Consider the following 54,728-nt stretch of genomic DNA (forward strand, 5'->3'; position numbering starts at 1 on the left):
CCCGAGGAGCTGAAGGCGGCTGGCGTCAGCGAGGATATGGTACGGCTGTCGGTGGGCATCGAGCATATCGATGACCTGATCGAGGACCTGGAGCGCGCGCTGGCGGCAGCGTAAGCGCAGGTTTGCTCCCCTCTCCCGCCTGCGGGAGAGGGGGGAGCGTTCACTGCCGGCGTTGGTTTTCTTCCATCGCCGTTCCCTGCGCCAGCTTCTTCCCCCGCGCCTCCAGCAGGAAGTACCCCACCGTCCCTACTGCCAGCGGTATCAGGTAATACAACGCCCGATACGCGATCAACGCCGCCAGCAACAACCCATGCGGCACCTGTCCGCCCAGCATCGTCAGGAACACCGTCTCGACAACCCCAAGGGCGCCCGGCACGCGGATCACCACGCCCGCCAGTCCGGAGGCAAGGTACACGCCGAGCACCGTGTAATAGTCCGCATGCGTATGCAGGAAGGCATGCAGGATGGCCGCCACCGCCGCCCAGTTGCCCGCCGACACCAGGATCTGCAACAGCGCGAAGCGCGGTGACGGCACATAGATATCATGGTCGCGCACAGTACGGTGCCGACCCTGCCACGCCGCACATGCCGCTATGTAGCCAGCCGGCGCGGCCAGCATCACTACGCCAATCAGCCGCGTCGCCGCCGGCGGGATACCCCACCCGGGCGGCAGCACTACCAGCTGCCCGGCCAGGATGATGCCCGCCAGCAGCGCGTAGCCGAGCCAGTTGCTGCTGACCGCCACCGCGAACACGCTCCAGATCTGCGGCGGGCTCAGGCCCGCGTGCGAATACAGCCGGTAGCGCACGCCCGCGCCGCCGAGCGTCGCGCCCAGGTTCAGGCTCATGGTGTAGCTGACATAGGCGATCGCCATCACCCGATGCACCGGCAGCGGGTGGCCGGCGTAGCGGCACCCCAGCACGTCGAACTGGCTGTACAGCAGACCCGTAAGCACCACGAACCCCGCGGCTGGCAACAGCGTGCGGCGGTCGAAGCCGCGCAGCGCGGCTAGCACCGCGTCCCAGTCGATGGTGCCAAGCTTGCGCGCGATCAGCGCAAGCACTGCCGCGATGAACAGGATGCCGATCGCGCGCCGCCACATCGGCCAGCGCGCGTGGTGCCGGATTGCCGAAAGCGCCTGCGCGACCATCACTCGGCCTCCCGTTCCAGCACGAATACGCGGCGGCGCCCGCGCGGGTCGCCGGCTTGCGGCGTCACCAGCCGCGGCGTATGCGCGGGCAGCCAGCCGGCCCACGCCGGGAAGCGGCGCAGGAAGTGGAACATCAGCGTGGCGCCGGCCGCGTCCAGCAGCGAGCGCTCGTGCCGGCGCGGCGGCACCTCGCGGCAGCGTTCGGCGATCAGCGCCTGCAGCCTGCCGCGCAGCCGCTGCGCGAAGGCGGTGTCGCGGATCACCAGGTTGGCTTCGAGATTCAGCGACAGGCTGAGCGGGTCGAGGTTGCTCGAACCCACCGTGGCCCATTGCTCGTCGACGACGGCGACCTTGCCGTGGAACGGCCGCTCGACGTACTCGAGGATCTGCACCCCCGAGTCCTGCAGGTGGCAATACAGCAGGCCACCGGCACGCGCGACCCATGGCATGTCGGGCTTGCCCTGCAGCAGCAGGCGCACCTGTATGCCGCGCCCAGCGGCTTCGCACAGCGCGTGCAGCAGCCGGTAGCCCGGCAGGAAATAAGCGTTGGCGATGACCACCTCGCGCCGCGCGGCGCGGATCGCATCGAGGTAGGCAAACTCGATGTCGTTGCGATGGCGATGGTTGTCGCGCGTGACCAGACGCACCGGACCTGGCGGCGCCGTGTTGCAGCCCGGCGGCGGCGGTGCCAGCCTGCCCTGCAGGCATGCGCCGGGGATGGCCCGCGCGAGGAAGTCATGCACCTGCCGCGCCGCGGGGCCGGCGATTTCCACGGCATAGTCCTGCTTGGCCCGTGGCCCGTAGCCATACAGGTGCTGCGCCGAGAAATTGATGCCGCCGACAAAGGCCACCTCGCCGTCGATCGCGACCAGCTTGCGGTGCATGCGCCGGAAGATATGCGTGCGCACGCCCAGCAGGCGGCGGCAGGGCGAGAATGTGCAGAAGTGCACGCCCGCCTTGACCAGCTCTGTAATGAATGCAGGGGGCAGGTCATGCGAGCCGAAGCCGTCGACCGTGACGGCCACGCGCACGCCGCGCCGCGCGGCAGCCAGCAGCGCGGCGTGCAATTTCGTTCCTGCCTCGTCGTCGAACAGGATAAAAGTTTCCACCAGCACGCTTTCGCGCGCTTGCGCGATCGCCTCGAATACGCGCGGGAAGTACTCTTCTCCGTTCTCCAGCAGGCGGATGCTGTCGGGGGCGGACGGCAACGGTGTCATGGCCCGAGAGGCGCCGCAAACACCATGCCAGCGCCGGGGTGTTGCCGGGGGCGCCCGGGCCGCTCAGCCAGGGCCGCGCCGCCGGCGGACCACCAGGGCCGTCAGCAGCACGCCCGCCATCAGCCCCGCCGTGCCCACCCCGGCCATGGTGAGCGGCGGCATGCCGGGATTGGGCGGCGCACCCGCCTGCTGTGCCAGCGCGCGCCAGTCGGCGGCTGTGATCTGCGTCATGCTGATGGCGTTGTCCAGGCCGTACACGCAGACTTCGCCGCCGGGCAGCTTGCAGAAGCGCTCACGCGGGCAGGCCTTGAGGATCTCCTGCGGCGCGCCTTCGCCGCAGCGCGCGCCGGCACTGCGCAGGACCTGCAGCGTGACATCGGGATGCCGGGTCAGTTGTTCGGGCATGGCGGCCTCCGTGCAAGGATGGGCTGGCGGTCTTTCAGCGTAGCGCACGGCGCTGCCTGCAGGCAGCCTATATGCGCTTCAGGCATATCGGCATGATTAAGTACTCGTTCGCCAGATGACTTGCCTTCCATACAATGGGCTCTCCAACGAACGATCAATGAACAAACAGGGGAGCGTTTTGATGCGATACGGGAAATTCGGCTTCGCGGTAGCCGCGGCAGTACTGGCGCTGGGCGTGGTGCAGGGCGCAAGCGCCGCCGATCCGGACAAGAAGGAAATCCGCTTCGGCGCCACCGCCGGCCCGTACGCCGACCAGATCCGCTACGGCGTGAAGCCGGTGCTGGAGAAGCGCGGCTACAAGGTCACCATCATCGAGTTCAGCGACTACGTGCAGCCCAACCTGGCGCTGGCCGACGGCGCCATCGACGCCAACGCCTTCCAGCACGTGGCCTACCTGAAGAAGTTCTCGGCTGACCGCAAGCTGCAGCTGACCGACATCATCCAGGTCCCGACCGCGCCGATCGGCATCTACAGCCACAAGCACAAGACGCTGGCGGAGGTGAAGCCGGGCAATACCGTCTCGCTGCCGAATGACCCCACCAACCTGGCGCGCGCCATCGCCATCCTGCAGCAGGTGGGCTGGGTCACGCTCAAGCCGGGCACCGACCCGATCCGCGCCAGCGAGCGCGACATCGATGCCAATCCGCACAAGCTCAAGCTGGTCCAGCTGGAGGCCGCGCAACTGCCGCGTTCGCTCGACGATGTCGACTACGCCTTTGTCAACGGCAACTTCGCGCTGGCCGCGGGGCTGAAGCTGACCACTGCGCTGGCGCTGGAGAAGATTCCCGACTACTACATGAACCTGGTGGCGGTGAAGACTGCGGACGTCAACAAGCCGTTCGTCAAGGACATCAAGGAGGCCTACCAGTCGGCCGAGTTCAAGGCGGTGACGCAGCAGCGCTTCGCGGGCTTCGTGCCGCCGCCGTACCAGCGCTGATCCGGCTCGGATCATCTGCGCAGGGCTCCCGCACGGGAGCTCTTTTTCGTTGGCGGTGCCCGGCTCCCGCTCCGCCTTGTGCACGGCAAGACAATTGCCGCCGCCATTGCGCCGCAAATACCCTACACTCGACTACACATGCCGCGCGCGCCCACAAAGCACGCCCGGGATCACAACACGACACGCGCATCGAGAGACCTGCCATGTCCATGGTTGCGAGCTTCGAGATCGGCTATACGCGTTATCTCGCCCCGCCGGGCGAACCCCCTTCCCCCACTTCCCCGCCCCCGCCCTTTGCCAGCGACCCTGAGGCGCTGCTGCCTCTGTACCAGGCCATGGTGCTGACGCGCCAGTTCGACCTGAAGGCGATCGCGCTGCAGCGCACCGGCAAGATCGGCACCTTCGCCTCGGCCCTCGGGCAGGAAGCCATCGGCGTCGGCGTGGCCTTTGCGATGCGGCCCGAAGACGTGCTGGTGCCCTCGTACCGCGACCACGCGGCGCAGTTTGTGCGGGGCGTCACGATGACCGAGAGCCTGCTGTACTGGGGCGGCGACGAACGCGGCAGTGGATTTGCGGCGGCGCCGCATGACTTTGCCAACTGCGTGCCGATCGGCACCCAGGTGTGCCATGCCGCGGGCGCGGCCTATGCCTTCCAGCTGCGCAACGAGCCACGGGTGGCGGTGTGCCTGCTCGGCGACGGCGGCACCTCCAAGGGCGACTTCTACGAAGGCATGAACATGGCCGGCGTGTGGCGCGCGCCGATGGTGATCGTGATCAACAACAACCAGTGGGCGATCTCGATGCCGCGCAGCGGGCAGACCGCGGCGCAGACGCTGGCGCAGAAGGCGATCGCGGCGGGCATCCCGGGGGAGCAAATCGATGGCAACGACGTGGTCGCGGTGCGGCACCGCGTGGGCGAGGCCATCGAGCGCGCCCGCACGGGCGGCGGCCCCGCGCTGATCGAGGCCATCACCTACCGGCTGGGCGACCACACCACCGCGGACGATGCCTCGCGCTACCGCGACGAGGCCAGCGTCAAGGCGCACTGGCAGGAAGAGCCGCTGCTGCGCCTGCGCACGCATCTGCTGTCGCTGAACGCATGGGACGCGGCGCGCGAAGAGGCATTGGTCAAGGACTGCTCGCAGCAGGTTGCGCAAGCGGTCGAAGCCTACCTGGCGCTGCCGCCGCCGGACGCCGCGGCGATGTTCGACTGCCTGTACGCCACCATGCCGCCGGCGCTGCAGGCGCAACTGGAGACCGCGCGGCGCTATCCCGCGCAGCACGGCTGACGCTTTCATCGTCCCCCTGGCCTTCAACGACCAAAGCGAGCGAACCATGGCGGAAATCAATCTGGTCGAAGCAGTCCACCTGGCCCTGGGCCATGCGCTGGAGAACGATCCCGACGTACTGCTGCTGGGCGAGGACATCGGCGTCAACGGCGGCGTGTTCCGCGCCACCGCGGGACTGCAGGCGCGCTTCGGCGCGGCGCGGGTCATGGATACGCCGCTGGCCGAGGGCGGCATCGTCGGCGCGGCGATCGGCATGGCGGCGATGGGACTCAGGCCCGTGGCCGAGATCCAGTTCACCGGCTTTATTTACCCCGCCATCGACCACATCATCAACCACGCCGCGCGCATGCGGCACCGCACGCGCGGGCGGCTGAGCTGCCCGCTGGTGGTGCGCTCGCCATGCGGCGCGGGCATCCACGCGCCCGAGCATCATTCGGAAAGCCCGGAAGCGATGTTCGCCCACATGCCGGGGCTGCGCGTGGTGGTGCCGTCGTCGCCCGCGCGCGCCTACGGCTTGCTGCTGGCCGCAATCGCCGATCCCGACCCCGTGATCTTCCTCGAGCCCACGCGGCTGTACCGGCTATTCCGCCAGGAGGTCGCCGACGACGGCGCGGCGCTGCCGCTCGATACCTGCTTCACGCTGCGCGAAGGCAGCGACATCACGCTGGTGACCTGGGGCGCGATGGTGCAGGAAACGCTGACCGCCGCCGACGAACTGGCCGCCGAAGGCGTGAGTGCGACCGTGATCGATGTCGCCACGCTCAAGCCGCTCGACATGCCGACCATCCTCGAAGCGGTGGCGCGCACCGGGCGCTGCGTGATCGTGCACGAGGCGCCGCGCACCGCGGGCTTCGGCGCCGAGATCGCGGCGGAACTGGCGGATGCCGGGCTGTATTCGCTGGCGGCGCCGGTGCAGCGCGTGGCCGGCTTCGATACCGTGGTGCCGCTGGCGCGGCTGGAATACACCTACCTGCCCAGCGCTGCGCGCATCGCCGACGCGGCCCGCAAGGCCATGGCCGCCTGACTGACACCAGGCAACACCGAGCGACACCAAGCCGAGGAAGCGCCGATGAGAGTCTTCAAGCTGCCCGACCTGGGCGAGGGCCTGCAAGAGGCCGAGATCGTGACCTGGCATGTCAAGGTGGGCGATGCGGTGGCTGCGGACCAGCCGCTGCTGTCGGTGGAGACCGCCAAGGCCATCGTCGAGATTCCCTCGCCCTATGCGGGCACCATCGCCCGGCTGCACGCGCAGCCGGGCGATATCGTCCACCTGGGCGCGCCGCTGGTCGGCTTCGAGGGCGCCGGCGAGGATGCCGATGCCGGCACCGTAGTCGGCTCCGTGCAGGTCGGCACGCGCGTGGCCAGCGAAGCGGCGCCGCCGGGCGCGGCCGCGCCTGCCTCCGGCATGGCCGCGCGCGTCAAGGCCACACCCGCGGTACGCGCGCTGGCGCGGCGCCTCGGCGTCGACCCGGCGATGGCCACCGCGTCGGGGCCGGAGGGCACCGTCACCGCCGCCGACGTCGAACGCATGGCCGCCACGCTGGCCGAACTCGGTGCGCCCGAGGAACTGCGCGGCGTGCGCCGCGCGATGGCGCAGAACATGGCGCGCGCGCAGAACGAGGTCGCCGCGGCCACGGTGATGGACGACGCCGATATCCACGCCTGGCAGGCGGGCGCCGACGTCACCATCCGCCTGGTGCGCGCGCTGGTGGCCGGTTGCCGTGCCGAGCCGGGCCTGAATGCCTGGTACGAGGGCCAGACCGGGCGCCGCCACGTGCTGAAGAAGATCGACGTGGGCATTGCCGCGGACCTGCCCGAAGGGCTGTTCGTGCCGGTGCTGCGCGACGTGGGCAGCCGCGACGCGGCCGACCTGCGCCGCGGGCTCGACCGCATGCGCGCGGACATCCGCGCGCGCACCATCGCGCCGGAGGAGATGCGCGGCAATACCATCACGCTGTCCAACTTCGGCATGATCGCGGGGCGCTACGCGGCGCCGATCGTGGTGCCGCCGACGGTGGCGATCCTTGGGGCGGGACGGGTGCGGGACGAGGTAGTCGCGGCCGCCGGCGTGCCGGCGGTGCATCGGGTGATGCCGCTCAGCCTGACGTTCGATCACCGCGTGGTGACGGGGGGCGAGGCGGCGCGGTTTCTGGCGGCGGTGATTGCGGACCTGGAGATGCCGGCTTAGCGGAACACCGGGGAAAGCGCCTGCAAAGGCCGCCGCCCGTCGTGAACGCCCCCCTCTCCCGCGAAGTGGGAGAAGGGTGGGGGAGAGGGGGGCAAACCAGCGGCTCGGCAAAGTTTGCGCTGTATATAATGCGAGCGATCCAGCCGGACCGCCCGACACACCCCTCATGGAAACCAAGACCGCCCGCCTCACCATCCTGATCGATCCGGTCAAGAAGAAGGCCTTCGAAACCCTGTGCGCCGCGCAGGACCTGACGCCGTCGCAGGTGGTGCGCCAGCTGATCCGCGATTACCTGGCCCAGCACGGCGTGGAATACGCCACCAAGGCACGGCCCGCCGGCAGCGGCCGGCAAAAGAAGTAGCTCAGTGCGGGGCGCCCGTGTCCTCGCGCTCCCGTTCCGCACCCTCCTCTCCCGCCAGCACGCCGCAACGCCGCACCGCCTGCGCCAGCGCATCCGCGTAGTTTTGCTGCCCCAGCGCCGCAAGCACCCCGGCCCGCTCCAGCTTTTGCCGCACGCGCGCATTGGCCTCGGCCAGCACCACGGCCACGCCGCGCCGGCGCAGCGTGCGGATCACGGCTTCCAGCGTCTGCAAGCCGGTCATGTCGATGAACGGCACCCGGCCCAGGCGGATCAGCAGCACGCGCGGCTCGGTATGGGTGTGCACCAGCGCCTGCTCGCAGGCCTCGACCGCGCCGAAGAAGAACGGGCCGTCGATGGCGTAGACCAGCACGCCCGCCGGCATCCGGGCCGCGACGGAATCGGCCGCGTCCGCTTCGGCGCTTAGCTCGCGCTCGATGCCGGTTACGTCCTGGCGCGTCACTTCCACCGACGCCGACATGCGCCGCAGGAACTGCAGCATGGCCAGGATCACGCCGATGTTGACCGCGACCACCAGGTCGGTCAGCACGGTCAGCGTAAAGGTGATCAGCAGGATCGCCACGTCGGCGCGCGGCGCCTGCCGCACCATGCGTGCGAACTGGCGCGCCTCGCTCATGTTCCACGCCACCACGAACAGGATCGCGGCCAGCGTCGCCAGCGGCACGCTCGCGGCCAGCGGCGCCAGGAACAGCAGCACCAGCACCAGCGTCAGCGCATGGGCGATGCCGGCCAGCGGGCTGCTGCCGCCGTTGCGGATATTGGTGGCGGTGCGCGCGATGGCGCCGGTGGCGGCAAACCCGCCGAACAGCGGCGCCAGGACATTGGCGATGCCCTGCCCCACCAGTTCCTGGTTGGAATCGTGCCGGGTGCCGGCCATGCCGTCGGCCACCACCGCGGACAGCAGCGATTCGATCGCGCCCAGCATGGCGATGGTGAAGGCCGGCCCTGCCAGCTCGATCACGCGCGCCAGCGAGATCTCCGGCAGCGCCGGAACCGGCAATCCGCGCGGCAGGCCGCCGAAGGCGCTGCCGATGGTGGCCACGCCGTCGAAGCGGAACAGCGCCTGCACTGCCGTGGCCACCACCAGCGCCACCAGCGGGCCGGGAACGCGGTGCAGCCAGCGCAAGCGCGGCGCGCCCAGCACCAGCAGCAGGCTCCCCAGCGCCAGCGCGGTCGTGGCCGCATGCCACTGCGGCAGCGCCTGCAGCAGGTGCCACAGCTTTTCATGGAAGTGGGTGCCGGCTACCGGCGGCAGCCCGAAGAAATCACGCCATTGCCCGACGAAGATGATCACGCCGATGCCCGCGGTAAAGCCCACGATCACCGGCGCGGGAATGTAGCGGATCACGCCGCCAAGCCGCGCCAGGCCCAGCGCCAGCAGGATCAGCCCGGCCATCAGCGTGGCAAGTTGCAGCCCGCCGATCCCATGGCGCGCCGTGATGGCGGACAGCACCACGATGAACGCGCCGGTGGGCCCGGCAATCTGCAGGCGGCTGCCGCCGAACATCGACACCGCCAGCCCGGCGACGATGGCCGTATACAGCCCTTGCTCGGGCTTGGCGCCGGATGCGATCGCAAACGCCATCGCCAGCGGCAGCGCCACCACCCCGACGATCACGCCCGACACCAGGTTGGGCAGCCAGTTGGCGCGGCGGAACAGCCCGGCCTGCCATGCTTCGCGCAGCGCGATCATGCGGAGAATCCTTGCAGTGGGTCAACGTCGGAGGGAGGGCGCAGGTGCATGGAATGATAACAACATGCTAATGCCGTGACATGCACCCAGGGACTTGCGGCTTGCGCCGGACGCGGGGCATCGCGCCATCGAGGGCCGGAGTTGGCCGGCGCTGCACGCGACCTGTCGCTATCACGGGCCAATTCCTATACTGGAGTGGCTCGTCCGGACGGTCCGGGCGGAACGGCCCGGCGGACGCGGCTATTCACTGCAATCGGAGGCCATCATGTTCAAGCACCTCCTAGTCCCCACCGACGGCTCCGCACGCGCCGAGGCGACGGTAGCCCGGGCCATGACCTTCGCCAGCCGCATCGGCGCCCGCGCGACCGGCTTGCATGTGATTCCCGAGTATCACGTATTGACGTACCGGCTGACCAGCCAGCAGGACACCAGGGACTCGTTCGCGGCCGAGGCCGCACGCCATGCCGATACCTTCCTGGCCGCCGTCACGCGTGCTGCCGGCCAGGCCGGAGTGCCGTGCGACACCGTCACCGCCACCGACGACCACCCGTGGCAGGCCATCATCCAATGCGCCGAGCAGCGCGGCTGCGACCTGATCGTGATGTCGTCGCACGGGCGGCGCGGGTTGCAGGCGTTGCTGATCGGCAGCGAAACGCAAAAAGTCCTGACGCACAGCACGATCCCGGTGCTGGTCCTGCGCTAGGCGCCATGCATCGCGCGCGTTGCGGGCCGGCACGCCGGCAACGCGCTTTTTCCACCCCATGCCAACTGCAAGGAGCGCAACCATGGCGATTCGACTGGGTGAACAAGCCCCGGACTTCACCGCAGACACCACGGAAGGCAAGCTCAGCTTCCACGAATGGATCGGCGACAGCTGGGCGATCCTGTTCTCGCACCCCAAGGACTTCACGCCGGTATGCACCACCGAACTGGGTTACATGGCGCGGCTCAAGCCCGAATTCGACAAGCGCAACACCAAGATCATCGGCCTGAGCATCGATCCCGTCAGCGACCACCAGCGCTGGGCCAAGGACATCGAGGAAACCCAGGGCGCCGCCATCAACTATCCGATGATCGGCGACGCCGACCTGACGGTGGCCAAGCTCTACGACATGATCCACCCCGAAGCCAGCGGCGCCGGGCCGCGCACGGCGGTGGACAACGCCACCATCCGCTCGGTGTTCATCATCGGCCCGGACAAGAAGGTCAAGGCGATGCTGGTGTATCCGATGACCGCGGGGCGCAATTTCGATGAAGTGCTACGGCTGCTGGACTCGCTGCAACTTAACGCCAAGCACACCGTAGCCACGCCGGTGAACTGGAAGCCGGGCGAGGATGTCATCATCCCGACATCGGTCTCGGACGAAGATGCGAAGAAGAAATACCCGCAAGGGTTCAAGACGCTGAAGCCCTACCTGCGCACGGTGGAGCAGCCCAAGTAGCGCAATCGCGGGGTCCCGGCAGCGACCGGGCCAGGCCAGGCAAGGGAGAGAGAGCGAGCAAGGGAGCGCGGCAGGGCGTGGAGGTCACGCAGGACCGCCGGCAGGCGTCCCGGGCAGTTCGGCCGGGACGCCTGACTTGTCCACAGGATCTATCCACAGCTTCAGTGGATATCTCCCCTCTTGACAACCGCCAAGGGCGCGCCGGCCTTGGCTCGTACTGGAGTGCCCGTTTTATAGGCAAACCGTAAACATACGGGAATGCTTGCAGCCTGATTGATTTTGTGCCTTGTACTGCCTAAGGCCAACCCGGTTGTGGCCCCAGGCACCTAACTCAGCGCCCGCTCAGCGCGTCAGCACCTGGCGGATGGTATCGGCCAGTTCCTTGGCGACGAACTTCGCCACGTAGGCATCCGCGCCCACCTTGCGCACATGCTCCTCGCTGGCCTCGCCAGATAGTGACGAATGAATCACCACCGGCAGCTGCTTGAGCCGGCTGTCGGCCTTGATCTTGCGGGTCAGCGTGAAACCGTCCATTTCGGGCATTTCCAGGTCTGTCAGCACCAGCGCCACTTCGTCCTGCACCGACTTGCCGTGACTGGCGGCCTCGCCGGCGATGCGGTCGAGCAGTTCCCACGCTTCCTTGCCCGACTTGGTCATCAGCACCGGTGCGCCCAGCGCCTTCAGTCCCTGCTCGATCAGGCCACGCGCCAGCGCGGAATCGTCGGCGGCAATTACCTTAAGGCCCGGGCGCAGGTTCAGCTGCGGACCCACCGAGCCCGGCTCGACGTCCGGCTGCCGCGCCGGCAGCACATCGCGCAGGATCTGCTCCACGTCCAGCACCTGCACCAGGCGCGCCTGGTCCGTGCCGGCATCCAGCTTGGCGATGCTGGTCACGTGGCCGGTGCGCACGCTGGCCTCGGCCGAGTGCACCTGGTTCCACTCCAGGCGCACGATTTCTTCCACCGCCTCGACCGCGAAGCCTTGCGTCGAACGTGCGTACTCGGTCACCAGCAGGATGCCGAGCCCGTTGCGCGGCTTGCATCCCACCAGCCTGGGCAGGTCGATCACGGGGATCACCTGCCCGCGGATATCGGCCATGCCCAGGATCGACGGGTCGGCCCCGACCACGGTCGTGACCTGCGGCATCACCAGGATCTCGCGCACCTTGAACACATTGATGCCGAACAGTTCGGACTGCCCGCTGTGCTCGGCGTCGCCCAGCCGAAACAGCAGCAGTTCGAACTGGTTGTTGTTGGTGAGGTTAGTCCGTTCGTCGATGTCCCTCATGGAACTGCTCATGCGTCGCTCCCGTGCCGTGCGTTGGATGATCTGTGGCCGCCGTGTATGCCTTGCCGTGCCGCCGCGGCGGCTGGCGGACGGCAGGTTTCTTGACTGGATATCGGCGCGGGGACTGGAGAGTTGAGGGAGATCGCCCGGGGGAGCATGTTCGGATTTCGTCGTTGGATATCCGGATTGCTTCGTTCCTCGGCGGGCGTGTCGACTACGAGTTCCTCTACTTCCGCGGCGACGCCTTCCAGTACCGGCTGCGCGCCGAGCGCCACAAGGCCGAGCTGCCTACTTCGCAACCAGCGCCAGCCACGCCCGCACCGAAGCGCACCCGCAAACCTGCCAGCAAGGGAAATCCCAACGCATGAACACCCTGACCCACGAATACGACATTGTCGTCGTCGGCGGCGGCACCGCCGGCCCGATGGCCGCGATCAAGGCCAAGGAGCGCAACCCCGCTGCGCGTGCTGTTGCTCGACAAGGCGCACGTCAAGCGCAGCGGCGCGATTTCCATGGGCATGGACGGCCTGAACAACGCCGTGATCCCCGGCCACGCCACGCCCGAGCAATACACCCGCGAGATCACCGATGCCAATGGCGCCGCCTGCGGCGTGATGGGTTTCGATGCTCCAGGTCGAGCAGCGCCTGCACCTCGCGCTGGCGCTCGCCAGCCTCGATATCGTGGGTGACAAAGACTACGGTGGTGCGCATCTGCGTCCAGACGTCGAGCAGCAGCGACTGCTGCCATCGGCGCGATTGCGCCGCGCCTGTCCGACCCCGACCCCGCCGTGCGCCGCGTGGCGGTGCTGCGACTGGCCGACCTTGAAGACGAAGCCGGCGTCCCGCTGCTGCTGCAGCGGCTGCAATCCGATCCCGCCGCGGCGGTGCGCACCGAGGCCGCGCGCACGCTGGCCAGCTGGGAGACGGATACCGTCGTGCGCGCGCTGGCTGCCGCGCTGGCCGATGTCGACCGCGAGGTGGCAGAGGCGGCAGCACTGGCACTGGCGGAACTGAAGGACGCAGACTCCGGCGCGGCCGTGCTGCCCTGGGTCACGCATCAGGATCCCTTTGTCCGCGCGTCAGCCTGGCGCGGCCTGCGCGAATTGCGCTACGCGCCGGGCTTCGCTGCCGCGATGGCGGCGCTGGCCGACGCCGCCGCGCCGGTGCGGCGCGAAGCGGTGACCGTGCTGGGCTGGCTCAGGCGCAGCGAAGCGCTGCCGGCGCTGGCGCAGGTCGCCACCAGCGATGCCGACACCGAAGTCCGGCGCGCCGCGGCCGGCGCGCTCGGCGACAGCGCGTGGCAGGTGCGCGAGGAAGCGGCGCAGACGCTCGGCAAGCTCAGATTTGCGGAAGCCGTGCGCCCGTTGATCAGAGCGCTGGAAGACGCCTACTGGCAGGTCCGCCTGCAGGCCGCGCGCGCATTGGGCAAGCTCGGGGACAGGCCTAGAGCACTCGCGCCTGCGTGCGGCGTGCCGTTGTGCTGCATGCCGGAGCAAGCCTGGGGGAGAAGCGCAGGCAGCAACCGCGCGCGTCGTCGGCATGGAGGATATGGGCTATGGCATCCAGATCGTGTTCGACGACGGGCACGATCGCGGGATCTATCCGTGGGTCTACTTGCAGACGCTATAGACCCACGCGTGCAAAGACGAAGGCACCGCCCCTGGTGAACGGTCCCCTCTCCCGCGCAGTGGGAGAGGGGAGCAAACCAGCAGCACCTGCGAGCAGTCGCTAGCCCCCCGCCAGCGCCTGCAGGATATGCACCTCATCGGTCTCCCGCAGCGGCGCATCCAGCCGCATCAACTGCGTCCGGTTAACGAAGACGCGGATATACGGCCTCAACTTTCCCTGCTCATCGACAATGCGGAACCGCATGCCCGGAAACTGCCGGTCAAGGTCGTCCAGCAGCGCGCCGATGTTCGCGCCGTGGGCTTCCACATACTCGCGCTGCCCGGTGTAGGAGAACAGCGGCGTGGCAATGCGTACTTGCATGGCTGCCCTCCGACTCAGGCCGGCCGCGCCACGCTGACGGCGTAGACCTGCGGCAGGTGGCTGGCGATGCAGCGCCAGTGCTCGCCTTCGTCAACACTCGCCCAGATCTCGCCGCCGGTGGTGCCGAAGTACACGCCCACCGGCCCGTGGCGGTCGGTGGCCATGGCCTGCCGCTTGACCGTAAACCAGCCCTGCTCTGGCGGCAGGCCGCGGTCCTGTCGCTGCCAGGTCTCGCCGCCGTCGCGGGTGACATAGGCCGCAGGGTGGCCGCCGGGACTGACGCGCGGCCAGACATCGCTGCCGTCCATCGGGAACACCCACACCGTGCGCGCATCGCGCGGATGCGCGACGATCGGGAAGCCGATGTCGCCCACCTCGGCCGGCATTGCCTCGCCGATGCGCTTCCACACGCCTTCGCGCCGGTCCATGCGATAGATGCCGCAATGGTTCTGCTGGTAGAGGATGTCGGGATTGGCCGGGTGCTGCAGCACGCAGTGCGGATCCTGGCCGTATTCCGGGTTGGGGTCGGGCAGGAAGAGGGCCAGGCTGCCTCGGTTCAGCGGTTTCCAGTCGGCCCCCGCGTCGGTGCTCTCGAACACGCCGCCGCTGGACATGCCGATATAGAGATGACGCTTGTCGCGCGGATCGACCAGCACGGAATGCATCTTGGGCCCGTCGGGGGTGCCGTCCTGCTCGCCGCCGGTCCAGTTGCGCCACATCGGGTGGTTGTTGAAGCCCGGCACGGACTCCCACGTGGCGCCATGGTCGGTGCTGCGGAACAATCCCTGCGGCGAGGTGCCGGCGTACCAGGCGCCGGGTTCGCTGGCGTGGCCGGGAGTCAGCCAGAAAACATGGTCGACCACGCGGCCGGTCTCGCCTTCAGGCGCCTTGTCGAAAGCGGGCGGGCGCGTGGCCTCGGTCCAGTTGCGTCCGCCGTCGGCGGAGCGGAATACCGTCGGGCCAAGGTGGCCGGTGCGCGCGGCCATCAGCATCCGCGACGGCTCGCGGGGGTCCTGCACGATGTGGTGGATGGTGTGGCCAAGGAAGGTGGGACCTGCCACCTGCCAGTGGCCGCGGGCGGCATCGCTGGTCAGGGTCCAGGCACCCTTGGTGGTGGCAACCAGCAGCGTGATCGGGCCGGTTTCGGGGGACGTCGTCATCATGGCTCCTGCGGGAAGGCCGTTGAACGATGCATCCGAGTCTAGTACATGTAGACAGTGTTCACAATTGAGATTGCACGAGTGCGATCGGCCCAAACAGCGCCATAGCCGCATCCAGCGAGTCGGTAGACAGCAGATAAAAGCGGATATCGGCACGTTAGCTGGACATCGGCGCACAAATATGGCATAAGCATGGTTCCCCCGAATCCGACGCACCGCGCCCCATGTCTCGCATCGTCCGCATCGCCGCATTGAACCGCCCGGCCCTGCCGGCGGCGGCGTTCGCCGTGACTTCGCAGCAACCGGGCTACGCCATTGACCACGCCGCCCACGGCGTGGTCCGCAGCGCCGTGCTTTTCCTGGCCGTGCGGGCAGCTCGGGACACTACCCTTCAGCAGACCTGAGCTTTCCCGCACGGCACATGGCGCGGATCGCCATCCGGCATCCGCTTGATCATGCAGCCAGGAGAAAGCCAGCCATGCCTCAGCTCTACCGCCAGACCCTTCTTGCCATGGTGGCGCTTGCCGCCCTTTACCTGCTCCTCGAAGCCTGAGGCGCAGCCATGGTCCCGTTTCCTTCACTAGGCCCGATGTTGGGCCCGATGCTGGCCCCGACTCCGGTCCTGACCCGTCCCCTGGCATTGCGCATCGACGTGGAACTGGCCCCGGGCGAGATCGAGCGCGAATTGGACGCGCTCCACGAGCGCATCCACCGGCCCGGCGACCGCCTGCACGACATGCCCGCGCTGCCGGCGGGCACGCCGGCGCTGCGGCTGCGCTACCGCGAAGCCGACGGCGAGTACTACGTGTATGTGGAAGACCTGATGCAGCGGCGCCTGGCCGGCTATACCGTGTTCAACCGGCTGATCGAGGTGGGCCGGCGCGCCGACCCATGGGTGCGTGCGCCGCATACGAAGTTTGCCCCCGCTTATCAGCGCCGCGGCCTGGCCAGGGCGCTGTACCGCTGGGCGCTGGACGGCGGGCTGTGCCTGCTGAGCGGCGCCCGCCAGTCGGCAGGCGCGCACGCGCTATGGCAGGTGCTGGCCGCGGATTACGCCGGCGGCTATGTCGACCTGCGCCAGAAGACACTGACATGGCAGGGCGAGACGGTCAGCCCGCAGCAATGCGATGGCCTTCACACGCGCCGGCTGCTGCTGGGCCGCGGCTGGACCCTGCAGCAATTCATGGCACGTACCGGCATGTACTGAGCGCGGGCCGCGCCACGGAAGCGTCTTTACAGGTGCATCAGCGGCGCGACTGCGCGGGCGTTGTCGAGATAGAGCGTCCAGCCGCGGGCGAAGTAGTCGCGAACACGAGCCGACAGCGAGCGGCCGCTGCCCATGCGGGCGTAATCATCGGTCTCGCGCGCCGGTTCGGCGGCAACACGGGCATTGGACCTGGCCTCGGGCCTGGCTTGGCGGGGTTGGCGATAAAGCGTATCAGCGAGCACTTGCATGGCAATATTTCCTTTTCCGGATCGGAGAAATGTTCAGTGCCTCGCAATGCATATCTGACCGGGTTTTGGCCAGCCGCGCGAGGCAGCTCAGGGTTATCCCTAGTATAGCGAAGTACCTCGTTCGGCATCCGGGTCATTACCTATAGGCCGTATATGGCTGGCGTGATAATTCCCTGCGCCCAAAGCGCCACCTGGCGGAAGCCTCGGCCTCAAAGATAATCATTCGCCACACTCGGTATTCCGCACCGCGCATGCCGTGCATTCCGCTGCGGTTATGACGAGTCCCTCGCACTCACCTAGCCTTCAGCCTTGCCCAGATCAAGCCCGCACTAGAAGGCAACGACAAGCCGGCACACCGATAACAGCGGGTTGGCGAGGCCCTCCAGGCCTGCAGCCCAAAACAGCCAGAACCACGTGAGACAAGCCTGACGACGCGCCGTACGACGGACGTTGCAGCGCCCTGCAAGGAGACAGTTCATCATGATCGAGCAGCCCTATCCGTCGTCAGCGACGGAAGCCGATGCGGCACGCCCCAACGTCCCCGAGGTCCGGAACCGGCTCGACGCCTATTTCGAGATCACCGCGCGCGGCAGCACCCAGCGCAAGGAAGTGGTGGCGGGCATCACCACCTTCATGGCAATGGTCTACGCGGTCTTCGTCGTGCCCGGCATGCTGGGCAAGGCCGGCTTCGACACCAGCGCGGTCTTTGTCGCGGTGTGCCTGACCACCGCCTTCGGCTCGCTGCTGATGGGCCTGTGGGCCAAGCTGCCGATCGCGATCGGCTGCGCCATTTCCTTGACCGCGTTCATGGCCTTCGGCCTGGTGCTCGGCCAGGGCCTGTCGCCGGCGGTCGCGCTCGGCGCAGTGTTCCTGATGGGCCTGATCTTCACCGCGATCTCGGTGACCGGGGTGCGTTCCTGGATCCTGCGCAACCTGCCGGCAGGCGTCGCGCATGGCACGGGCATCGGCATCGGCCTGTTCCTGCTGCTGATCGCTTCCAATGAAGTCGGCCTGGTGGTCAAGAACACCCACGCCGGCCTGCCGGTGGCGCTGGGCAAGATTACCTCCTTCCCGGTGGTGATGTCGGTGCTCGGCCTGGCCGCGATCTTCGGCCTCGAGCGGCGCAAGGTGCCGGGCGGCATCCTGCTGGTGATCATCGCGATCTCGGCGCTGGGCCTCATCTTCGATCCGGCGGTGAAGTTCACCGGCGTGTTCGCACTGCCGTCGCTGAGCGCACCGGGCCATGCTTCGCTGATCGGCGCCATGGACCTGCGCGGCGCGCTGACCGCTGCGGTGCTGCCAAGCGTACTGGCGCTGGTGATGACCGCCGTCTTCGACGCCACCGGCACCATCCGCGCCGTCGCCGGGCAAGCCGGGCAGCTCAACGCCGCCGGCCATATCCACAACGGCGGCCGCGCGCTGACGGCGGACTCGGTCAGCTCGATCTTCTCCGGCTTCTTTGGCGGCGCACCGGCCGCGGCCTATATCGAATCGACCGTCGGCGTGGCCGCGGGCGCCAAGACCGGCCTGACCGCCGTGGTGGTGGGCCTGCTGTTCGTGGCGGTGATGTTCTTCTCGCCGCTGGCGGCACTGGTGCCGTCGTACGCCACGGCGCCGGCGCTGATGTACGTCGGCCTGCTGATGCTGTCCAGCGTCAGCCGCCTGCATATGGATGACCTGGTCGATGCGCTGGCCGGCCTGGTCTGCGCGGTGTTTATCGTGCTGACCTGCAATATCGTCACCGGCATCATGCTGGGCTTCTGCACCCTGGTGGTCGGCCGCGTGATCGCCGGCGAATGGCGCAAGCTCAATGTCGGCACCGTCGCCATCGCAGTGGTACTGGCTGCCTTCTATGCCGGCGGCTGGGCGATCTGATCCTGCTTGATACATCCCGCATCCCGGGCAACTGGCCCGGGCTGTCTACGACAAGTTGTCTCCTCCACCGCGATCCAGGTGGATTTCAAGCCCGGGCTTCCTGCTTTCCCGGGCTGTTTTTTTTGGTGCGCGCCTTACTGCGCGCCCTGCATTGCCGCCGTATCCATGTACACCAGTTCCCAGACATGGCCATCCAGATCCTGGAAGCCATGCCCGTACATAAATCCCAGGTCCATCGGCGGCTTGTAGGTATTGCCGCCCGCGGTCACCGCGGCATTCACCATTTCATCCACGCGCGCTCGGCTTTCCATCGACAGGCACACCAGCACTTCGGTGAATTTGCGCGCATCGCAGATGTCATTCGGTGAAAAGCTGCGGAATTTGACTTCGGTCAGCAGCATCACGAAAATGTTCTCGCCAACGATCATGCAGGTGGCGGTGTCATCGGTAAATTGCGGATTGAAGGTAAAGCCAAGACTGGTAAAGAACGCGATCGACTCTTGCAGGTCGCGTACTGGCAAATTGACAAAGATCTGCTGGTTCATGACGTCTCCGGAAAGCGTTGTACAACGCAGAGAACCAGTCTAGGTGCAAAATCCGGCAGCGCCAGCTTTTTCCTTTCCCGGAAATTGGAGCGGCGGCATTGCCATTCGCCGCACTAGGAGCACCGCAATGGCGCGCATCGGTGCGCTGTAAAAGAGTGAGGCTGTGCGCAAACACAATCAATCCGTGCAATCCCCGTTATTTTTTGTAAAATTTTTATGTCTACCGACACCTGAGGTTCTAGTAACATGCAGCGGCTTAATTGCAGAAAGGGGAAATGAATGGCGACATACAAGCAACTCCTGGCAGAGAAAGAAGCGCTGGAAGCCAAGCTGAATGAAGTGCGTGCGACGGAAGTCGCCGATGTGATCGACAAAATCCGCGAACTGATGACCGAATATGGCCTGACCGCGGAAGACATCATGCCCCGGCGCAGGCGCGGCCGCCCCGCGGGTTCCGCCGGCAAGGCGGCCGCCTCGGGTTCGACGCTGCCCCCCAAGTACATGGATCCCAAGACCGGCAAGACCTGGTCCGGCCGCGGCCGCGCCCCGGCATGGCTGGGCAAGCGCCCCGAGCGCTTCCTGATCGAGCAGTAATCCCGTCTGTCGGCCAGGCGGGGGCCTGCCCGGCGCGCTATCGTTCCGGCGCCGCCCAGGGCGCCGTCACAGCGCCTGGCACACATACTCCTTGCGCAGCGCGCGGAAGCCCTTCTGCGTCGGTTCCGCCGTCAGGCGCGCGCCGCCGGCTTCCAGCGGCTGCATCCGCAATACCTGCGCCGAGCACTGGCTCGCGCTCTCGTCACGCTGATACCGGATTTCATAGAGGCCGCCCGGCGCGGGCACGAACGACACCCCGGCCGCGCAGCGCTGCTCCGGCAACGGCGGCTCGGCGATGGACGTCACGGCCACGTAGATGCGCCGGCCTGCCTCGACCAGCCGTTCGCGCGTGCGTTCCGGCGGCTCGGGCGAGCGCCCCGGCAGGCCCAGTTCGCGATCCCGTCCCATTGCCGACAACTGCTTGCCCGTGCCGGCCAGGATCAGCGGCCGTGCCGGCACCGGGCACCTGGCCGGGTCGACCACCGCGAAAGAGGTGATTTCTTCGGTATTGGTCAGCAGCCGCACGCTGGCCGTGGGGGCGCCCGATGGCACCCGGTATTGCGCCACGCAGCCGCATAGTGCCGCGGTGGCGGCCAATGTGGCGAGGCAGGTCAGGCGGGAGGGGACTGCGGACGACCGGTCATGGCGCATGGCGGCAGGCAGTTTGGCATCGCGGTTACGCCAGCCGGGCGATCGCTGGCAGCGGGAAAGCGGCAACATCGGTGGAGATAGGCCACGAACCATGCGCGATACCGGCATGCACGGCATCCGGCGGTGACACCGTCGCGGCTTGCGCAGTGTTGCCCTGCTCCCAAAACCGTGCAGCATACCGGTTTCCGGCAGATTGCGGCAGCCGCACAAACCCATGTTGAAAACCCCGGCGTGATATCCACAGAATCTGTGGATATCCTGCCTTCACCCTCCCCGGAAGCCTTGGTCTGTGCGGCAACGCACCGGACCGCACAAATTTTAGGCAACGCGCTGCATCGATCGCGCATCGACCCTCGTCAGCGCGTCGAAGCCTCCCCCGGTGTTGCGCCCCCTTGCCCAGCCCGCCGGTTGCGCTGCCTTGACCACACATCCTCCCCCCGCGTGCCCTTGAAGGCGCCGCCACCACCGCGTAATCTCAGTCTTACCGGGGGCTAGCACAGGTGCCTTGCGCCAATTTGCCAGCCAATAACAATGCCACTACAAGAGCCAATCCAGGCCAGGCCGTTTCCTCGCGACCTGCTGCACGCGCTGCGTGAAGGCGGTTACGATGTGTCGGCGCTCGTGCCTGCTCCTGAATCCGATCCCGAGTCTTCTTCCACCCCGTACACGCCCGAGGCCGGGCCCCAGCAGGCGAGCCACCTGCTGTGCGCGGTCTACCAGGCCACCGGCGATCCCGCCATCGGCCTGTGGCTGGGCAGCCGCATGCAGCCCGACCTGCTCGGCCTGGCAGGCATGCCGGCCATGGCGGGCCCGTCGTTGGGCACAGCGCTGCGGCGTATTGCGCGCTACCAGAAGCTGATGATGGGCGACCGCATCGAACTGCGCCGGCAGGGCGAAGAGGCCTGGGTCTGTATCCGCCCGAGCGAGCCGGAGGCGCCTGACACCCGCCCCCGCATCGACATGGAGTTGTGCTCGCTGCTGGCCTTCGGGCGCCAGTTCACGCGCAAGCCGCTGCATCCGCTGCGGGTCTCGCTGCGCATCGGCCAGCCCGACTGGCACCTGCGCTATACCGAAGCCTTCGATTGCCCGGTGCGCTTTGGCGAACCGGAAGACGCGATCGTGTTCGGCCGGCGCGACCTGTCGCTGCGCCTGGTCGCGCGCGCCCACAGCCGTCCGGCTGCGCCCGCCGCCATGCGCGACGCGCAGCGCGCGGCGGCATCGCTCGACGACGTGCGAGCCGCCCTGCACCAGCTGGCCGGCGAGCGCGCGCTGAGCCTGGCCGCGGTGGCGCGCCACCTCGACATCAGCGAACGCACGCTGCAGCGCCGGCTGATGGCGGCAGGCACGGGCTTCCGCGCGTTGTGCGAAGATGTGCGTCGCGAACTGGCCGGCCGATACCTGACCGAGGGCAATATGTCGCTGGGAGAAATCGCTTTCCGGCTCGGCTTTGACGATGCCAATTCGTTCTTCCGCGCCTTCCGCCGCTGGACCGGCATGACACCGGGCGACTACCGGCGCTCGGCGGCGCACCCGCAGGGTTAGGGCAAGCGGCCCGATTCCCCCTCCCCGGCCGGCTTCATGCGCCGGCCGGCGCTCCCCACGGCGGATTCTCGCCGTACTCCTGCGCGAGGGAGGTCGAATGCAGCGCGATGCCGAAGCCGGCCAGCGCCGCGTCCGCCAGCAGCTCGCCGGTATTGGCCTCGATGCGCCCACGCACCCGCACCGCGATTTCCCCGCCCTGGCCGTCGCCCAGTCTCCAGACGTCCTGCCGGCCCTGGCTGCCCACCAGCACCAGGCAATCGTGCCGGGCCAGGTCATGCGGCGTGCGCGGCGTGCCGCCCGGGATGCCGCTACAGGCATTCTTCCACGGTACCGCAGCAGCCTGTCAGGCAATACTCGGGAACCAGAGTATTCGCATCACTCAACCCGGCTTGCCGTCCACCCGTGGGCGCGCAAGCCGCGGCGCATAGGTCAGTGCATATAGACCAAACCCCGCCACCCAGCACGCCCCCGCGCCCCAGATCCAGTGCAGGTAGCCGGCCGGCCATGCCATCGGACCGAACACGCGCAATACCGCGGCCATGGCAATCAGCCAGTACGCCACCGTTTCGGTGCGGCCGGCCACCAGCATGCGCCCGGTATGGCCCAGAGCGGTGCGCGTGATCATGGCGATGATGGCCACGCCGAGCACGCCCACCGTGAACGCATGGGTCGCCAGCCCGGCCATCACCAGCCCCAGCGCGCCCAGTGCCTGCAGCAGCAAAGCTAGCGGCAGCCACGCATAGGCGAGATGCAGCACCCACAGCAGTGGCCGGTTGCCCACCGCATAGCCGCGCCATCCCGCCACGCGCACCGCCAGCACGCCGGCAGCGAGCAGCGACAGCGCCGCGGCCAGCCATGCCGGCAAGGGCAGCAGTCCCGAGGCCAGCCCCAGCACCGTTGCCGGGATCACCATCCGATCGACCTGCTGGTACTGCCGCAGACGGAAACCGGGAATCGCGTTGGTGGTAAACATCGGGATCACGCGGCCGCCGATCACCACCACGAACAGCGTCACCAGCGCCACGCCGGCGCGACAGGCATGCAGCGCCGCGACGTCGTGCCCGCCGGCCTGCATCCACAATGCAGCGATATTGGCCACGGCGAGCAGCCACAGCGCCAGTGCGAGCGGGTAGTTGCGCCGGTTGCCGGCCCTGGCCAGGGTGCGCGTGAACGCCAGCGCCGCCTGCGGCAGGAATGCGCCTTCGATGGCGAAGGCAACGGTGCCCGGCGCGATCCACATGCCAACGCGTCCCGCCAGCCACAACAGGAACAGCAGGGCCAGCGCGGCACCGGTCGGCGTGGGCTGACCGGTCCAGGCGCGTCCCGCGGTGAACAGGAAACCCACCACGATCGCCGCGGCAAAGCCGAACACCATCTCGTGCGCGTGCCAGAACATCCCTGGCAGCACCGGCGCCGGCCCGACCGACTGCATGCCCGCGAGCATTGCCGACCATGCCGCGATCGCCAGCGCGCCAAAGGCCGCGCCGCCCAGGTAGAACGGCCGGAACCCCAGCGCGAACAAGGCGAAGCCACGCGGCGGCGGCCCGGCAGGTTTTTTGCCGGAAGGCGAAGGCCGGGAAGGAAGGATCGGGATGGTTTCCATGGCGGGCGGAAGGGTCCGTATATCTGGTGAATCCGGCAGTGCCGGGGCGGCAGGCGTCAGATTCTTGATCTGGCTTGCCGCAAGCACGCAAACGGGTGCCATGCGTGCTGCGATCACGATAGCACCAGCGCCGCGCCACCAACCTCCGCCGGTGGAACTACCTCCAACGACAGATCGCTCCATGTGGCGTGCTGTGCTGCCGGCGAATAGGCAGCACCAGTGGCCGCCCCTACTCTGGCATCACCCCCGCCAAAGTTGACACAGGAGCATGGCCATGGCCACCCAAACACGCGCGCCGGAACCCGTTCCAGCCGGCGCGGCACTCACGCTGGCGTCCAGTACTTTCGCCTTCACCATCTGCTTTGCCGTCTGGATGCTGTTCGCCGTCCTGGGCATCCCGCTCAAGCAGGAACTCGGTCTCAACGACACTGAATTCGGCCTGCTGGCCGCCACGCCGGTGCTGAGCGGCTCGCTGATCCGCGTGCCGCTGGGCATCTGGACCGACCGCTTCGGCGGCCGCATCGTCTTCTTCGTGCTGATGCTGGCCACGGTGGTCCCGATCTGGCTGATCTCCTACGCGCACAGCCTGTGGCAACTGCTGGTGCTGGGCCTGTTCGTCGGCCTGGCGGGCGGGTCGTTCTCGGTCGGCACGCCCTACGTGGCGCGCTGGTTCCCGCGCTCGCGCCAGGGCCTGGCGATGGGCATCTTCGGCGCCGGCAACTCGGGCGCGGCACTGACCAAGTTCGTCGCGCCGGCGATGATCCTGGCGGCCGGCACCTGGACCATCGTGCCGCGCGTCTATTCGGTGGCGATGCTCGTCACCGCGCTGCTGTTCTGGGTGTTCTCGCGCAGCAACCCGGCGCACATGGTCAAGTCCAGCGTGGGCTGGCGCGAGCAGCTGGCGGTGATGCGCGACCCGCGCGTGTGGCGCTATTCGCAGTACTACTCGGTGGTGTTCGGCGGCTATGTCGGCCTGTCGCTGTGGATGACCAAGTACTACATCGGCGAATACGGCTTCGACATCAAGACCGCCGCCTTCCTGGCCGCCTGCTTCTCGCTGCCGGGCGGCGTGCTGCGCGCCATCGGCGGCTGGATCTCCGACCGCTACGGCGCACACCGCACCACCTGGTGGGTGATGTGGGTGAGCTGGGTCGGCTTCTTCCTGCTCAGCTATCCGCAGACCGACTTCATCATCCAGACCACCGGCGGCCCGCAGGGCTTCCGCATCGCGCTGACGCCCACGGTATTCACCTTCCTGCTGTTCGTGGTCGGCATCGCCTTCGCCATCGGCAAGGCCTCGGTATTCAAGTTCATCTCCAACGATTTCACGCACAACATCGGCGCGGTCTCCGGCGTGGTCGGCCTGGCCGGCGGCCTGGGCGGCTTCATCCTGCCGATCCTGTTCGGCATGCTGGCCGACCTGACCGGCATCCGCAGCAGCTGCTTCATGCTGATGTACGGCACGGTGTGCGTGAGCCTGGTGTGGATGCACTACAGCCACCGCGCTGAACGCCAGCGCAAGGCACAGGCTGTCGGCCTGACACAGGCGGCCTGATTGCTCACCTCACAAGCGCGCCTCCGCGCTCTCTCAACCAAGGCATACCAATCATGACCTCATCCGTACTCACCCGCTGGGAGCCCGAGAACGTGGCGTTCTGGCAAAGCGAGGGCGAGCGCATCGCCTATCGCAACCTGTGGATCTCGATCCCCGCGCTGATGCTGGCGTTCGTGGTCTGGATGCTATGGAGCGTGGTCGCGGTCAACCTCGACCGCGCCGGCTTCCAGTTCACCAAGAACCAGCTGTTCTGGCTGACCGCGCTGCCGGCGCTGTCGGGCGCCACGCTGCGCATCTTCTATTCCTTCCTGGTGCCGGTGTTCGGCGGGCGCCGCTTCACCGCGATCTCCACCGCGCTGCTGCTGGTCCCGGCGCTGGGCATGGGCTTCGCGCTGCGCGACCCGTCCACCGGCTATCCCACGCTGCTGGTACTGGCGCTTCTGTGCGGGCTGGGCGGTGCCAACTTCAGCTCGTCGATGGCCAATATCAGCTTCTTCTTCCCCAAGGCGAAGAAAGGCCTGGCTACCGGGCTGAATGCCGGCATCGGCAACCTGGGCGTGTCGGTGGTGCAGTTCGTCACGCCACTGGTGGTGTCGCTGGCGGTGTTCGGTGCGCTCGGCGGCGAGCCGCAGCAATTCCAGGCCAACGGCGCCACGCAGGACCTGTGGCTGCAGAACGCGGGCTTTATCTGGGTGCCGTTCATCGTGGTGTCGGCGCTGGCCGCGTGGTTCGGCATGCATGACATCGCCGATGCCAAGGCGTCGTTCGCCGAGCAGGCCGTGATCTTCAAGCGCAAGCACAACTGGCTGATGTGCTGGCTGTACGTGGGCACCTTCGGCTCGTTCATCGGCTTCTCGGCCGGGCTGGCGCTCTTGACCAAGTCGCAGTTCCCGGGCGTGAACCCCACCGCCTATGCCTTCCTCGGGCCCCTGGTCGGCGCGCTGACGCGTCCCGTGGGCGGCTGGATCTCCGACAAGCTCGGCGGTGCGCGCGTCACGCTGTGGACCTTCATCGGCATGATCGTGGCGGTGTTCGCCGTGCTGGCGGCGCTGCCGCATGACGGCGCCGGCGGCAACTTCACGTACTTCCTCGCGGCCTTCATCGCGCTGTTCGCGCTGACCGGCATCGGCAATGGTTCGACCTTCCGCATGATCCCGGTGATCTTCCTGACCGAGCGCCAGCGCGCCGCGAAGGGCAAGGGCGACGCCGCGCAGCGCCAGGCGCTGCAGGACGCCGGCAAGGAATCCGCAGCGGTGCTGGGCTTTTCCGGCGCGATCGGTGCGTACGGCGGCTTCTTCATCCCAAAGAGCTTCGGCACCTCGCTGGAACTGACCGGTGCCCCCGACACCGCGCTGTACTGCTTCATCGCCTTCTATGTCAGCTGCGTGCTGGTGGCCTGGTGGTACTACGCGCGCCGCAACGCGCCCATGCCCTGCTGACCGCCTTGCCGGCCGGACTAGTTCTTCGGAACTAGTCCCGCGGCTGGCACCTCCCCCGATCGCCATGCGGCGGCTGTTCCACCAGCGAATTGGCTGCCGCGCCGCTCCCCCATAAGCTCAAGGTGTCCCTGCAAACGCTCCGGCAAGCCCCGGAGCCCCGCAGAAAAGCCTCGCGGAGAACAAGCAAATGAGTCATTTCCTGGATCGACTGAAGTTCATGTCGCGCGTCAAGTCCACCTATGCGGACGGCCACGGCGCGGTGGTGAACGAAGACCGCAAGTGGGAAGACGGCTACCGCAGCCGCTGGCAGCACGACAAGATCGTGCGCTCCACCCACGGCGTGAACTGCACCGGCTCCTGCTCCTGGAAGGTCTACGTCAAGAACGGCCTGATCACCTGGGAAACGCAGCAGACCGACTATCCGCGCACGCGCCCCGACCTGCCCAACCACGAGCCCCGCGGCTGTCCGCGCGGCGCGTCGTACAGCTGGTACGTCTACTCCGCGCAGCGCGTCAAGTACCCGATGATCCGCGGCCGCCTGATGGAGATGTGGCGCGAGGCCCGCAAGACCATGGACCCGGTCGCCGCCTGGGAATCGATCAGCCAGGACCCGAAGAAGGCGGCGCGCTACAAGAGCGTGCGCGGCCAGGGCGGCTTCGTGCGCGCCGACTGGAACACCGCCACGGAGATGATCGTCGCGGCCAACGCCTTCACCGTGAAGAAGTTCGGCCCGGACCGAGTGATCGGCTTCTCGCCGATCCCGGCCATGTCGATGGTCTCGTACGCCGCCGGCGCGCGGTACCTGAGCCTGCTCGGCGGCGCCTGCCTGTCGTTCTACGACTGGTACTGCGACCTGCCGCCGGCCAGCCCGCAGATCTGGGGCGAACAGACCGACGTGCCCGAATCGGCGGACTGGTACAACTCGACCTACCTGATGGTGTGGGGCTCCAATGTGCCGCAGACGCGCACGCCCGACGCGCACTTCTATACCGAGGTCCGCTACAAGGGCACCAAGACCGTCGCCGTCTCGTCCGACTTCGGCGAGATGGTCAAGTTCGGCGATATCTGGCTGGCGCCGAAGCAGGGCACCGATGCCGCGCTGGCGATGGCCATGGGCCACGTGGTGCTGAAGGAGTTCCACGCCAACGGCAAGTCCGCCTACTTCCGCGACTACATCAGGCAGTACACCGACATGCCGATGCTGGTGCTGCTGCGCGAAAACCAGGACAACGCAGGCACGCTGGTGCCCGACCACTTCCTGCGCGCCTCGCACCTGGCCGACAACCTCGGCGAAGCCAATCATCCCGAGTGGAAGACGCTGCAGATCGACGACACCACCGGCGAGATCGTCGCGCCCAACGGCTCGATCGGCTTCCGCTGGGGCGAGGCCGCCCACAACGGCGGCGAGAAGGTAGGCCGCTGGAACCTGGAAATGAAGGACGGGGGCAGCGGCCGCCCGGTCGAGCCGCGCCTGTCGCTTATCAGCCAGCACGATGAGGTAGTGGAAGTCGGCTTCCCCTACTTCGGCGGCGAACACGACGAACTGCTGCGCCGCCGCGTGCCGGCGCGCCGCATCACGCTGGCCGACGGCAGCACCGCGCTGGTGGCGACCGTGTACGACCTGCAGATGGCCAACTACGGTGTCGACCAGGGCCTGGGCGGCCCCAACGTGGCATCGTCGTATGAAGACGACGTGCCCTACACCCCGGCCTGGCAGGAAAAGCACACCTCCGTGCCGGCCCGCCTGGTGACCCAGGTGGCGCGCGAGTTCGCCGACAACGCCGACCGCACGCAGGGCAAGAGCATGGTGATCGTCGGTGCCGCGCTGAACCACTGGTACCACAACGACATGATCTACCGCGGCATCGTCAACCTGCTGATGATGTGCGGCTGCATCGGCAAGAGCGGCGGCGGCTGGGCCCACTACGTGGGGCAGGAGAAGCTGCGCCCGCAGTTCGGCTGGGCCCCGCTGGCGTTCGGCCTGGACTGGTCGCGCCCGCCGCGCCAGATGAACGGCACCTCGTTCTTCTACAACCACACCAGCCAGTGGCGCCACGAGAAGCTGGCCGTCGACGAGATCCTGTCGCCGACCGCCGACCGCAAGCGCTATGACGGCCTGTCGCTGCTGGACCTGAACGCCAGGTCCGAGCGCATGGGCTGGCTGCCGTCGGCGCCGCAGCTCGGCAGCAATCCGCTCGACGTGGTCGACGCCGCCGAGCAAGCCGGCAAGGATCCGGTGGCCTACACCGTCGAGCAACTGAAGTCTGGCGCGCTGCAGTTCGCCTGCGACGATCCCGACAATCCCGCCAACTTCCCGCGCAACATGTTCGTGTGGCGCTCCAATATCCTGGGCAGTTCGGGCAAGGGCCATGAGTATTTCCTGAAGTACCTGCTCGGCACGCAGAACGCCGTGTTCGGGGATGAAAACGATGCGATCACGCCGAGCGAAGTCAACGTGCGCCCGGCCGCCGAAGGCAAGCTCGACCTGCTGACCGTGCTGGACTTCCGCATGAGCACCACCTGCCTGTACGGTGACATCGTGCTGCCGACGGCAACCTGGTACGAGAAGGACGACCTCAACACGTCCGACATGCACCCCTTCATCCACCCGCTGTCCGAGGCCGTGCAGCCGCTGTGGGAAAGCAAGACCGACTGGGAAATCTACAAGGCCATCGCCAAGAAGTTCAGCGAGATCGCCGGCCCGTACCTGGGCACCCGCAAGGACTTGGTGTGCACGCCGCTGCTGCACGACACCCCGGGCGAACTGGGGCAGCCGTTCGAGCCGAAGGACTGGAAGGCCGGCGAGTGCGACCTGATCCCGGGCAAGACCGCGCCGTCGATGACGGTGGTCGAGCGCAACTACGCGGACATCTACAAGAAATTCACCTCGATCGGCCCGCTGCTCGACAAGCTCGGCAATGGCGGCAAGGGCATCAACTGGAACACCCAGCATGAGGTGAAGGAAATCGGCGAGCTGAGCCATACGGTGACGGAACCCGGCGTGAGCCAGGGCCGCCCGAAGCTCGAAACGGCGATCGACGCCGCCGAGATGATCCTGACCTTCGCGCCCGAAACCAACGGCCACGTCGCCGTCAAGGCGTGGGAAGCGCTGTCGAAGATCACCGGCCGCGATCACACCCACCTGGCCGAAGGGCGCGAGCACGACAAGATCCGCTTCCGCGACGTGCAGGCGCAGCCGCGCAAGATCATTTCCGCGCCGACGTGGTCAGGGCTGGAATCGGAAGAGGTCAGCTACAACGCCGGCTACACCAACGTGCACGAACTGATCCCCTGGCGCACACTCACCGGCCGCCAGCAGTTCTACCAGGACCACCGGTGGATGCTGGACTTCGGCGAAGGCGCCTGCGTGTACAAGCCGGCCATCGACACCAAGACCGTGGCGCCGATGCTGGGCAAGAAGCCCAACGGCAACCCGGAGCTGGTGCTGAACTGGATCACGCCGCACCAGAAGTGGGGGATCCACTCCACGTATTCGGACAACCTGCGCATGCTGACGCTGTCGCGGGGCGGCCCGCACGTGTGGATCTCGGAAGCCGAGGCCAAGGCCAACGGCATCCGCGACAACGACTGGGTCGAGGTGTTCAACGTCAACGGCACGCTGACCGCGCGCGTGGTGGTGTCGCAGCGCGTGCCCAAGGGCATGTGCCTGATGTACCACGCCCAGGAAAAGATCGTGAACGTGCCTGGCGCCGAGACCAGCGGCATGCGCGGCGGCATCCATAACTCGGTCACGCGCGCCGTGACCAAGCCCACGCACATGATCGGCGGCTACGCGCAGCTGGCCTACGGCTTCAACTACTACGGCACCGTGGGCAGCAACCGCGATGAGTTCGTGATCCTGCGCAAGATGAAGAAGGTCGACTGGCTCGAAGGGCCGCTCGTGGAAAAGACAGAGAAGGAAGGAGCAACGCAATGAAGATCCGCGCCCAGGTGGCCATGGTGCTGAACCTCGACAAGTGCATCGGCTGCCATACCTGCTCCGTAACCTGCAAGAACGTCTGGACCAGCCGCGACGGCGTCGAGTACGCGTGGTTCAACAACGTCGAGACCAAGCCCGGCATCGGCTATCCCAAGGAATGGGAGAACCAGGACAAGTGGCAGGGCGGCTGGAAGCGCAATGCCGACGGCACGCTGGAGCCGCGCCAGGGCGGCAAGCTGAAGATCCTGGCGAACCTGTTCGCCAATCCCAACCTGCCGCAGATCGACGAATACTACGAGCCCTTCACCTACGACTACGAGCACCTGCAGAAGGCGCCGCTGTCGCAGACCCCGCCCACCGCGCGCCCGGTCTCGGTGCTGACCGGGCGCAAGATGGAAAAGATCGAGTGGGGTCCGAACTGGGAAGACGACCTCGGCGGCGAGTTCAGCTCGCGCGGCCGCGACAAGCTCTTCGACGACGTGCAGAAGGAGATGTACTCGACCTTCGAGAACACCTTCATGATGTACCTGCCGCGCCTGTGCGAGCACTGCCTGAACCCGGCCTGCGTGGCCTCTTGCCCGTCGGGCTCGATCTACAAGCGCGAGGATGATGGCATCGTACTGGTCGACCAGGACAAGTGCCGCGGCTGGCGCATGTGCATCTCGGGCTGCCCGTACAAGAAGATCTACTTCAACTGGCAGAGCGGCAAGGCCGAGAAATGCCTGTTCTGCTATCCGCGCATCGAGGCTGGCCAGCCCACGGTCTGCTCCGAGACCTGCGTCGGCCGCATCCGCTACCTCGGCGTGATGCTGTACGACGCCGACCGCATCGAGCACGCCGCGTCGGTGGCCGATGAACGCGACCTGTACCAGTCGCAGCTCGACGTGTTCCTCGATCCGCACGACCCGGCGGTGCAGGCCGAGGCGCTGCGCCAGGGCATCCCGCAAAGCTGGCTCGATGCCGCGCGCAAGTCGCCGGTGTACAAGATGGCGTGCGAATGGAAGGTCGCCTTCCCGCTGCACCCCGAGTACCGCACGCTGCCGATGGTCTGGTACATCCCGCCGCTGTCGCCGATCCAGTCGGCGGCCGAAGCGGGCCACATGGGCATGAACGGCATCATCCCCGACGTCAAGAGCCTGCGCATCCCGGTCAAGTACCTGGCCAACCTGCTGACCGCCGGCGACGTGATGCCGGTGCTGTCGGCGCTGGACCGCATGCTGGCAATGCGCGCCTACAAGCGCTCGCAGGTGGTGGACGGCGTGCAGGACCTGGACGTGCTCAGGCAAGTGGGGCTGACACCAGCGCAGGTCGAGGACATGTACAAGACCATGGCGATCGCCAACTACGAGGACCGCTTCGTGATCCCGTCCTCGCACAAGGAAATGGTCGAGGACAGCTTCAACGACAAGGCCAGCTGCGGCTTCACCTTCGGCAACGGCTGCTCGGGCGGCACCTCGGATGGCGCGCTGTTCGGCAAGAAGCCGCAGGGCAGCGTGCATTTCGTCGATATGCCCAGGTCGCGCAAGAAGGCCGTGATGAGCTGAGCGCCCGCGAACGAACCGGAGAACAACATGCCCCTCTATCCCATCCTCAGCGCGCTGCTCGGCTATCCCGAGCAGGAACTGATCGACGCGCTGCCCGAGATCGACACCGCCCTGGCCGAATGGCCGCAGGCCCGCCACCTGCTGGCGCCGGTGACCGACATGCTGCGCGGCGAAGCGCTGATCACGCTGCAGGAGAACTATGTCGCCACCTTCGACCGCAACCCGTCGCACTCGCTGCACCTGTTCGAGCATGTGCACGGCGAAAGCCGCGACCGCGGCCAGGCCATGGTCGACCTGATCGACGAATACCGGCGCGACGGCTTCGAGCCGGCCGCGTCGGAGTTGCCGGACTACGTGCCGCTGTTCCTGGAGTTCCTCGGGGCGCTGAGCGCCGACGGCAAGGAGGCACGCGCCGAGCACCTGCTGGGCGAGGCGATCCACGTGCTGGCCGCGATTGGCGACCGGCTCGCGCGCAACCAGAGCCCGTATGCCGGCGTGTTCGCTGTGCTGCGCACGCTGACCGACGTGCAGCCGCAACCGCAGCAGGAGCCGCCGGTGCGGGACATGGACGAGGCGCTGGAGACCTTCGGTCCGGGCGCCGATGGCGCGGAGCCACTGCTGGCGCCACAGACTGGGCCGCAGGCGGTGAAATTCTATCCGCGTGGCACGGCGCCGGTTCCCGCGCATTGCTGACCACACCTGGCAAGGCAACCCGAACACAGACATTGGGCTAATACCATGGCAACGCTTCACCAATTCCTCTACGGCATCTACCCCTACATCGCTGCCGCCATCTTCCTGTTCGGCAGCCTGGCCCGCTTCGAGCGCGAGCAGTACACCTGGAAGACCGACAGCTCGCAGGTGCTCTACCGCGGCAACCTGCGCATGGGCAACATCCTGTTCCACGTCGGCATCCTGGGCCTGTTCGTCGGCCACCTGGTGGGCCTGCTGACGCCGGTGGCGGTATGGGACGCGCTGGGCGTCTCGCACGGTTTCAAGCAAGGCGTGGCCATGGCGGCCGGCGGCGTGATGGGCACCATGTGCCTGGCCGGGCTGCTGATCCTGCTGCACCGCCGCCTGACCAACGCGCGCGTGTCCGCCGTGACCCGCACCGGGGACAAGGTGCTGCTGCTGTGGCTGCTGGTGACGCTGCTGCTGGGCCTGTCCACCATCTTCGAATCGGCCGGCCACATGGACGGCCACATGATGGTGCAGCTGATGACCTGGGCCCAGCACCTCGTCACGCTGCGCGGCGACGCCGCCAGCTATATCGCCGACGCGCCGCTGCTGTTCAAGGCGCACCTGTTCATGGGCATCACGCTGTTCGCGATCTTCCCGTTCACGCGGCTGGTGCATGTGTGGAGCGGCTTTGCCTCGGTCGGCTACGTCGGCCGCGCCTGGCAGCTGGTACGCGGACGCTGAACCAACGGAGAACCGACATGCCTGTCACCGTCAACGGCGTGGAACTGCGCGACGCCGATATCGAACGCGAGCTGGACCACCATCATGACGCGGCCAATCCCGCGAAGATGGCGACGATCGCGGCCATCCTGCGCCTGCTGGTGCGCGAAGAGGCCGGACGCATCGGCCTGAGCGTGCCCGGCCAGGACGACGACGCGCTCGCCATGGCGCTGCTGGAGCGCGAGGCCGGCATCCCCGAGCCTGACGAAGCCAGCTGCCGCCGCCACTACGACAGCCGTCCGGAGCGCTTCCGCGACGGCGAATGGGTCGAGGCCGACCACATCCTGTTCCAGGTGACGCCGCGCGTGCCGCTGGATGCGCTGCGCGAGATCGCGGCGCAGACGCTGGCGCTGGTGCGCGGCGATCCGTCGAGCTTCGCGCAGCATGCCCGCGCGCTGTCGAACTGCCCGAGCGGCAACAACGGCGGCCGCCTGGGCCGCGTGTTCCGCGGCGAAACCGCGCCGGAGTTCGAGCGCGCGCTCTTTGCCGCGCAGCATGACGGCGTCTTGCCGCAACTGGTCGAGACCCGCTTCGGGCTGCATATCGTGCGCATCCTGGAGCGCTGCCCCGGCACCCGCCTGCCCTTCGATGCCGTGCGCGGCGACATCGCCTGTGCGCTGGCCACGGCGGCGCGCGACCGCGCCTGGAAGCAGTACGCCAGCCTGCTGATCGGCCGCGCCCGCATCGAAGGCATCGAACTGGAAGGCGCCGACAGCCCGCTGCTGCAGTAGCGCCGCCATCCTGACCAACGGAAACCGCCATGCATCAGATCGAACATCTACTGAAGGGCTTCGAGCGGTTCCAGCAACGCTATTTCGACGATGCGCCGAGCCTGTTCGACGCGCTGCGCACCGGGCAGCAGCCGCCCACGCTGCTGATCGGCTGCTGCGACTCGCGCGTGGACCCGGCCCTGCTGCTCGGTTGCGACCCCGGCGATCTCTTCACCGTGCGCAATATCGGCAACCTGGTGCCGCCCTGCACCGGGCGTCATGAAGGCAGCCTGCACGGCGTGTCCGCCGCGATCCAGTTTGCCGTCGAGCAGCTGCAGGTCGACCGCATCATCGTGATGGGCCATGGCGGCTGCGGCGGCATCCGCGCGCTGCTGGCGCAGCCGGCCGACGCCGGCGACCATCCGCCCGAAGAAGGCGACGAAGCCGACTACCTCGGCGCCTGGGTGCGCATCGCCGCACCGGCGCGCCGGCAGGTGGAGCAAACGCTCGCCGACGCCAGCCCGGCGCAGCGCCAGCGCGCCTGCGAACAGGCGGCGATCCTGGTCTCGCTGCGCAACCTGCAGACCTTCCCGTTCGTGCGGCGCGCGCTGGAAGCCGGAAGGCTGACGCTGCACGGCTGGTACTTCGACTTGCAGGCCGGTGCCCTGCTGGCCTATTCGCAACGCGCCGATGCCTTCCTGCCGCTGGTATGCCCTTTGCCCATTACCGCCGCACAAACCGAATCCGTCACGACATGAATCCCTTTATCTTTGGCATCACCGGCACCTCGGGCAGCGGCAAGACCACGCTGATTACCGCATTGCTGCCGTGGTTTCGCACGCAAGGCCTGACCGTCAACGTGATCAAGCACAGCCACCATCCGCTGGAGCTCGAGCCTCCCGGCAAGGACAGCGCGCGCTTTCGCACGGCCGGTGCCACGGAAGTGATGGTGGCCTCGCCCTATCGCTACGCCATCGTGCGAGAGCTGGCCAATGAAGCCGAGCCGACGCTTGCCGAACAGGTGGCGCGGCTGCGGCCGGCGGACATCACGCTGGTCGAAGGCTTCCGCCGGGAAGATATTCCGCGCATCGAGGTGTATCGCCCGGCGCATGGGCGTGCGCCCTACTATCCCTGCGATCCGTCGATCGTCGCGGTGGCGACCGATGCGCGGCTCGACACATTGCTGCCGTGCCTGCCGCTGGACGATACCGGGCAGGTCGGCCGGTTCATCCTCGCCATGCGCGGCCGGAACCATCTGGATCCGCTCGACTCCGGCGCTTTCCCCACAGCGATGGACATGGTCGCCGCCTGACGGCAGCCTCCGGCGGACCCGACAGCCCCGGCGGCATGTGCGGAATGCTGCGTCTGTGCGTCGCCGGAATGCCCGCGCCAGTGCCCGCGCCGCCACCCGCCTCGACAATTTCCGCACGCCGCCTATCTTAAGGGTGTCAGTACTGGCGCCGCCGGTGCTGCCGACTGCCCGTCCGCGGCAGGCGGCAGTCGCCGTTTGCCCGGACGCAGGCATCAAGCGAATGAACGAGGACTCACCCCCGCGGCAGAACTATGAGGATGCCTTGCTCGGCATCGTGGGGGAGATGTCTACCGCCATGCGGCCGCAGGCCGAAGCCGGTGCAGCCGCCGCCCCCTCGTTGGACAGCGCGCTCGAAGCCGAACTGGGCTTCGACAGCCTGACGCGCGCCGAACTCCTGACCCGCATCGAACAGCGCTTCGGCGTCAGCCTGCCGGAACAGGTGCTGGCCCAGGCCGACACCCCGCGCGCGCTGCTGCGCGCCGTGCTCGCTGCCAGGGACCTGCCGCCCGGCGCTGAAGATGCACCCGCACGGCTGGCCAGCCCGGCACCGGCAGATGCTGCGGCACAAGCGCCGGAAGGCGCCGCCACCATGACGGACGTGCTGCGCTGGCACCTGCACCGCCACCCGGACCGTACCCACATCATCCTGCACAGCGGCGAGGGCGAGGATACGCCGATCACTTTTGCGCAACTGCACCGGCGCGCCTGTGCAGTCGCAGCCGGCCTGGCCGCGCGCGGCGTGCGCGCCGGTACGACCGTGGCACTGATGCTGCCAACCAGCGCGGAGTACTTCTACTGCTTTACCGGCATCCTGATGGCAGGCGGGATCCCGGTGCCGCTCTACCCGCCGGCGCGGCTGGCGCAGATCGGTGACCACCTGCAGCGCCACGCCGGCATCCTGGCCAACGCGCAGGCGCCGATCCTGATCACGGTGGCCGAAGCGCGGCCGCTCGCCACCCTGCTCAAGGCCAGCACCGGCACGCTGCAAAGCGTGCTGACGCCACAAGAAGTTGAGGACACCGACGCGGCGCCGGTCCATGCGATGCTGCGCGCGCACGATATCGCGCTGCTGCAATACACCTCCGGCAGCACCGGTTCGCCCAAGGGCGTGGTGCTGACGCACACCAACCTGCTGGCCAACCTGCGCGCCATGGGCTTGGCGCTGTCGGTCGACTCGCGCGACGTCTTTGTCAGCTGGCTGCCGCTGTATCACGACATGGGCCTGATCGGCGCCTGGATGGGCAGCCTGTACTTCGCCTTCCCGCTGGTGGTGATGTCGCCGCTCACGTTCCTGGCACGGCCCGAGCGCTGGCTGTGGGCGATCCACAAGTACCGGGGCACGCTGTCTGGCGGGCCCAACTTTGCGTATGAACTGTGCCTGCACAGGCTGGCCCAGGCGGACCTGTCGGGCCTGGACCTGTCGAGCTGGCGTTTCGCCTTCAACGGTGCCGAGCCGGTGAGCCTGCAGACCATGCGCAAGTTCACGGCGCGCTTCGCCCGGCATGGACTGCGCGCGCAAGCGGCAGCGCCGGTCTACGGGCTGGCCGAAGCATCGGTGGGCCTGACCTTCCCGCCGCCGGGACGCGATCTGACGGCCGACCTCATCGACCGCGCCGCATTCGCACGCACGTCGCGGGCCGTTCCCGCCGGAGCGGACGGGCCAGACGTGGCAGGCGAACGGGACGCCATGGAGATCCCGTCGTGCGGGCGGCCGCTGCCCGGCCACGATATCCGCATCGTCGACGCCAGCGGCTGCGAACTGCCCGAGCGGCGTGAGGGCCTGCTGCAGTTCCGCGGGCCTTCGGCCACCAGCGGCTATTTCCGCAACCCCGCACAGACGCGCCAGCTCTTCGATCGCGGCTGGCTCAACACCGGCGACTACGCCTATATCGCCGACGGCGAGCTCTTCATCACCGGACGCGCCAAGGAAACCATCGTCCGCGGCGGCCGCAATCTCTATCCCTACGAAGTGGAGCAGGCCATCGGGGCCATCCCCGGCATCCGCAAGGGCTGCGTCGCGGTGTTCGGCAGCCCCGATCCGGCCAGCGGCACCGAGCACATCGTGGTGATGGCGGAATCTGCGGCAACGGACGAAGCAGCGCGCAGCGCGCTGCAACGGCAGGCGCTGAAGACCGCGCTCGATGTGCTCGGCATGCCGCCGGACCATGTCGTGCTGGTGCCACCGCACACCATCCTGAAGACGTCGAGCGGCAAGATCCGCCGCGCCGCTTGCCGGGAGCGATTCGAGCATGGCGGCACCGGCCCGGGCGACGCCGCGCCATGGCTGCAGATCGCGCGCTTCGGCTGGCAGGCGCTGCTGCCGCAGTTGCGGCGCGGCCGGCATGCCGCCGCCGGGCTGTCCTATTCGCTGTACGCGTGGCTGCTGTTCGCCGCGATGGCGCCAGTGACGTGCCTGGCTTCGGTGGCGATGCACCGGCCTGCCATGGGCTGGACGCTCAGCCACCACGCCGCCCGGCTGCTGCTGCGGCTGGCCGGGGTGCCATGGTTCGTGCAGGGGCTGGAGCACCTGCCGCGCAATCGCGCCTGCGTGCTGGTATCGAACCATGCCAGCTACCTGGACGGCATGGTGCTGATCGCCGCACTGCCCATGCCCGTGTGCGTGGTGGCCAAGCGCGAGCTGCAAGGACAACGCATCCCGGGCGCCTACCTGTCCAGCATCGGGGCCGACTTCATCGACCGTTTCGACAACGTGCGCGAATCCGAGGCGATCGAGCGACTGGTCACAACCGTGCGCGCCGGGCGCTCTGCCCTGCTGTTCCCGGAAGGCACCTTCGGCCGCGAGCCGGGGCTGCAACGTTTTCGCTCGGGCGCCTTTGTCGCCGCCGCCCGTGCCGGCGCCCCGGTGGTTCCGATTGCGCTGCGGGGCACCCGCTCGGTGCTGCGCGACGGCCAGTGGCTGCCGCGCCGGGGCCCGATCAGTGTCGTCATCGGCCGGCCCCTGCCGCCCGAGGGGCAGGACTGGCCGGCGGCAATGCGGCTGCGCAACGCGGCCCGCGCCGAGATCCTGCACTACTGCGGCGAACCCGATGCACTGCGTATCAAGGCGCAGCCTGCGCGGCCCCACCTCGCGCGGCAGCTGCCATGATCCCTGCTGGCCGGACCGGGCGCGAGCCGCCGACCGTCACATCGACCGTCTCACCGGCCGTCTCACCCGCCGTTTCACCCGCCGTTTCACCCGCCGTTTCACCATAAGGCAATGGAAACCTTTGCCACCGCCCCGATGTGGGCCGGATTTTTTGTCCTGGTGCTGGGCACGCTGCTCGTGGACATCTTTGTCCTTGGCGGCCGGCATGCGCACCGCGTCTCCTCGCGCGAAGCGCTGGGCTGGACCCTGACCTGGATGACCCTGGCCGCGCTGTTCGGCCTCGGGCTCTGGTGGGTGGTGGCCGAGGACGCCGGCCACGACGCCGCCAATCGCAAGGTGCTGGAGTTCTACACCGGCTACCTGATCGAGCTGTCGCTGTCGGTCGACAACATGTTCGTGTTCGCGATGATCTTCAGCTACTTCGCGGTGCCGCCGGAACTGCAGCGCCGGGTGCTGCTGCTTGGCGTGCTCGGCGCGATCCTGATGCGCGCCGCGATGATCCTGGTGGGCGTATGGCTGATCAGCCAGTTCGCCTGGATTCTCTACGTGTTCGGCGTGTTCCTCATCATCACCGGCATCAAGATGCTGTTCATGTCCAGGCATGCGCCCGACCTCTCGCGCAATCCCATCGTGCGCTTCCTGTGCGCGCATATGCGGATCACCCCGCAGTATCACGGCGAACGCTTCTTCGTGCGCATCGACGGCCTGCGCTATGCCACCCCGATGTTCGTGGTGGTGCTGATGGTGGAGGCCACCGACCTGGTGTTCGCCGTCGACAGCATCCCGGCGATCTTCGCCGTGACCACCGATCCCTTCATCGTCTTCACGTCGAACATCTTCGCGATCATGGGGCTGCGCGCGCTGTATTTCCTGCTCGCCAACCTGGCGGCGCATTTCCAGTACCTGAAGTACGGCCTTGCCGTCGTGCTCGCCTTCATCGGCGCCAAGATGCTGGTCGAGCCGTGGTTCCACGTACCGGTGCACTGGTCCCTGGGCGCGGTCGCGATGACGCTGTTCGTCTCCGTCCTGCTCAGCCAGGCCAGGACCAGGCGAGCCGCCGCGGCGGGCGATGAGCCGGGCCGCGGCGGCGCACCGCGCGAACGCGAGGCCGGTAACCGGCGCACATGAGGAGCAAGCCATGAACAAGATCCTGCTGGCGACCGACGGGTCGTCCTATAGCGACGCGGCTGCGCGCTACCTGGCGCAAAGCCCGTTGCTGACCCGCGACTTCGTCGTGCACGTGGTGCATTGCGAGCCGGATGTGCCCGGCGACATCAAATCTTTCATCGATCGCCGCACGCTCGACGACTGGCATCGCGAACAGAACGAGAAGGCGATGGGCTCGGTGGCCACCATTCTCGGCGAAGCCGGGATCCCGTTCGAGCGCCATGGCTTCACTGGCTTCGCGCCGACCCGCATCGTGGAGTATGCGAGCCAGATCGGTGCGAGCCTGATCGTGATGGGCTCGCATGGCCGGGGCGGATTCCTGGATGCCATCGTGGGGTCGGTGGCAAGGCGGGTCCTTGCCCATGCGCACTGTCCTGTGCTGCTGATCAAGGATTAGCAGCGCGTCGTTCCCACTAGGCACGGCCCCATAGCCATAAGGGCGGCGAGCGCTTCCACGCGATGGCGCCGCCGCTGGGAGCGCGCGCGCCTGCCGCGCACGCAACCGCGTCTTCTCCACAGGCAAAAAACCGCTGCATGACATCCTGCCCCGTTTGATGCCAGTCAATCCCCTTCTCGCAGTGTGTCCGCATCATCACTGCAAGCGCCTGGTGCCAGTTCGCGCCCCACAAGCACCGCGACAACAGCTTTCCACAACCCGCTGAACCACGGCACCATGAAAGCAAGAAAATGGCTTTACCCCGCATTCGCGGCACTGCCGCTCTCGCTCTGGCTGGGTCTTCCCCAGGCAGCCACCAACACCGCCAAGGCCGCACCGAAGGCTGAAGCAAAGGCTGACAGGAAGGCGGCTATCCCCACCCTCACCGCCGCCGAGTTCGATCATGCCAGGCAGATCTACTTCGAGCGCTGCGCCGGCTGCCACGGCGTGCTGCGCAAGGGCGCGACCGGCAAGCCGCTGACGCCCGACATCACCCGCGCGCGCGGCTCCGAATACCTGAAGACCTTCATCAAGTACGGCAGCCCGGCCGGCATGCCGAACTGGGGCACTTCCGGCGATCTCTCCGACCAGGAAGTCGACCTGATGGCCCGCTACATCCAGCTCGATCCGCCGACGCCGCCGGAGTTTTCACTGGCCGACATCGAGAAGAGCCGCAAGGACATCCTGCCGGTCGCGCAACGGCCGACGAAGAAGATGAACCAGTACAACCTGGACAACCTCTTCTCGGTCACGCTGCGCGACGCCGGCGAAGTCGCGCTGATCGACGGCGACAGCAAGCAGATCATCAACATCGTCAAGACCGGCTATGCGGTGCACATCTCGCGCATGTCAGCGTCGGGCCGCTACCTGTACGTGATCGGGCGCGATGCGCGGCTGGACCTGATCGACCTGTGGCTGCCCAAGCCCGACATCGTCGCCGAGGTCAAGATCGGCATGGAGGCGCGTTCGGTCGAGACCTCCAAGTACAAGGGCTATGAAGACAAGTACGCGGTGGCGGGCTCCTACTGGCCGCCGCAGTACGTGATCATGGAAGGCGATACGCTCAAGCCGCTGAAGGTGGTGTCCACGCGCGGCATGACCGTCGACAACGAATACCACCCGGAGCCGCGCGTTGCCTCGATCGTCGCCAGCCATTACCACCCCGAGTTCGTGATCAATGCCAAGGAGACCGGCAAGATCCTGATGGTCAACTACTCGGACCTGTCCAACCTGAAGACCACCACCATCGATTCGGCCAAGTTCCTGCATGACGGTGGCTTCGACTCCACCGGGCGCTACTTCCTGGTCGCGGCCAACGCATCCGACAAGATCGCCGTGGTCGACACCAAGGAAGACAAGCTCGCCGCACTGATCGAGGTGGGCAAGACCCCGCACCCGGGACGCGGCGCCAATTTCTCGCATCCGAAGTTCGGCCCGGTCTGGGCCACCAGCCACCTGGGCGACGAGACCATCAGCCTGATCGGCACCGATCCCGCCGGCCATCCGGCACAGGCCTGGAAGGTCGTGCAGACGCTCAAGGGCCAGGGCGGCGGCTCGCTGTTCATCAAGACGCATCCCAAGTCCTCGAACCTCTGGGTCGATACGCCGCTGAATCCCGATGCCAAGCTGAACCAGTCCGTGGCGGTGTTCGATACGCGCAACCTGGAAGACGGCTTCAAGGTGCTGCCGATCGCCGATTGGGCCGGCCTGAAGGGTGCGGGCGCCAAGCGCGTGGTGCAGGCCGAGTACAACAAGGCCGGCGACGAGGTCTGGTTCTCGGTCTGGGGCACCAAGGACGGCGAGTCCGCGCTGGTGGTGGTCGATGACAAGACCCGCACGCTCAAGACGGTGATCAAGGACAAGCGCCTGGTCACGCCAACCGGCAAGTTCAACGCCTACAACACACAACACGACGTCTACTAATACCCGCGGCACCGCACCGCTCTCTCGGTGCGGTGCCCGGTTCCATTCCCCCAACGGAGAAATCAAGATGAAGCACCCCGTCCACCTGACTGCGCACCTTCCTGCGCGCCTGCCCGCGCTGCTCGCAGCCGCCGCCTGTGTCCTGTCATTCGGCGCCGCCGTACCCGGCGTGGCCCATGCCAGCCAGCAGCTTGCTTCCAGCAAAGCTTGCCTGTCCTGCCACGGCGTCGACAAGAAGCTGATCGGACCGGCCTTCAAGGACGTCAAGGCCAAGTACGCAGGCAAGAAAGACGGGCAGCCGCATATGGTCCAGTCGATCCTGAAGGGCAGCAACGGCCAGTGGGGCGCGATGCCGATGCCGGCCAACGCGGTCAGCGAGGCCGAGGCCAATACGCTGGCCAAATGGATCCTGTCGCTCTGATACCCCGGGGGTGGCGTGGCGCCACGGTGACGGTTCTGGCCGCGGTGCTGCTGACCGCGCCGGCAGCGGCGTCAGCGCAGCCCACGCCCACCCGGCAGGCGCAACTGGCGCACTGGCTGCGCGACGACTGCGGCGCCTGCCACGGCATGACGCTGCGCGGCGGCCTGGGTCCGCCGCTGACGCGCGAGGCGCTGGCGGGCAAGCCGCCCGAGAGCCTCGTCGCCACCGTGCTGTACGGGCGGCCCGGCACCGCCATGCCGCCCTGGCAACCCTTCATGACGCAGGATGAAGCCCAATGGCTGATCGAACGACTCCGGGCCGGCACTCCGCCGACCGTCGTGCCCGTCACCACGGCGCCGGCACGATGATGCGCGGCCTGGCCGCTGCCTTAGCCTGCGCCGCGGCACTGTTGGCCGGCTGTGCCAGCGCGGTGCGCGGCACCGGCGATCTCGGCGTGGTGGTGGAACGTGCCGCCGGCCGGCTGCAGATCGTGGAAACCACCGGCATGACGCGGCTGGCCACGGTCGACGGGCTGGGCGACCTGTCGCACGCCAGCGTGGTGTTCTCGCGCGATGCGCGCTACGCCTACGTGTTCGGCCGCGACGGCGGGCTCACGCGCGTGGACTTGCTGGACGCGCGCATCACGCACCGCGTCCTGCAAGCCGGCAACAGCATCGGCGGCGCGATCTCGCAGGATGGCCGCGTAGTGGCCGCGCAGAACTACGCGCCGGGCGGGGTCCGGCTGTTCGATGCCCAGACCCTCGAACCGCTGGCCGACCTGCCGGCCATCGGCCAGGACGGGCGTCGCGCCAAGGTGGTGGGCCTGGCCGACCTGCCGGGCCGGCGCTTTGCCGCCAGCCTGTTCGAGTCCGGCGAGATCTGGATCATCGATGCCGCCGATCCGCGCCATCCGCAGGTGACGCGCCTGCCGGCCGGGCGCGAGCCGTACGACGGCCTGGTCACGCCCGATGGACGCTGGTACCTGGCCGGCCTGTTCGGCGAGGACGGGCTGGCGCTGGTCGACCTGTGGCAAACGCCACCGCAGGCACGCCGCGTCCTGTCGGGCTACGGGCGCGGCAGCCAGCCGCTGCCGGTCTACAAGATGCCGCACCTGCGCGGCTGGGCGATGGCGCAGGGCCAGGCATGGCTGCCGGCCATCGGCCGCCACGAAGTGCTGGTGGCGGATCCGGCGCGCGGCTGGCAGCAGACCGCGCGCGTGGCGCTGGCCGGCCAGCCGGTCTTTGTGATGGCACGCCCGGACGGCCGGCAGGTGTGGGTCAACTTCGCCTTCCCGCACAACGACACGGTGCAGGTCATCGACACCGCCACGCGCGAGGTGATTCGCACCCTGCGGCCCTGCGGCGGAGTCCTGCACATGGAATTCACGCCCAAGGGAGAGGCGCTGTGGCTGTCCTGCCGCGACGACAACCGCGTCGAGGTCTATGACACCGCCAGCCTGGCACGCATCGCCACGCTGCCGGCCGACAACCCCAGCGGCATCTTCTTCACCGCGCGGGCACAGCGCTTCGGCATGTAGGCGGCGCCATGTTCGACGAATTCACCCTGTACGACACGCTGCAGCACGACTTTCCGCTGCAGCCTCGCCCCTACCAGGCGCTCGCGCAAGGGCTGGGCCTGTGCGAGCACACGCTGCTGTCGCTGCTGGCGCGCGATCTGGGCGCGGGCCGGATCAGCCGCGTCGGCGCCGTGTTCGCGCCCAATGTGATCGGCGTCAGCACGCTGGCCGCGCTGAGCGTGCCGACAGCGCAGCTGGATCGCGTGGCCGCGCGCGTCAGCACCTGCGCGTCGGTCAGCCACAACTACGCGCGCAGCGGCCACGCCTACAACCTGTGGTTTGTCGCGGGCGCGCGCGAGCGCGGCACGCTGGATCGCACGCTGGCGGCGATTGCCGACATGGCGGGGCAGGTGCCACTGGACCTGCCGATGGCACGCGAGTACCACATCGACCTGGGTTTTGCGCTCGGTACTGGCAATCGCCGCCAGCGCCGAGTCGCGGCCCCCGTGCTGCCTGTCACGCTGGATGCGGATGACTGGCGCCTGGTGGCGGCGCTCGAGGCGGGCCTGCCGCTGACGCCGCGCCCGTTCCATGATCTGGCGCTGCGCACGCGGCTGCCGATGCCGCGGGTGCTGGAGCGGATTGCGCAATGGTCGGCGCAGGGCGTGATCCGGCGGCTCGGCGTAGTGCTGCGCCACGGCCGCTTCGGCTACCGCCACAACGCCATGTGCGTATGGGACGTGCCGGACGCCCGCGTCGACGCGATCGGCCTGCGCCTGGCACGCCAGCCGCGCGTGACGCTGTGCTACCGGCGCGAGCGGCGCCTGCCGGCGTGGCCCTTCAACCTGTTCGCGATGATCCATGCGCGCGATGCGCACGACCTGCGGCCGGCACTCGACGACATCCGCGCCACCGTGGGGATGGACCAGACCCCCGGCGCGGTGCTGGTCGGCACCCGTTGCTACAAGCAGCGCGGCACGCGCTACGCCACGCAGGAGGCGGCGCGAGCATGACAGCCGATGCCTCCGGTGCCGCGCTTCCCGACTCCTTCGACACCATCGACACCATCGACGCCACCGACCGCCGCATCATCAACGCGCTGCAGCGGGGCCTGCCGCTGGTGCCCCGGCCTTATGCCGAGGCAGCCGCCTCGCTTGGCATCGCGGAGGACGAACTGCTGGCGCGGCTGCGCCGGCTGCTCGACCATGGCGTGCTGACGCGCTTCGGCCCGCTCTACCAGATCGAGCGCGCGGGCGGCCGCTTCGTGCTGTGCGCCTGCCACGCGCCGGAACAGCGGCTCGACGCGGTGGCCGCCGCGATCAATGCCTTCCCCGAGGTCGCGCACCACTACCAGCGCACCCACCACCTGAACCTGTGGTTCGTGCTGGCGGTCGCGCGGGCCGGGGACGTGGCCCCGGCGCTCGCGCGCATCGGCGCCGCGGCAGGCGTCGAGATCCTGCCGTTTCCCAAGGAGCGCGAATTCTTCGTCAACCTCTACCTTCCCGCATGATGTCCGCCGACGCCCACGATGCCATCGACCTTGCCCTGATCCGCGCCACCCAGGCCGGCCTGCCGCTAGAGCCGGCGCCGTTCGCAGCGGTCGCCGCCATGCTGGGCCTCGAAGAAGCCGAAGTCATCGCCCGGCTGGCGGCGATGCAGACGCGCGGCATGCTCCGCCGCATCGGCGCGGTGCCAAACCACTACCGGCTGGGCTGGCGCGCCAACGCCATGACGGTGTGGGACGTGGACGATGCCCGCGTCGATGCGCTCGGCGAACGCGTCGGTGCGCTGCCCTTCGTCAGCCACTGCTACCTGCGCCCGCGCCGCTTGCCGCACTGGCCCTACAACCTGTTCGCGATGGTCCACGCGCATACGCGCGCCGACGCGGCGCCGCAGATAGCCCGTATCGCGGCACTGCTGGGCGACGCCTGCCGCGCGCATGACGTGCTGTGGTCCACCCGCATCCTGAAGAAAACCGGCCTGCGCCTGCCGCCGGCGGGCGCTGCCCCACAGGAGCCACGCTGATGTTCCGCCTGTCCCGATTCATGGAAGCCCTGCGCGATGCCGGGCCAGTGCCGCCTGCCCGCAAGGCCGCCGGGCCGGTCGTGATCTGGAACCTGATCCGCCGCTGCAACCTCAACTGCCGCCATTGCTATGCCACCTCGGCCGATACCGACTTCAAGGGCGAGCTGGATACCGCCGAGGCGCTGCGCGTGCTGGCGCAATTGCGCGATGCGCGCGTGCCCGCGTTGATCCTGTCCGGTGGCGAGCCGCTGCTGCGGCCGGACGTGTATGACATTGCCGCGCATGCGCGCGCGCTCGGCTTCCACCTGTCGCTGTCGTCCAACGGCACGCTGCTCGATGCCGGCCACGCTGCACGGCTGGCCGCAACGGGCTTCGACTATGTCGGCGTCAGCCTGGACGGGCTGCCAGCCACGCACGACCGCTTCCGCCGCAGCGACGGCGCCTTCGCGCAGGCGCTGGCGGGCCTGCGCGTGGCGCGCGCCGCCGGCCTGCGCGTCGGCGTGCGCATGACGCTGACCGAGGCCAACGCCGCGCAACTGCCCGACATGGTCGCGCTGGCCGAACGCGAAGGCATCGACAAGTTTTACCTGTCCCACTTCAACTACGCGGGCCGCGCGCGCAGCCATCGCGCCGAGGACGCGCGGCATGCGCTCACGCGTGCCGCGCTGGACTGGCTGTTCGACCATGTCTGGCAGCGCACGCGCGCGGGCCATGCCGGCGACTTCGTCACCGGCAACAACGATGCCGACGGGGTCTACCTGCTGCACTGGATCGCGCAGCGCTTCCCGCACCGCGTCGCCGACATGCGCCAGCGGCTGGAACAGTGGGGCGGCAATGCGACCGGCGTGGGTGTCGCCAATATCGACAACCTCGGCAATGTGCATCCCGACACGATGTGGTGGCATGTCACGCTGGGCAACGTGCGCGAACGGCCTTTTGGCGAGATCTGGGCAAGCCGCGCCGATCCGCTGATGGCGGGGCTGGCCAGCCGGCCGCGCCCGTTGCAGGGACGCTGCGCTGACTGCGCGCACCGTGCCATCTGCAACGGCAATACGCGAGTGCGCGCGCTCGCACTGACCGGCAACGCGTGGGCGGAAGATCCGGGCTGCTACCTCAGCGACACCGAAATCGCCACCTCGCCCCAAGCGGAGGTGGCGGCATGACACGCCTTGCCCGATGGCTCATGTCCGTGGCGCTCGCTTGCGGGATGCAATCCGCGCTCGCGCACGATCCTGCCGCGTTCTATGGCCAGCACTGCGCCACTTGCCACGGCGCCGACCGCCTCGGCGGCATGGGCCCCGCGCTGCTGCCGGAAAGCCTGGAGCGGCTGCGCCCCAGCGAACTCGACACCGTGCTGCGCGACGGCCGCGCCGCGACGCAGATGCCGGCCTTCGGCGCCACGCTGCCGGCGCCCGAACTGCAGGCCCTGGCGCGCTGGCTGCGCATGGCACCGGCCGCCGCGCCGCAATGGGGCGCCGGCGCGATCCGGGCCAGCCACGTGGTCATGCATGCACCCGGCGCGCTGCCGGCGCGTCCCGTGTTCAGCGCCGATCCGCAGAACCTGTTCGTGGTGGTCGAGGCAGGCAGCCATCACATGACCGTGCTCGACGGCGACAGGCTGGCACCGATCCATCGCTTTGCCACGCGCTTCGCCTTGCACGGCGGCCCGAAGTTCAGCCGCGATGGCCGCTATGTCTACATGGCAAGCCGCGACGGCTGGGTCAGCAAGTACGACCTGTGGAACCTGGCCTATGTCGCCGAGATCCGCGTCGGCATCAACACGCGCAACGTTGCCGTCAGCGACGACGGGCGCTGGGTGCTGGCCGGCAATACGCTGCCGCGCACGCTGGTGCTGCTGCGCGCCGACGACCTGTCGCTGGAGCGGGTGATCGACGTCAAGGGCCTCAGTGGCGACGTTTCGCGGGTATCGGCGGTTTACGACGCGGCGCCTCGCCACAGTTTTATCGCGGCGCTGAAGGACATTGCCGAGGTCTGGGAGATCCCGTATGCCGACGCCGCCGGCGAGCCCCTGGCGTCGCTGGCGCCGCGTGCGATCGTGCTGGACGATGTGCTCGACGACTTCTTCTTCGACCAGCCTTACCGCCATATCCTCGGCGCATCGCGCAGCGGCGGCGGCCAGGTGATCGACCTCGACCAGGGCCGCAAGGTGGCCTCGCTGGCGCTCGGCGGCATGCCCCACCTCGGCAGCGGCATCACGTGGGAACGGGGCGGCCATGCAGTGATGGCGTCGCCCGACCTCGGGCAGGGGCGCATCCCGGTGATCGACATGCAGGACTGGAAAGCTGTCGCCGCCATCCCGACCAACGGCCCCGGCTTCTTCCTTCGCAGCCACGAGAACAGCCGCTACGCCTGGGCGGACGCAATGATGAGCCCGCGGCGCGACACGCTGCAGGTGATCGACAAGCAGACCCTGCAAGTCGCCGGCAGCGTCACGCCCAGCCCCGGCCGCACCGCCGCGCATGTTGAATTCACGCGCGACGGGCGCTATGTGCTGGTCAGCCTGATGGAGCGCGACGGCGCGATCGTGGTCTACGACGCCGCCACGCTGCGGGAAGTGAAGCGCATCCCGATGGACAAGCCCATCGGCAAATACAACGTCTTCAACAAGACCACGCGCTCGGCCGGCACCAGTCATTGACGCCATGCCGCCACGCACGCAGGAGTCACTCGCATGAACTCTCCCCTCAAGCCCGGCAAGGTCTGGCTGGTCGGCGCCGGCCCCGGCAGCCCCGACCTGGTCACGGTGCGCGCGGTGCGCGCGCTCGGCTCCGCCGACGTATGGCTGGTCGATGACCTGGTCTCGCCGGAGATGTCCTGCTATGCCCGGCCCGGCACGCATGTCGAGTGGGTCGGCAAGCGTGGCGGCCGCTGCTCGGTCACCCAGGCGCGCATCCAGCAGCTGACGCTGCAGCATGCGCTGGCCGGCCGCACCGTGGCGCGCGTCAAGGGCGGCGATCCGCTGCTGTTCGGCCGCGGCGGCGAAGAAGCCGCCTTCCTGCGCGCGCACGGCGTGCCGGTGGAAGTGGTCAACGGCATCAGCAGCGGCGCGGCGGCGGCGCAGGCGCTGGGCATCGCGCTGACCCACCGCGCCCACTGCCACGGCGTGACCTTCGTTACCGGGCACACCAGCGAACACGGCTCGCCGGACTGGGACGCGCTGGTGCGCGGCGGCACCACGCTGGTCATCTACATGGGCATGAGCCGGCTCGCGGCGATACGCGACGGGCTGCTGGCGGCCGGCATGCGCGCGGGCATGCCGGCGGCGGTGGTGATGCATGCCGGCGCCACGGAAGAGCGTTCGTGGACCGGCACGGTGCAAACGCTGGCCGATGCATTGACTGCCGGGCTAGCCAGCCCGGCGGTGGTGCTGGTGGGCGGCGTGGTGGCAGAGGCGATGCCGCCGGCGATGGCGCTCTCCTTCGTCGCGCCGCTGGAGTAGCATGGTGCCGCGCGGCCGGCCCGGGTTGCGCCACACCAACAGGCACAACTATGCTGATCAAGGCTCTCACCGCATTTCTATTGATGGCGCTTTGTGTATCGATCCACGCGATCGGCATCCTGGCGGCGTTTCACTGGCTCAAGTGGCGGATCCCGTCGGGGCCGCGCTACTTCTGGCGCGCCACGCATGCGCTGATCAGCCTGGCGGCGTGCACGATCCTGCTGCACCTGCTGCAGATCACGGCATGGGGCCTGTTCTACTACTGGCGCGCGGGGATGCCCGACCTGCGTACGGCCCTGTACTTCAGCGCAGTGACCTACACCACCACGGGCTATGGCGACGTGGTGCTGCCGCAGGAATGGCGCCTGGTGGGCAGCGTGGAAGCGCTGACCGGCATCCTGATGTGCGGCCTGTCGACCGGCTTGTATTTCGCGTTCTTTTCCAGGGTGGTGAGCAAGGTGCTGCGCGACCCGAAAGACGAAGGCCCCGCGCAAGGCGGGGCCGCATAGTGCTGACAGAGCCAAAAGCTGCCAGTGTTGTCTCCCCTCTCCCGCACGCGGGAGAGGGGAGCAAGCCGTTGGCTTAGCGAGCCGCCGCGGCAGTCAGCCAGCCTTCTTCGGTGCTCGCGGCCGCGACCTGGCTGGCGATCGAATTGCCCAGGCGCGTGGCATCGGCGGAGATCGAGTCGCGCGTCATTTCCGTGGCGCCGTGCACGCCGGCGCCACCGGCTGCCGCCATCGCCACATGCCCGGCCGCGGCACCGATGCCGGCGGTTTCCGCGACGCCCGGAACATGGCCCGAATCAGCGCTGGCCACAAAGCTCTGCAGCGGGATCGGCGCGCCGTTGGCGGGCTTGTACGAAATGCGCACATCGGCGCCGACTTCGCTCTTGCCCGCACCCAGGCCGATCAGCAGGCGGCGGCGGCCGCTGCCTTCATCGATCTTGCGGAAATCGCCCTCGACGATCAGCGCGCTGGCACCAGCCGGCGCCGGCGCATCGGAACGCACCGCGTTCAGGCCCATGCCGCGCAGCTCGCGCACGATCTCGTTGGCGACCTGCTCGCGCGCTTCGGCGGCGGTCTGGCCTTGCGCGCTCGCCGACGAGCCGCCGGTGGCCATCATCCTGACCTTCTGCGCCAGGCCGCCGTCAAGCTTCACCTGCCCGGCATCGGCGTCGAACGCGTGGACGTAGATCACGTCGGCGTGCACGGCCTGCATCAGGCCCACCTGGTTGATGCCAGTGACACCGGCGTTGGCGCAGCCGGCGCCGAGCATGGCGGTGGCGGCGAGTGCGGCGATGGTCAGGCGCTTGGTTTGCTTGGCGATGGTCTGGAGAGCGTTGCGCATATCGTTTCCTTTGGGTTGGCGAGTGGTGCCGTCAGTGGTCTGTAAAAGCTGTCACCGACATCGTTGCATCAGGGATCGCAAACCATCGGGAGCTTCTTGCCGCGTTGCCTGCTTCGGGTGTTGCCGAGTGTGTTGCCGTTCGGCATCGCGGTGACGGAAGTATGGGAAAAACCCGCGCGCAGCGCCATCTGGGAATTATTTCGCGCCATGTCACGGCGCGGCGGGGTGCGGCGAGGTGCTGCGCTACGCCGCCGGTGCCTGCAGCGGCAGCGCCACCACCGCTTCGAGCCCGCCGCCATCGCGCGGGCGGAACTGCAGCGAGCCGCCGTGCAGCCGCGCAATGCGCTCGACGATGGCCAGCCCGAGCCCGGTGCCGCCCGCGTGGCCGCGCGCGTTGGCGCCGCGGCTGAAGGGCGCCTTGAGCTGCTCCAGCTCGTGCGCGGCGATACCGGTGCCGCGATCGCCGACCGCCACGTAGGCACACGCGGCATCGCGCCACGTGCGCACGCTGAAGCCAGACTTGCCGTAGACGACAGCGTTCTGCATCAGGTTCATCAGCAGCCGCATCAGGCTGACCGGGCGATAGGGAACCGGCGGCAATTGCGCCAGCGACAGCTCGAACTCATGGCCCAGGCCGGCGAAGTCGGCGGCGAGCTGTGACACCAGCGCGTTGACGTCGCCGGGCTGCGGCTGCTCTTTCTCGCCGCTGCCGGCGTAGTCCATGAACTGCTGCAGGATCGTCTCGATGTGGTCCAGGTAGCCCTCGGCCGAGGCCACGAAGGCGTCGTCGGCGCCGCGCGGGATCGACATGGCCATCGCCAGGCGCAGCTTGGTCAGCGGCGTGCGGATGTCATGCGAGACTCCCGCCAGCATCAGTGCCCGCGTCTGCTCGGCCTGCTGCAACGCCTGCGTCATCTGGTTGAAGGCGCCGCTGACCTGGGCGATCTCGGTCGGACCGTCGGTCGGCAGCGGCGGCGGCGTCGAGCCCGCGCAGATGTCCTGCGCGGCACGCGCAAGGTCCTGCAGCGGCCGGTTCAGGTGGCGCTGGATCAGGTAGCCGGTCAAGGCCGCCAGCAGCGCCAGCGCGGTCGACAGCGCCAGCGCCGTGGCAATGCCGCCGGCGCGCACGTCCTCGCTGATCGGCAGGCCGATCCAGCGGGGCTCGCCGCCCACATGCATGCGGATCCAGAGTTGCTCGGCCTCGCCGGCCTGCCATCGCACCGGCATGTCGGCGGGCAGGTGGCGCCGCAACGCCTCCATGAAGACATCGCGTTGCCAGGTGCGCAGCAGGTGCTGCAGATCGGCCGCGGGTTTCGCCGCGGCGTGCTCGGGCTCTTGCGCCTGCGCGCCCATGCGCGTGGCCGCGGCTCCGCTGGGGTCAAGCGGCATTGCCGCCACCACGCGGTCGAGCGTGCGCACGTAGTCGGCAAAGACGATGGCGGCGCGCTCGATGCGCGGGCGCTGCACGTAATGCATCAGCACCGTCAGCGAGCACGCCTGCGTGATGGCCACCAGCGCTACCAGCAGCAGGATATTGCGCGCCAGCAGCGAGCGCGGCAGCAGGCGCCTGAGCATGGGCGACGAACGGGTCACGAATCCACGCCGGCGACCAGCATGTAGCCGACCCCCCACACGGTCTTGATAAAGCGCGGCTTGGACGGGTCGTCTTCGACGATCTGGCGCAGCCGCAGGATCTGCACGTCGATGCTGCGGTCGAGCGCATCATGGTCGCGCCCGCGCGCCCGCGCCAGCAGGTTCTCGCGGCTGACCGCGCGGTTCGGCGACGATCCCAGCGCGTGCAGCAGCAGCATCTGCGCCGAATGCACTTCGACCGGCTCGCCGCCGCGCAGCAGCGTCTGCTTGCCGACATCGAAGGTGAAGTCGCCGAAGCGCAGCCTCTGCGTGGTCACGGTGGGATCGCCGGCCGACATCTTCTGCCGGCGCAGCAGCGCGCGGATGCGCGCCACCAGTTCGTCGGGTACGAAGGGCTTGGCGAGGTAGTCGTCGGCGCCGGTTTCCAGCCCCGCCACGCGGTCCATCGGATCGCCCTTGGCCGTCAGCATCAGGATCGGCAGCGTGTGGCCCTCTGCCCGAAGGCGCTTGCAGATGGTGAGGCCGTCCTCGGGCTCCATCATCAGGTCGAGCACCAGCAGGTCGTGCGGCTCGCGCTGCAGGTACTTGTCCAGCTGCTTGCCGTCGGCCACCGCGCGCACGCGGAAGCCGTGCCCGGTCAGGAAGCGCTGCAGCATGTTGCGCAGCTCGGCTTCGTCGTCGAGCACGACAATCCTGTTCACCTGTTCCATCACGGGTCTCCGGCGATGCGGCCCTTTGTGCATAGGCGCCTGCAGAAACAATACACAACACAAGCACAGCAATCATCTTCTTCATGTGGGGCGCGGTAGGCCCGCCGGTCATTTACCGGCGCTTTGCGATGGGATACCGAAGGGAAAACCGCCTCGCTGTGCTCAGACCAAGTGTGCGGGCACCCACGCGCCGCCGGCCCAGTGGCCGGGGATCATGACGGGCGGGCGGGTCACGTAGACGGCGCGCGGCGCGACATAGACGGTGCGCGGCACCGGTGCGGCAACCACCACGCGCACCGGAGGCGGCGGCGGGGCAACCACGACCTTGGCGGGCGGCGGCACGTACACCGTGGCGGGCGCAGGGGCCGGCACGTAGACAGGCGCCGGCGGAGGCGGCGTGACCACCACCGGGGGCGTGCTGACCGCCACGGTCGTACCCACCGTGCCGACGGCAGCCACAGTGCCGACCGCTCCGACCGTGGTGACGGTCGTGCCGCCGGTCGTCACCGCCGCGCCGTGGACCACGGTAGTGCCGCCGCCGGTGGTCACCACGCCGGGCGCCACGCTGGTGGCGCTGCCCGAGTGCACGACCGTGCCGCCCTGCGTGCCGGTCACGGTGCCGGAGCGGTAGCAGGTCGAGCCGGCGCAGCTGGTCGAGGCGGCATGCCCGTAGGTATTGCCGTTTGCGCCAGTGACGGTGCCCGACGACGAATACTGGCCCACGCCTTCGCGGGTCAAGCTGCCGGAAGTGGTGGCGGTCTGGCCGTTGGGGCCGGTCAGGTCGCCGCTGTGCGAGCAGGTGCCCCCGGCGCAACTGGTGCTGCCGTCGTGCTGCACCGAGCGCCCGTTGGAGCCGACGGCGGTGCCGCTGTTGCTGAACTGGCCCGGCGCCGTGCGCGTGACGGTGCCGGTATTGGTGGCCAGGCCGCCATGCGGGCCCTCGATGCCGCCGGCGTGCGAGCAGCTGCCGCCACCGCAGGCGCCGATATGCCCGCTCTCGAACGTGCCGCGCGGCGTATAGGCCGTGCTGTGTCCGCCGAATGCCGCGAAGGCGGGCGTGCTCGCCAGGATCACCAGCGCGCCACTGGCGATACCGAGCACGCGGGGCAGGTGCAGGGGCAGGTGCAAGGAAGAGGCAAGATTGCTGAGGCGTTTCGTCATGGCAGGTCCTTCCGGTTCGTTTCTTGCCGCGCTCCGTGGCGCGGCGACGGTCGAACTATAGGAAAGGGACGGCGGCTTTTCGCGGTGGAAAAAATGTCGCGCTGTTACACCGCCCGCGGCCCGCCGGGCATGACATACGGCGAAATAATTGCTGGATGGCGCCGCACGGGTCCAGCCACTACATTTGCCTCACCGACGCAGCAAGCAGCAACCCGCAAGCCAAGCGTCCCACCTCACCGCACTGGACCTGACATGCACATTCTCGGCAGATTCACCCTCTACGTCACGGCGTTTATCGTGGCAGTCTCTCTGGTCGAAGCCTTCGTCCTGGCACGCAAGGCGAATCGCCAGGGCAAAGCCTACCCCTGGCATGAAGTCACCCTGTCGCTGGCCGACCTGGTTGGCCGCAAGCTGCTGGCGCTGCTGCCCCTGTCGCTGGCC

The 54,728-nt window shown here is 68.2% G+C and carries 54 protein-coding genes and 5 pseudogenes (2 of these 59 only partly in view); 42 read left to right on the forward strand and 17 right to left on the reverse strand.

Annotated elements, in window-relative coordinates:
• Positions 1–114, forward strand: partial view of an O-acetylhomoserine aminocarboxypropyltransferase/cysteine synthase family protein gene (locus tag E1J61_RS20755; protein ID WP_133095890.1) — the 3' end only. It extends 1,161 nt beyond the left edge of the window; the window shows 114 of its 1,275 coding nt (coding positions 1,162–1,275); its start codon lies off the left edge, out of view; the stop codon is at positions 112–114.
• 46 nt (positions 115–160) lie between these two features.
• On the opposite strand, the gene E1J61_RS20760 is transcribed toward E1J61_RS20755, so the two are convergent.
• The 3 genes from E1J61_RS20760 to E1J61_RS20770 form a co-directional block, all read right to left on the reverse strand.
• Positions 161–1,150: a lysylphosphatidylglycerol synthase domain-containing protein gene (locus tag E1J61_RS20760; protein WP_133096038.1), complete on the reverse strand. Its 990-nt coding sequence runs from the start codon at positions 1,148–1,150 to the stop codon at positions 161–163.
• Positions 1,150–2,367: a cardiolipin synthase ClsB gene (gene clsB, locus E1J61_RS20765; protein ID WP_133095891.1), complete on the reverse strand. Its 1,218-nt coding sequence runs from the start codon at positions 2,365–2,367 to the stop codon at positions 1,150–1,152. The genes E1J61_RS20760 and clsB overlap by 1 nt, the downstream gene beginning before the upstream one ends.
• A gap of 63 nt (positions 2,368–2,430) precedes the next feature.
• On the reverse strand, positions 2,431–2,772 hold the full coding sequence (locus tag E1J61_RS20770; RefSeq protein WP_133095892.1) for a hypothetical protein: 342 nt from the start codon (positions 2,770–2,772) through the stop codon (positions 2,431–2,433).
• Between the two features lie 181 nt (positions 2,773–2,953).
• Here E1J61_RS20770 and E1J61_RS20775 point away from each other — a divergent pair, with 181 nt between their 5' ends.
• The 5 genes from E1J61_RS20775 to E1J61_RS20795 all read left to right on the forward strand — a co-directional run bounded on the left by E1J61_RS20775 (position 2,954) and on the right by E1J61_RS20795 (position 7,607).
• Positions 2,954–3,769 carry a MetQ/NlpA family ABC transporter substrate-binding protein gene (locus E1J61_RS20775; RefSeq protein ID WP_133095893.1) on the forward strand — a complete coding sequence of 272 codons (816 nt, stop codon included), beginning with the start codon at positions 2,954–2,956 and terminating at the stop codon, positions 3,767–3,769.
• A 203-nt stretch (positions 3,770–3,972) separates the two neighbouring features.
• The gene (gene pdhA / locus E1J61_RS20780) at positions 3,973–5,058 is read left to right on the forward strand and encodes a pyruvate dehydrogenase (acetyl-transferring) E1 component subunit alpha (RefSeq protein ID WP_133095894.1); all 1,086 of its coding nucleotides are present in this window, start codon (positions 3,973–3,975) and stop codon (positions 5,056–5,058) included.
• Between the two features lie 46 nt (positions 5,059–5,104).
• The gene (locus E1J61_RS20785) at positions 5,105–6,082 is read left to right on the forward strand and encodes an alpha-ketoacid dehydrogenase subunit beta (RefSeq protein WP_133095895.1); all 978 of its coding nucleotides are present in this window, start codon (positions 5,105–5,107) and stop codon (positions 6,080–6,082) included.
• Between the two features lie 45 nt (positions 6,083–6,127).
• A complete protein-coding gene (locus E1J61_RS20790; RefSeq protein WP_133095896.1) occupies positions 6,128–7,246 on the forward strand; it encodes a dihydrolipoamide acetyltransferase family protein in 1,119 nt (372 codons plus the stop codon).
• 166 nt (positions 7,247–7,412) lie between these two features.
• On the forward strand, positions 7,413–7,607 hold the full coding sequence (locus tag E1J61_RS20795; RefSeq protein ID WP_063237357.1) for a CopG family transcriptional regulator: 195 nt from the start codon (positions 7,413–7,415) through the stop codon (positions 7,605–7,607).
• A gap of 1 nt (position 7,608) precedes the next feature.
• Here the strand turns inward: E1J61_RS20795 and E1J61_RS20800 are convergent, their stop codons facing one another.
• A complete protein-coding gene (locus E1J61_RS20800) occupies positions 7,609–9,318 on the reverse strand; it encodes a SulP family inorganic anion transporter (RefSeq protein WP_133095897.1) in 1,710 nt (569 codons plus the stop codon).
• 265 nt (positions 9,319–9,583) lie between these two features.
• Here E1J61_RS20800 and E1J61_RS20805 point away from each other — a divergent pair, with 265 nt between their 5' ends.
• Both E1J61_RS20805 and E1J61_RS20810 read left to right on the forward strand, forming a co-directional pair.
• Positions 9,584–10,021, forward strand: coding sequence for a universal stress protein (locus tag E1J61_RS20805; protein ID WP_133095898.1), 438 nt, complete (start codon positions 9,584–9,586; stop codon positions 10,019–10,021).
• A gap of 82 nt (positions 10,022–10,103) precedes the next feature.
• On the forward strand, positions 10,104–10,760 hold the full coding sequence (locus E1J61_RS20810) for a peroxiredoxin (RefSeq protein ID WP_133095899.1): 657 nt from the start codon (positions 10,104–10,106) through the stop codon (positions 10,758–10,760).
• 342 nt (positions 10,761–11,102) lie between these two features.
• On the opposite strand, the gene E1J61_RS20815 is transcribed toward E1J61_RS20810, so the two are convergent.
• Positions 11,103–12,059 (reverse strand): chemotaxis protein, encoded by a 957-nt coding sequence (locus tag E1J61_RS20815; protein WP_133095900.1) that lies wholly within the window; start codon positions 12,057–12,059, stop codon positions 11,103–11,105.
• Positions 12,060–12,247: 188 nt separating this feature from the next.
• Between E1J61_RS20815 and E1J61_RS37855 the strand changes: the two are divergent.
• Positions 12,248–12,415 (forward strand): annotated as a pseudogene (locus E1J61_RS37855) (GntR family transcriptional regulator); the annotation flags it as partial.
• Positions 12,412–12,643 (forward strand): annotated as a pseudogene (locus tag E1J61_RS20825) (FAD-binding protein); the annotation flags it as partial. The pseudogenes E1J61_RS37855 and E1J61_RS20825, both read left to right, overlap by 4 nt.
• Positions 12,644–12,719: 76 nt before the next feature.
• Here E1J61_RS20825 and E1J61_RS38340 read toward each other — a convergent pair.
• Positions 12,720–12,809, reverse strand: a pseudogene (locus E1J61_RS38340) (ABC transporter ATP-binding protein); the annotation flags it as partial.
• A 26-nt stretch (positions 12,810–12,835) separates the two neighbouring features.
• Between E1J61_RS38340 and E1J61_RS20835 the strand changes: the two are divergent.
• Positions 12,836–13,480, forward strand: a pseudogene (locus tag E1J61_RS20835) (HEAT repeat domain-containing protein); the annotation flags it as partial.
• Positions 13,481–13,505: 25 nt separating this feature from the next.
• Positions 13,506–13,676: a gamma-butyrobetaine hydroxylase-like domain-containing protein gene (locus E1J61_RS20840; RefSeq protein WP_133096039.1), complete on the forward strand. Its 171-nt coding sequence runs from the start codon at positions 13,506–13,508 to the stop codon at positions 13,674–13,676.
• A gap of 99 nt (positions 13,677–13,775) precedes the next feature.
• Here E1J61_RS20840 and E1J61_RS20845 read toward each other — a convergent pair whose 3' ends face one another.
• Together E1J61_RS20845 and E1J61_RS20850 are read right to left on the reverse strand one after the other, a co-directional pair.
• Positions 13,776–14,036, reverse strand: coding sequence for a MoaD/ThiS family protein (locus tag E1J61_RS20845; RefSeq protein ID WP_063237368.1), 261 nt, complete (start codon positions 14,034–14,036; stop codon positions 13,776–13,778).
• A 14-nt stretch (positions 14,037–14,050) separates the two neighbouring features.
• Positions 14,051–15,199, reverse strand: a complete 1,149-nt coding sequence (locus E1J61_RS20850; RefSeq protein ID WP_240745838.1) for a glycosyl hydrolase — start codon at positions 15,197–15,199, stop codon at positions 14,051–14,053.
• 221 nt (positions 15,200–15,420) lie between these two features.
• Between E1J61_RS20850 and E1J61_RS20855 the strand changes: the two genes are divergently transcribed.
• From E1J61_RS20855 to E1J61_RS20860, 3 genes are read left to right on the forward strand one after another with little or no spacing between them, the layout of a single operon-like run.
• A complete protein-coding gene (locus E1J61_RS20855; RefSeq protein WP_133095901.1) occupies positions 15,421–15,600 on the forward strand; it encodes a glycosyl hydrolase in 180 nt (59 codons plus the stop codon).
• A 17-nt stretch (positions 15,601–15,617) separates the two neighbouring features.
• Positions 15,618–15,749 carry a hypothetical protein gene (locus tag E1J61_RS38660; protein ID WP_255519863.1) on the forward strand — a complete coding sequence of 44 codons (132 nt, stop codon included), beginning with the start codon at positions 15,618–15,620 and terminating at the stop codon, positions 15,747–15,749.
• A gap of 36 nt (positions 15,750–15,785) precedes the next feature.
• Positions 15,786–16,403: an N-acetyltransferase gene (locus E1J61_RS20860; protein ID WP_133096041.1), complete on the forward strand. Its 618-nt coding sequence runs from the start codon at positions 15,786–15,788 to the stop codon at positions 16,401–16,403.
• A gap of 26 nt (positions 16,404–16,429) precedes the next feature.
• On the opposite strand, the gene E1J61_RS20865 is transcribed toward E1J61_RS20860, so the two are convergent.
• Complete coding sequence (locus tag E1J61_RS20865; RefSeq protein WP_133095902.1) at positions 16,430–16,651, reverse strand: hypothetical protein; 222 nt, start codon at positions 16,649–16,651, stop codon at positions 16,430–16,432.
• Between the two features lie 480 nt (positions 16,652–17,131).
• Between E1J61_RS20865 and E1J61_RS20870 the strand changes: the two genes are divergently transcribed.
• Entirely contained in the window at positions 17,132–18,526 is a 1,395-nt protein-coding gene (locus E1J61_RS20870) for an NCS2 family permease (RefSeq protein WP_133095903.1), read from the forward strand.
• Positions 18,527–18,660: 134 nt separating this feature from the next.
• Here the strand turns inward: E1J61_RS20870 and E1J61_RS20875 are convergent, their stop codons facing one another.
• Complete coding sequence (locus tag E1J61_RS20875; RefSeq protein ID WP_133095904.1) at positions 18,661–19,071, reverse strand: VOC family protein; 411 nt, start codon at positions 19,069–19,071, stop codon at positions 18,661–18,663.
• A gap of 279 nt (positions 19,072–19,350) precedes the next feature.
• Between E1J61_RS20875 and E1J61_RS20880 the strand changes: the two genes are divergently transcribed.
• Entirely contained in the window at positions 19,351–19,665 is a 315-nt protein-coding gene (locus tag E1J61_RS20880; RefSeq protein WP_133095905.1) for an H-NS histone family protein, read from the forward strand.
• 66 nt (positions 19,666–19,731) lie between these two features.
• Here the strand turns inward: E1J61_RS20880 and E1J61_RS20885 are convergent, their stop codons facing one another.
• On the reverse strand, positions 19,732–20,316 hold the full coding sequence (locus E1J61_RS20885; RefSeq protein ID WP_133095906.1) for a hypothetical protein: 585 nt from the start codon (positions 20,314–20,316) through the stop codon (positions 19,732–19,734).
• A 531-nt stretch (positions 20,317–20,847) separates the two neighbouring features.
• On the opposite strand from E1J61_RS20885, the gene E1J61_RS20895 reads away from it, so the two are divergent.
• Complete coding sequence (locus tag E1J61_RS20895) at positions 20,848–21,858, forward strand: AraC family transcriptional regulator (RefSeq protein WP_133095907.1); 1,011 nt, start codon at positions 20,848–20,850, stop codon at positions 21,856–21,858.
• A gap of 34 nt (positions 21,859–21,892) precedes the next feature.
• Here the strand turns inward: E1J61_RS20895 and E1J61_RS20900 are convergent.
• Together E1J61_RS20900 and E1J61_RS20905 are read right to left on the reverse strand one after the other, a co-directional pair.
• A pseudogene (locus tag E1J61_RS20900) lies at positions 21,893–22,153 on the reverse strand (LysR substrate-binding domain-containing protein); the annotation flags it as partial.
• 84 nt (positions 22,154–22,237) lie between these two features.
• The gene (locus tag E1J61_RS20905; RefSeq protein WP_133095908.1) at positions 22,238–23,461 is read right to left on the reverse strand and encodes an NnrS family protein; all 1,224 of its coding nucleotides are present in this window, start codon (positions 23,459–23,461) and stop codon (positions 22,238–22,240) included.
• Positions 23,462–23,735: 274 nt separating this feature from the next.
• Between E1J61_RS20905 and E1J61_RS20910 the strand changes: the two genes are divergently transcribed.
• The 23 genes from E1J61_RS20910 to E1J61_RS21020 all read left to right on the forward strand — a co-directional run bounded on the left by E1J61_RS20910 (position 23,736) and on the right by E1J61_RS21020 (position 49,985).
• On the forward strand, positions 23,736–25,016 hold the full coding sequence (locus E1J61_RS20910) for a nitrate/nitrite transporter (protein ID WP_133095909.1): 1,281 nt from the start codon (positions 23,736–23,738) through the stop codon (positions 25,014–25,016).
• A gap of 53 nt (positions 25,017–25,069) precedes the next feature.
• A complete protein-coding gene (locus E1J61_RS20915; RefSeq protein ID WP_133095910.1) occupies positions 25,070–26,455 on the forward strand; it encodes a NarK family nitrate/nitrite MFS transporter in 1,386 nt (461 codons plus the stop codon).
• A gap of 187 nt (positions 26,456–26,642) precedes the next feature.
• On the forward strand, positions 26,643–30,392 hold the full coding sequence (locus tag E1J61_RS20920) for a nitrate reductase subunit alpha (protein ID WP_133095911.1): 3,750 nt from the start codon (positions 26,643–26,645) through the stop codon (positions 30,390–30,392).
• Complete coding sequence (gene narH, locus E1J61_RS20925) at positions 30,389–31,939, forward strand: nitrate reductase subunit beta (protein ID WP_133095912.1); 1,551 nt, start codon at positions 30,389–30,391, stop codon at positions 31,937–31,939. Before E1J61_RS20920 ends, narH begins: the two co-directional genes overlap by 4 nt.
• Positions 31,940–31,966: 27 nt before the next feature.
• On the forward strand, positions 31,967–32,632 hold the full coding sequence (gene narJ / locus E1J61_RS20930; protein ID WP_133095913.1) for a nitrate reductase molybdenum cofactor assembly chaperone: 666 nt from the start codon (positions 31,967–31,969) through the stop codon (positions 32,630–32,632).
• 45 nt (positions 32,633–32,677) lie between these two features.
• Positions 32,678–33,361, forward strand: a complete 684-nt coding sequence (gene narI, locus E1J61_RS20935; RefSeq protein ID WP_133095914.1) for a respiratory nitrate reductase subunit gamma — start codon at positions 32,678–32,680, stop codon at positions 33,359–33,361.
• Positions 33,362–33,378: 17 nt separating this feature from the next.
• Entirely contained in the window at positions 33,379–34,131 is a 753-nt protein-coding gene (locus E1J61_RS20940) for a peptidylprolyl isomerase (RefSeq protein ID WP_133095915.1), read from the forward strand.
• A gap of 29 nt (positions 34,132–34,160) precedes the next feature.
• Positions 34,161–34,868, forward strand: a complete 708-nt coding sequence (locus tag E1J61_RS20945; RefSeq protein WP_133095916.1) for a carbonic anhydrase — start codon at positions 34,161–34,163, stop codon at positions 34,866–34,868.
• Positions 34,865–35,422 (forward strand): molybdopterin-guanine dinucleotide biosynthesis protein B, encoded by a 558-nt coding sequence (gene mobB / locus E1J61_RS20950; RefSeq protein WP_133095917.1) that lies wholly within the window; start codon positions 34,865–34,867, stop codon positions 35,420–35,422. Before E1J61_RS20945 ends, mobB begins: the two co-directional genes overlap by 4 nt.
• A 220-nt stretch (positions 35,423–35,642) precedes the next feature.
• Positions 35,643–38,528 (forward strand): AMP-binding protein, encoded by a 2,886-nt coding sequence (locus E1J61_RS20955; RefSeq protein WP_133095918.1) that lies wholly within the window; start codon positions 35,643–35,645, stop codon positions 38,526–38,528.
• A 111-nt stretch (positions 38,529–38,639) separates the two neighbouring features.
• Positions 38,640–39,656, forward strand: coding sequence for a TerC family protein (locus E1J61_RS20960; protein WP_133095919.1), 1,017 nt, complete (start codon positions 38,640–38,642; stop codon positions 39,654–39,656).
• Positions 39,657–39,666: 10 nt separating this feature from the next.
• The gene (locus E1J61_RS20965; RefSeq protein ID WP_133095920.1) at positions 39,667–40,092 is read left to right on the forward strand and encodes a universal stress protein; all 426 of its coding nucleotides are present in this window, start codon (positions 39,667–39,669) and stop codon (positions 40,090–40,092) included.
• 276 nt (positions 40,093–40,368) lie between these two features.
• Positions 40,369–42,054, forward strand: a complete 1,686-nt coding sequence (locus tag E1J61_RS20970; RefSeq protein WP_133095921.1) for a nitrite reductase — start codon at positions 40,369–40,371, stop codon at positions 42,052–42,054.
• Positions 42,055–42,121: 67 nt separating this feature from the next.
• Positions 42,122–42,475 carry a c-type cytochrome gene (locus tag E1J61_RS20975; protein ID WP_133095922.1) on the forward strand — a complete coding sequence of 118 codons (354 nt, stop codon included), beginning with the start codon at positions 42,122–42,124 and terminating at the stop codon, positions 42,473–42,475.
• Positions 42,457–42,843 carry a cytochrome c gene (locus E1J61_RS20980; protein WP_133095923.1) on the forward strand — a complete coding sequence of 129 codons (387 nt, stop codon included), beginning with the start codon at positions 42,457–42,459 and terminating at the stop codon, positions 42,841–42,843. Before E1J61_RS20975 ends, E1J61_RS20980 begins: the two co-directional genes overlap by 19 nt.
• On the forward strand, positions 42,771–44,012 hold the full coding sequence (locus tag E1J61_RS20985) for a cytochrome D1 domain-containing protein (RefSeq protein ID WP_371704616.1): 1,242 nt from the start codon (positions 42,771–42,773) through the stop codon (positions 44,010–44,012). Before E1J61_RS20980 ends, E1J61_RS20985 begins: the two co-directional genes overlap by 73 nt.
• Positions 44,013–44,020: 8 nt before the next feature.
• A complete protein-coding gene (locus E1J61_RS20990; protein WP_133095924.1) occupies positions 44,021–45,004 on the forward strand; it encodes an Lrp/AsnC family transcriptional regulator in 984 nt (327 codons plus the stop codon).
• On the forward strand, positions 45,001–45,501 hold the full coding sequence (locus E1J61_RS20995) for an Lrp/AsnC family transcriptional regulator (protein ID WP_133095925.1): 501 nt from the start codon (positions 45,001–45,003) through the stop codon (positions 45,499–45,501). The genes E1J61_RS20990 and E1J61_RS20995 overlap by 4 nt, the downstream gene beginning before the upstream one ends.
• Complete coding sequence (locus tag E1J61_RS21000; protein WP_133096043.1) at positions 45,501–46,016, forward strand: AsnC family transcriptional regulator; 516 nt, start codon at positions 45,501–45,503, stop codon at positions 46,014–46,016. The genes E1J61_RS20995 and E1J61_RS21000 overlap by 1 nt, the downstream gene beginning before the upstream one ends.
• The gene (gene nirJ, locus E1J61_RS21005) at positions 46,016–47,179 is read left to right on the forward strand and encodes a heme d1 biosynthesis radical SAM protein NirJ (protein ID WP_133095926.1); all 1,164 of its coding nucleotides are present in this window, start codon (positions 46,016–46,018) and stop codon (positions 47,177–47,179) included. Before E1J61_RS21000 ends, nirJ begins: the two co-directional genes overlap by 1 nt.
• Positions 47,176–48,675 carry a nitrite reductase gene (locus E1J61_RS21010; RefSeq protein ID WP_133095927.1) on the forward strand — a complete coding sequence of 500 codons (1,500 nt, stop codon included), beginning with the start codon at positions 47,176–47,178 and terminating at the stop codon, positions 48,673–48,675. Before nirJ ends, E1J61_RS21010 begins: the two co-directional genes overlap by 4 nt.
• Positions 48,676–48,708: 33 nt before the next feature.
• Entirely contained in the window at positions 48,709–49,476 is a 768-nt protein-coding gene (cobA, locus tag E1J61_RS21015) for a uroporphyrinogen-III C-methyltransferase (protein WP_133095928.1), read from the forward strand.
• Positions 49,477–49,526: 50 nt separating this feature from the next.
• Positions 49,527–49,985 carry a potassium channel family protein gene (locus E1J61_RS21020; protein WP_207951235.1) on the forward strand — a complete coding sequence of 153 codons (459 nt, stop codon included), beginning with the start codon at positions 49,527–49,529 and terminating at the stop codon, positions 49,983–49,985.
• Positions 49,986–50,058: 73 nt separating this feature from the next.
• Here the strand turns inward: E1J61_RS21020 and E1J61_RS21025 are convergent, their stop codons facing one another.
• The 4 genes from E1J61_RS21025 to E1J61_RS21040 all read right to left on the reverse strand — a co-directional run bounded on the left by E1J61_RS21025 (position 50,059) and on the right by E1J61_RS21040 (position 54,287).
• Positions 50,059–50,823 carry a DUF4410 domain-containing protein gene (locus E1J61_RS21025; protein ID WP_133095929.1) on the reverse strand — a complete coding sequence of 255 codons (765 nt, stop codon included), beginning with the start codon at positions 50,821–50,823 and terminating at the stop codon, positions 50,059–50,061.
• Between the two features lie 243 nt (positions 50,824–51,066).
• On the reverse strand, positions 51,067–52,398 hold the full coding sequence (locus E1J61_RS21030; RefSeq protein WP_133096045.1) for an ATP-binding protein: 1,332 nt from the start codon (positions 52,396–52,398) through the stop codon (positions 51,067–51,069).
• Positions 52,399–52,412: 14 nt separating this feature from the next.
• Complete coding sequence (locus tag E1J61_RS21035; protein ID WP_133095930.1) at positions 52,413–53,126, reverse strand: response regulator; 714 nt, start codon at positions 53,124–53,126, stop codon at positions 52,413–52,415.
• 162 nt (positions 53,127–53,288) lie between these two features.
• On the reverse strand, positions 53,289–54,287 hold the full coding sequence (locus tag E1J61_RS21040; protein ID WP_133095931.1) for a hypothetical protein: 999 nt from the start codon (positions 54,285–54,287) through the stop codon (positions 53,289–53,291).
• Between the two features lie 252 nt (positions 54,288–54,539).
• On the opposite strand from E1J61_RS21040, the gene E1J61_RS21045 reads away from it, so the two are divergent.
• Positions 54,540–54,728, forward strand: partial view of a sterol desaturase family protein gene (locus E1J61_RS21045; RefSeq protein ID WP_133095932.1) — the 5' portion only. It continues 726 nt past the right edge of the window; 189 of the gene's 915 nt are visible here — the first part of the coding sequence; its start codon is at positions 54,540–54,542; the stop codon falls past the right edge of the window.

Origin of the sequence: Cupriavidus sp. L7L (assembly GCF_004353535.1) — a bacterium.
GTDB classification, from domain to species: Bacteria; Pseudomonadota; Gammaproteobacteria; order Burkholderiales; family Burkholderiaceae; genus Cupriavidus; species Cupriavidus oxalaticus_A.

Excerpts from the sequence above, each read along its gene's own strand:
- E1J61_RS20760 (WP_133096038.1), bottom strand. The coding sequence starts at position 1,150 with ATGGTCGCGCAGGCGCTTTCGGCAATCCGGCACCACGCGCGCTGGCCG.
- clsB (WP_133095891.1), bottom strand. The coding sequence starts at position 2,367 with ATGACACCGTTGCCGTCCGCCCCCGACAGCATCCGCCTGCTGGAGAAC.
- E1J61_RS20770 (WP_133095892.1), bottom strand. The coding sequence starts at position 2,772 with ATGCCCGAACAACTGACCCGGCATCCCGATGTCACGCTGCAGGTCCTG.
- E1J61_RS20775 (WP_133095893.1), top strand. The coding sequence starts at position 2,954 with ATGCGATACGGGAAATTCGGCTTCGCGGTAGCCGCGGCAGTACTGGCG.
- pdhA (WP_133095894.1), top strand. The coding sequence starts at position 3,973 with ATGTCCATGGTTGCGAGCTTCGAGATCGGCTATACGCGTTATCTCGCC.
- E1J61_RS20785 (WP_133095895.1), top strand. The coding sequence starts at position 5,105 with ATGGCGGAAATCAATCTGGTCGAAGCAGTCCACCTGGCCCTGGGCCAT.
- E1J61_RS20790 (WP_133095896.1), top strand. The coding sequence starts at position 6,128 with ATGAGAGTCTTCAAGCTGCCCGACCTGGGCGAGGGCCTGCAAGAGGCC.
- E1J61_RS20795 (WP_063237357.1), top strand. The coding sequence starts at position 7,413 with ATGGAAACCAAGACCGCCCGCCTCACCATCCTGATCGATCCGGTCAAG.
- E1J61_RS20800 (WP_133095897.1), bottom strand. The coding sequence starts at position 9,318 with ATGATCGCGCTGCGCGAAGCATGGCAGGCCGGGCTGTTCCGCCGCGCC.
- E1J61_RS20805 (WP_133095898.1), top strand. The coding sequence starts at position 9,584 with ATGTTCAAGCACCTCCTAGTCCCCACCGACGGCTCCGCACGCGCCGAG.
- E1J61_RS20810 (WP_133095899.1), top strand. The coding sequence starts at position 10,104 with ATGGCGATTCGACTGGGTGAACAAGCCCCGGACTTCACCGCAGACACC.
- E1J61_RS20815 (WP_133095900.1), bottom strand. The coding sequence starts at position 12,059 with ATGAGCAGTTCCATGAGGGACATCGACGAACGGACTAACCTCACCAAC.
- E1J61_RS20845 (WP_063237368.1), bottom strand. The coding sequence starts at position 14,036 with ATGCAAGTACGCATTGCCACGCCGCTGTTCTCCTACACCGGGCAGCGC.
- E1J61_RS20850 (WP_240745838.1), bottom strand. The coding sequence starts at position 15,199 with ATGATGACGACGTCCCCCGAAACCGGCCCGATCACGCTGCTGGTTGCC.
- E1J61_RS20855 (WP_133095901.1), top strand. The coding sequence starts at position 15,421 with ATGTCTCGCATCGTCCGCATCGCCGCATTGAACCGCCCGGCCCTGCCG.
- E1J61_RS38660 (WP_255519863.1), top strand. The coding sequence starts at position 15,618 with ATGGCGCGGATCGCCATCCGGCATCCGCTTGATCATGCAGCCAGGAGA.
- E1J61_RS20860 (WP_133096041.1), top strand. The coding sequence starts at position 15,786 with ATGTTGGGCCCGATGCTGGCCCCGACTCCGGTCCTGACCCGTCCCCTG.
- E1J61_RS20865 (WP_133095902.1), bottom strand. The coding sequence starts at position 16,651 with ATGCAAGTGCTCGCTGATACGCTTTATCGCCAACCCCGCCAAGCCAGG.
- E1J61_RS20870 (WP_133095903.1), top strand. The coding sequence starts at position 17,132 with ATGATCGAGCAGCCCTATCCGTCGTCAGCGACGGAAGCCGATGCGGCA.
- E1J61_RS20875 (WP_133095904.1), bottom strand. The coding sequence starts at position 19,071 with ATGAACCAGCAGATCTTTGTCAATTTGCCAGTACGCGACCTGCAAGAG.
- E1J61_RS20880 (WP_133095905.1), top strand. The coding sequence starts at position 19,351 with ATGGCGACATACAAGCAACTCCTGGCAGAGAAAGAAGCGCTGGAAGCC.
- E1J61_RS20885 (WP_133095906.1), bottom strand. The coding sequence starts at position 20,316 with ATGCGCCATGACCGGTCGTCCGCAGTCCCCTCCCGCCTGACCTGCCTC.
- E1J61_RS20895 (WP_133095907.1), top strand. The coding sequence starts at position 20,848 with ATGCCACTACAAGAGCCAATCCAGGCCAGGCCGTTTCCTCGCGACCTG.
- E1J61_RS20905 (WP_133095908.1), bottom strand. The coding sequence starts at position 23,461 with ATGGAAACCATCCCGATCCTTCCTTCCCGGCCTTCGCCTTCCGGCAAA.
- E1J61_RS20910 (WP_133095909.1), top strand. The coding sequence starts at position 23,736 with ATGGCCACCCAAACACGCGCGCCGGAACCCGTTCCAGCCGGCGCGGCA.
- E1J61_RS20915 (WP_133095910.1), top strand. The coding sequence starts at position 25,070 with ATGACCTCATCCGTACTCACCCGCTGGGAGCCCGAGAACGTGGCGTTC.
- E1J61_RS20920 (WP_133095911.1), top strand. The coding sequence starts at position 26,643 with ATGAGTCATTTCCTGGATCGACTGAAGTTCATGTCGCGCGTCAAGTCC.
- narH (WP_133095912.1), top strand. The coding sequence starts at position 30,389 with ATGAAGATCCGCGCCCAGGTGGCCATGGTGCTGAACCTCGACAAGTGC.
- narJ (WP_133095913.1), top strand. The coding sequence starts at position 31,967 with ATGCCCCTCTATCCCATCCTCAGCGCGCTGCTCGGCTATCCCGAGCAG.
- narI (WP_133095914.1), top strand. The coding sequence starts at position 32,678 with ATGGCAACGCTTCACCAATTCCTCTACGGCATCTACCCCTACATCGCT.
- E1J61_RS20940 (WP_133095915.1), top strand. The coding sequence starts at position 33,379 with ATGCCTGTCACCGTCAACGGCGTGGAACTGCGCGACGCCGATATCGAA.
- E1J61_RS20945 (WP_133095916.1), top strand. The coding sequence starts at position 34,161 with ATGCATCAGATCGAACATCTACTGAAGGGCTTCGAGCGGTTCCAGCAA.
- mobB (WP_133095917.1), top strand. The coding sequence starts at position 34,865 with ATGAATCCCTTTATCTTTGGCATCACCGGCACCTCGGGCAGCGGCAAG.
- E1J61_RS20955 (WP_133095918.1), top strand. The coding sequence starts at position 35,643 with ATGAACGAGGACTCACCCCCGCGGCAGAACTATGAGGATGCCTTGCTC.
- E1J61_RS20960 (WP_133095919.1), top strand. The coding sequence starts at position 38,640 with ATGGAAACCTTTGCCACCGCCCCGATGTGGGCCGGATTTTTTGTCCTG.
- E1J61_RS20965 (WP_133095920.1), top strand. The coding sequence starts at position 39,667 with ATGAACAAGATCCTGCTGGCGACCGACGGGTCGTCCTATAGCGACGCG.
- E1J61_RS20970 (WP_133095921.1), top strand. The coding sequence starts at position 40,369 with ATGAAAGCAAGAAAATGGCTTTACCCCGCATTCGCGGCACTGCCGCTC.
- E1J61_RS20975 (WP_133095922.1), top strand. The coding sequence starts at position 42,122 with ATGAAGCACCCCGTCCACCTGACTGCGCACCTTCCTGCGCGCCTGCCC.
- E1J61_RS20980 (WP_133095923.1), top strand. The coding sequence starts at position 42,457 with ATGGATCCTGTCGCTCTGATACCCCGGGGGTGGCGTGGCGCCACGGTG.
- E1J61_RS20985 (WP_371704616.1), top strand. The coding sequence starts at position 42,771 with ATGGCTGATCGAACGACTCCGGGCCGGCACTCCGCCGACCGTCGTGCC.
- E1J61_RS20990 (WP_133095924.1), top strand. The coding sequence starts at position 44,021 with ATGTTCGACGAATTCACCCTGTACGACACGCTGCAGCACGACTTTCCG.
- E1J61_RS20995 (WP_133095925.1), top strand. The coding sequence starts at position 45,001 with ATGACAGCCGATGCCTCCGGTGCCGCGCTTCCCGACTCCTTCGACACC.
- E1J61_RS21000 (WP_133096043.1), top strand. The coding sequence starts at position 45,501 with ATGTCCGCCGACGCCCACGATGCCATCGACCTTGCCCTGATCCGCGCC.
- nirJ (WP_133095926.1), top strand. The coding sequence starts at position 46,016 with ATGTTCCGCCTGTCCCGATTCATGGAAGCCCTGCGCGATGCCGGGCCA.
- E1J61_RS21010 (WP_133095927.1), top strand. The coding sequence starts at position 47,176 with ATGACACGCCTTGCCCGATGGCTCATGTCCGTGGCGCTCGCTTGCGGG.
- cobA (WP_133095928.1), top strand. The coding sequence starts at position 48,709 with ATGAACTCTCCCCTCAAGCCCGGCAAGGTCTGGCTGGTCGGCGCCGGC.
- E1J61_RS21020 (WP_207951235.1), top strand. The coding sequence starts at position 49,527 with ATGCTGATCAAGGCTCTCACCGCATTTCTATTGATGGCGCTTTGTGTA.
- E1J61_RS21025 (WP_133095929.1), bottom strand. The coding sequence starts at position 50,823 with ATGCGCAACGCTCTCCAGACCATCGCCAAGCAAACCAAGCGCCTGACC.
- E1J61_RS21030 (WP_133096045.1), bottom strand. The coding sequence starts at position 52,398 with ATGCTCAGGCGCCTGCTGCCGCGCTCGCTGCTGGCGCGCAATATCCTG.
- E1J61_RS21035 (WP_133095930.1), bottom strand. The coding sequence starts at position 53,126 with ATGGAACAGGTGAACAGGATTGTCGTGCTCGACGACGAAGCCGAGCTG.
- E1J61_RS21040 (WP_133095931.1), bottom strand. The coding sequence starts at position 54,287 with ATGACGAAACGCCTCAGCAATCTTGCCTCTTCCTTGCACCTGCCCCTG.